45 protein-coding genes (1 of these 45 cut by a window edge) are annotated in these 57671 nt (G+C 64.1%); 22 read left to right on the top strand and 23 right to left on the bottom strand.

Features of this window, described 5'->3' with window-relative positions:
• The first annotated feature begins 39 nt into the window (after positions 1-39).
• Complete coding sequence (gene gltA, locus HU764_RS06635; RefSeq protein WP_027592878.1) at positions 40-1329, top strand: citrate synthase; 1290 nt, start codon at positions 40-42, stop codon at positions 1327-1329.
• Between the two features lie 232 nt (positions 1330-1561).
• Here the strand turns inward: gltA and HU764_RS06630 are convergent, their stop codons facing one another.
• The 9 genes from HU764_RS06630 to HU764_RS06590 all read right to left on the bottom strand — a co-directional run bounded on the left by HU764_RS06630 (position 1562) and on the right by HU764_RS06590 (position 8814).
• Positions 1562-2167: an START domain-containing protein gene (locus tag HU764_RS06630; protein WP_027592879.1), complete on the bottom strand. Its 606-nt coding sequence runs from the start codon at positions 2165-2167 to the stop codon at positions 1562-1564.
• A gap of 33 nt (positions 2168-2200) precedes the next feature.
• Positions 2201-2455 (bottom strand): YkgJ family cysteine cluster protein, encoded by a 255-nt coding sequence (locus HU764_RS06625; protein WP_027592880.1) that lies wholly within the window; start codon positions 2453-2455, stop codon positions 2201-2203.
• A gap of 130 nt (positions 2456-2585) precedes the next feature.
• The gene (locus HU764_RS06620) at positions 2586-3062 is read right to left on the bottom strand and encodes a hypothetical protein (RefSeq protein ID WP_186703940.1); all 477 of its coding nucleotides are present in this window, start codon (positions 3060-3062) and stop codon (positions 2586-2588) included.
• A gap of 61 nt (positions 3063-3123) precedes the next feature.
• Entirely contained in the window at positions 3124-4566 is a 1443-nt protein-coding gene (locus tag HU764_RS06615) for an aminotransferase-like domain-containing protein (RefSeq protein WP_027592882.1), read from the bottom strand.
• Between the two features lie 339 nt (positions 4567-4905).
• Positions 4906-5718: an OmpA family protein gene (locus tag HU764_RS06610; RefSeq protein ID WP_027592883.1), complete on the bottom strand. Its 813-nt coding sequence runs from the start codon at positions 5716-5718 to the stop codon at positions 4906-4908.
• Positions 5715-6068, bottom strand: a complete 354-nt coding sequence (locus tag HU764_RS06605; RefSeq protein ID WP_027592884.1) for a DUF4398 domain-containing protein — start codon at positions 6066-6068, stop codon at positions 5715-5717. Before HU764_RS06605 ends, HU764_RS06610 begins: the two co-directional genes overlap by 4 nt.
• A 9-nt stretch (positions 6069-6077) precedes the next feature.
• Complete coding sequence (locus HU764_RS06600) at positions 6078-6899, bottom strand: substrate-binding periplasmic protein (protein WP_186703925.1); 822 nt, start codon at positions 6897-6899, stop codon at positions 6078-6080.
• A gap of 235 nt (positions 6900-7134) precedes the next feature.
• Complete coding sequence (locus HU764_RS06595; RefSeq protein ID WP_027592886.1) at positions 7135-8064, bottom strand: electron transfer flavoprotein subunit alpha/FixB family protein; 930 nt, start codon at positions 8062-8064, stop codon at positions 7135-7137.
• Complete coding sequence (locus tag HU764_RS06590; RefSeq protein ID WP_027592887.1) at positions 8065-8814, bottom strand: electron transfer flavoprotein subunit beta/FixA family protein; 750 nt, start codon at positions 8812-8814, stop codon at positions 8065-8067. It lies immediately after the preceding gene.
• Positions 8815-9352: 538 nt separating this feature from the next.
• Here HU764_RS06590 and HU764_RS06585 point away from each other — a divergent pair.
• A complete protein-coding gene (locus tag HU764_RS06585; RefSeq protein WP_081717456.1) occupies positions 9353-11035 on the top strand; it encodes an electron transfer flavoprotein-ubiquinone oxidoreductase in 1683 nt (560 codons plus the stop codon).
• A gap of 72 nt (positions 11036-11107) precedes the next feature.
• Here HU764_RS06585 and HU764_RS06580 read toward each other — a convergent pair whose 3' ends face one another.
• From HU764_RS06580 to HU764_RS06560, 5 genes are all read right to left on the bottom strand, one after another.
• Entirely contained in the window at positions 11108-11509 is a 402-nt protein-coding gene (locus tag HU764_RS06580) for a type II toxin-antitoxin system MqsA family antitoxin (protein WP_027592889.1), read from the bottom strand.
• Positions 11510-11511: 2 nt separating this feature from the next.
• Positions 11512-11808, bottom strand: a complete 297-nt coding sequence (locus HU764_RS06575; RefSeq protein ID WP_186703926.1) for a type II toxin-antitoxin system MqsR family toxin — start codon at positions 11806-11808, stop codon at positions 11512-11514.
• 94 nt (positions 11809-11902) lie between these two features.
• The gene (locus HU764_RS06570; protein ID WP_099454840.1) at positions 11903-13228 is read right to left on the bottom strand and encodes an MFS transporter; all 1326 of its coding nucleotides are present in this window, start codon (positions 13226-13228) and stop codon (positions 11903-11905) included.
• A 72-nt stretch (positions 13229-13300) separates the two neighbouring features.
• A complete protein-coding gene (locus HU764_RS06565) occupies positions 13301-13780 on the bottom strand; it encodes a response regulator (protein ID WP_027592892.1) in 480 nt (159 codons plus the stop codon).
• Positions 13781-13948: 168 nt separating this feature from the next.
• A complete protein-coding gene (locus HU764_RS06560) occupies positions 13949-14425 on the bottom strand; it encodes a sigma-70 family RNA polymerase sigma factor (RefSeq protein WP_027592893.1) in 477 nt (158 codons plus the stop codon).
• A gap of 229 nt (positions 14426-14654) precedes the next feature.
• Between HU764_RS06560 and HU764_RS06555 the strand changes: the two genes are divergently transcribed.
• Genes HU764_RS06555 through HU764_RS06545 form a run of 3 tightly spaced genes read left to right on the top strand, consistent with a single transcriptional unit; the run spans position 14655 to position 19199 of the window.
• On the top strand, positions 14655-15827 hold the full coding sequence (locus HU764_RS06555) for an efflux RND transporter periplasmic adaptor subunit (RefSeq protein WP_186703927.1): 1173 nt from the start codon (positions 14655-14657) through the stop codon (positions 15825-15827).
• A complete protein-coding gene (locus HU764_RS06550) occupies positions 15828-17792 on the top strand; it encodes a MacB family efflux pump subunit (RefSeq protein ID WP_186703928.1) in 1965 nt (654 codons plus the stop codon).
• Between the two features lie 3 nt (positions 17793-17795).
• Positions 17796-19199, top strand: a complete 1404-nt coding sequence (locus HU764_RS06545) for an efflux transporter outer membrane subunit (protein ID WP_186703929.1) — start codon at positions 17796-17798, stop codon at positions 19197-19199.
• A 302-nt stretch (positions 19200-19501) separates the two neighbouring features.
• Here the strand turns inward: HU764_RS06545 and pvdP are convergent, their stop codons facing one another.
• Positions 19502-21127 carry a pyoverdine maturation tyrosinase PvdP gene (pvdP, locus tag HU764_RS06540; protein WP_186682520.1) on the bottom strand — a complete coding sequence of 542 codons (1626 nt, stop codon included), beginning with the start codon at positions 21125-21127 and terminating at the stop codon, positions 19502-19504.
• 198 nt (positions 21128-21325) lie between these two features.
• Here pvdP and pvdM point away from each other — a divergent pair, with 198 nt between their 5' ends.
• Positions 21326-22672 carry a pyoverdine-tailoring dipeptidase-like protein PvdM gene (gene pvdM / locus HU764_RS06535; protein ID WP_186703930.1) on the top strand — a complete coding sequence of 449 codons (1347 nt, stop codon included), beginning with the start codon at positions 21326-21328 and terminating at the stop codon, positions 22670-22672.
• Between the two features lie 16 nt (positions 22673-22688).
• Complete coding sequence (gene pvdN / locus HU764_RS06530; protein ID WP_186703931.1) at positions 22689-23978, top strand: pyoverdine-tailoring periplasmic protein PvdN; 1290 nt, start codon at positions 22689-22691, stop codon at positions 23976-23978.
• A gap of 129 nt (positions 23979-24107) precedes the next feature.
• Here the strand turns inward: pvdN and HU764_RS06525 are convergent, their stop codons facing one another.
• Positions 24108-25070 carry an alpha/beta hydrolase gene (locus HU764_RS06525; RefSeq protein WP_186703932.1) on the bottom strand — a complete coding sequence of 321 codons (963 nt, stop codon included), beginning with the start codon at positions 25068-25070 and terminating at the stop codon, positions 24108-24110.
• A gap of 140 nt (positions 25071-25210) precedes the next feature.
• Between HU764_RS06525 and HU764_RS06520 the strand changes: the two genes are divergently transcribed.
• A complete protein-coding gene (locus tag HU764_RS06520; RefSeq protein WP_186703933.1) occupies positions 25211-26332 on the top strand; it encodes a cupin-like domain-containing protein in 1122 nt (373 codons plus the stop codon).
• Positions 26333-26492: 160 nt separating this feature from the next.
• Here the strand turns inward: HU764_RS06520 and HU764_RS06515 are convergent, their stop codons facing one another.
• The 3 genes from HU764_RS06515 to HU764_RS06505 form a co-directional block, all read right to left on the bottom strand.
• Positions 26493-27884 carry an aspartate aminotransferase family protein gene (locus tag HU764_RS06515; RefSeq protein WP_027592902.1) on the bottom strand — a complete coding sequence of 464 codons (1392 nt, stop codon included), beginning with the start codon at positions 27882-27884 and terminating at the stop codon, positions 26493-26495.
• 164 nt (positions 27885-28048) lie between these two features.
• Entirely contained in the window at positions 28049-29371 is a 1323-nt protein-coding gene (locus tag HU764_RS06510) for an ATP-binding protein (protein WP_186703934.1), read from the bottom strand.
• Positions 29368-30051 (bottom strand): response regulator, encoded by a 684-nt coding sequence (locus tag HU764_RS06505; RefSeq protein WP_027592904.1) that lies wholly within the window; start codon positions 30049-30051, stop codon positions 29368-29370. The genes HU764_RS06510 and HU764_RS06505 overlap by 4 nt, the downstream gene beginning before the upstream one ends.
• Before the next feature lie 165 nt (positions 30052-30216).
• Between HU764_RS06505 and dsbD the strand changes: the two genes are divergently transcribed.
• From dsbD to dsbG, 3 genes are read left to right on the top strand one after another with little or no spacing between them, the layout of a single operon-like run.
• On the top strand, positions 30217-31929 hold the full coding sequence (dsbD, locus tag HU764_RS06500; RefSeq protein ID WP_186703935.1) for a protein-disulfide reductase DsbD: 1713 nt from the start codon (positions 30217-30219) through the stop codon (positions 31927-31929).
• Complete coding sequence (locus tag HU764_RS06495; protein WP_027592906.1) at positions 31929-32765, top strand: TlpA family protein disulfide reductase; 837 nt, start codon at positions 31929-31931, stop codon at positions 32763-32765. The genes dsbD and HU764_RS06495 overlap by 1 nt, the downstream gene beginning before the upstream one ends.
• A gap of 1 nt (position 32766) precedes the next feature.
• Entirely contained in the window at positions 32767-33528 is a 762-nt protein-coding gene (gene dsbG / locus HU764_RS06490; protein ID WP_186703936.1) for a thiol:disulfide interchange protein DsbG, read from the top strand.
• 309 nt (positions 33529-33837) lie between these two features.
• Here the strand turns inward: dsbG and HU764_RS06485 are convergent, their stop codons facing one another.
• A complete protein-coding gene (locus tag HU764_RS06485) occupies positions 33838-46791 on the bottom strand; it encodes a non-ribosomal peptide synthetase (RefSeq protein ID WP_186703937.1) in 12954 nt (4317 codons plus the stop codon).
• Between the two features lie 316 nt (positions 46792-47107).
• Between HU764_RS06485 and HU764_RS06480 the strand changes: the two genes are divergently transcribed.
• Positions 47108-47638, top strand: a complete 531-nt coding sequence (locus HU764_RS06480) for an RNA polymerase factor sigma-70 (protein WP_027592914.1) — start codon at positions 47108-47110, stop codon at positions 47636-47638.
• Positions 47639-47678: 40 nt separating this feature from the next.
• On the opposite strand, the gene HU764_RS06475 is transcribed toward HU764_RS06480, so the two are convergent.
• Positions 47679-48692, bottom strand: coding sequence for a GNAT family N-acetyltransferase (locus tag HU764_RS06475; protein ID WP_186703938.1), 1014 nt, complete (start codon positions 48690-48692; stop codon positions 47679-47681).
• A gap of 62 nt (positions 48693-48754) precedes the next feature.
• Complete coding sequence (locus HU764_RS06470) at positions 48755-49555, bottom strand: substrate-binding periplasmic protein (RefSeq protein WP_186703939.1); 801 nt, start codon at positions 49553-49555, stop codon at positions 48755-48757.
• A 171-nt stretch (positions 49556-49726) separates the two neighbouring features.
• On the opposite strand from HU764_RS06470, the gene HU764_RS06465 reads away from it, so the two are divergent.
• Both HU764_RS06465 and ppnP read left to right on the top strand, forming a co-directional pair.
• On the top strand, positions 49727-50278 hold the full coding sequence (locus HU764_RS06465; RefSeq protein WP_027592917.1) for a 3'-5' exonuclease: 552 nt from the start codon (positions 49727-49729) through the stop codon (positions 50276-50278).
• A 73-nt stretch (positions 50279-50351) separates the two neighbouring features.
• A complete protein-coding gene (gene ppnP / locus HU764_RS06460; protein ID WP_099454863.1) occupies positions 50352-50636 on the top strand; it encodes a pyrimidine/purine nucleoside phosphorylase in 285 nt (94 codons plus the stop codon).
• A gap of 112 nt (positions 50637-50748) precedes the next feature.
• Here the strand turns inward: ppnP and HU764_RS06455 are convergent, their stop codons facing one another.
• Positions 50749-51441 (bottom strand): alpha/beta family hydrolase, encoded by a 693-nt coding sequence (locus HU764_RS06455; RefSeq protein ID WP_225935618.1) that lies wholly within the window; start codon positions 51439-51441, stop codon positions 50749-50751.
• Between the two features lie 49 nt (positions 51442-51490).
• On the opposite strand from HU764_RS06455, the gene ccoN (HU764_RS06450) reads away from it, so the two are divergent.
• From ccoN (HU764_RS06450) to ccoP (HU764_RS06415), 8 genes are all read left to right on the top strand, one after another.
• A complete protein-coding gene (gene ccoN / locus HU764_RS06450; RefSeq protein ID WP_027592920.1) occupies positions 51491-52915 on the top strand; it encodes a cytochrome-c oxidase, cbb3-type subunit I in 1425 nt (474 codons plus the stop codon).
• A gap of 13 nt (positions 52916-52928) precedes the next feature.
• Entirely contained in the window at positions 52929-53537 is a 609-nt protein-coding gene (gene ccoO, locus HU764_RS06445; RefSeq protein ID WP_027592921.1) for a cytochrome-c oxidase, cbb3-type subunit II, read from the top strand.
• A 5-nt stretch (positions 53538-53542) separates the two neighbouring features.
• Complete coding sequence (locus HU764_RS06440; RefSeq protein WP_027592922.1) at positions 53543-53737, top strand: cbb3-type cytochrome oxidase subunit 3; 195 nt, start codon at positions 53543-53545, stop codon at positions 53735-53737.
• A complete protein-coding gene (ccoP, locus tag HU764_RS06435) occupies positions 53734-54675 on the top strand; it encodes a cytochrome-c oxidase, cbb3-type subunit III (protein ID WP_027592923.1) in 942 nt (313 codons plus the stop codon). The genes HU764_RS06440 and ccoP (HU764_RS06435) overlap by 4 nt, the downstream gene beginning before the upstream one ends.
• A 449-nt stretch (positions 54676-55124) precedes the next feature.
• Entirely contained in the window at positions 55125-56567 is a 1443-nt protein-coding gene (gene ccoN, locus HU764_RS06430) for a cytochrome-c oxidase, cbb3-type subunit I (protein WP_027592924.1), read from the top strand.
• Positions 56567-57175, top strand: a complete 609-nt coding sequence (gene ccoO / locus HU764_RS06425) for a cytochrome-c oxidase, cbb3-type subunit II (protein WP_003254286.1) — start codon at positions 56567-56569, stop codon at positions 57173-57175. Before ccoN (HU764_RS06430) ends, ccoO (HU764_RS06425) begins: the two co-directional genes overlap by 1 nt.
• 5 nt (positions 57176-57180) lie before the next feature.
• A complete protein-coding gene (locus tag HU764_RS06420) occupies positions 57181-57378 on the top strand; it encodes a CcoQ/FixQ family Cbb3-type cytochrome c oxidase assembly chaperone (protein WP_033699345.1) in 198 nt (65 codons plus the stop codon).
• A protein-coding gene (ccoP, locus tag HU764_RS06415; protein WP_027592926.1) for a cytochrome-c oxidase, cbb3-type subunit III crosses the window boundary here: on the top strand, positions 57375-57671 show its start. Its footprint extends 684 nt past the window's final position; only the first 297 of its 981 coding nucleotides appear in the window; its start codon is at positions 57375-57377; the stop codon falls past the right edge of the window. Before HU764_RS06420 ends, ccoP (HU764_RS06415) begins: the two co-directional genes overlap by 4 nt.

The raw sequence follows: 57671 nt of genomic DNA, 5'->3' as shown, positions 1-57671 counted from the left end.
GGGTCTGTCTGATGATTTCAAGCATTAATAGGAGGCCACATGGCTGACAAAAAAGCGCAGTTGGTCATCGAGGGCGCTGCCCCCGTCGAGCTGCCCATTTTAACCGGCACCGTTGGTCCTGATGTAATCGACGTCCGCGGGTTGGGGGCCACTGGTCACTTCACCTTCGACCCTGGTTTCATGGCGACTGCCTCGTGCGAGTCGAAGATCACCTACATCGACGGCGACAAGGGTATTCTGCTGCACCGCGGCTACCCCATCGAACAGCTCGCCGAACAATCGGACTACCTCGAAACCTGCTACCTGCTGCTCAACGGCGAACTGCCGAATGCCGAGCAGAAGGCCCAGTTCGTCAGCACCGTGAAAAACCACACCATGGTTCACGAGCAGCTGAAGTCCTTCTTCAACGGTTTCCGCCGCGACGCTCACCCCATGGCGGTGATGTGCGGTGTGGTCGGCGCCCTGTCGGCGTTCTACCACGACTCCCTGGACATCAATAACCCGCAACACCGCGAAATTTCCGCGGTGCGCCTGGTCGCCAAGATGCCGACCCTGGCCGCGATGGTTTACAAGTACTCCATGGGTCAGCCGATGATGTACCCGCGCAACGACCTGTCGTACGCGGAAAACTTCCTGCACATGATGTTCAACACCCCGTGCGAGATCAAACCGATCAGCCCGGTGCTGGCCAAGGCAATGGACCGGATCTTCATCCTCCACGCCGACCACGAGCAGAACGCCTCCACCTCCACCGTACGCCTGGCAGGCTCCTCGGGTGCCAACCCGTTCGCCTGTATCGCCGCCGGTATCGCCGCATTGTGGGGCCCTGCCCACGGCGGTGCGAACGAAGCCGTACTGACCATGCTCGATGAAATCGGCGATGTCTCGAACATCGACACCTTCATCGCCAAGGCCAAGGACAAGAACGATCCGTTCAAGCTCATGGGCTTCGGTCACCGCGTTTATAAAAACCGCGACCCACGCGCCACCGTGATGAAGCAGACCTGCGACGAAGTCCTGCGCGAGCTGGGCATCAAGAACGACCCGCAGCTGGAACTGGCCATGCGCCTGGAAGAGATCGCCCTCACCGATCCTTACTTCATCGAGCGCTCGCTGTACCCGAACGTCGACTTCTACTCGGGGATCATCCTCAAGGCGATCGGCATTCCGACCAGCATGTTCACCGTGATCTTCGCCCTGGCGCGTACCGTCGGCTGGATCTCGCACTGGAAAGAAATGCTCTCCAGCCCGTACAAGATTGGCCGCCCGCGCCAGCTGTACACCGGCGAGCAGAAGCGCGACATCGTCGCCCTGACCGACCGCAAGTAAGCTCCTCGAGCCGAACGCAAAAAGGCTGCCCTCGGGCAGCCTTTTTTATTGCCATCTGCTCGATCCGATGCGGCGTCGCGGGAGCAATTGTCTTGCCTAAATTTTGAAAGTTTGCGCGATTACTGTGGGAGCGGGCTTGCCCCTCGAACACCGGCAAAGCCGGTGCCATTCACCGCGCCGCCCCATTCGCGGGGCAAGCCCGCTCCCACAGAGGCCGAAGCCTGCCTGAACTTCAGTTTTTTTCAGCCCGCTCACGCAACCCTTTCAGGGTATTGAACGGCGCATCGACCACGAACTTGTTAGCCACCATCGCCGGCACACTGCCGCCCGGCTCGGTGTGCACCTGGTAGGTCACTTCTGTCGTGTCACCCTTGGGCACCAACTTCCAGAAGCCCTCGACTTTCGCCACCCGCACGAACCCCTTCTCCTCCGGGAGATAGGTCGGCTCTTCCTTCAGGTTACGCGTCAGGCTACCGTCCGCCTCCTTGACCGTGGTGATGTGCAGCACCGAGTCCCGCGGGGTGACCGGCCATGGCGTGTTGAACTGGGTGTAGGTCCAGCTCTGGTCACCTTCGTGCTTGAGCAGCTTCTGCGACTTGCACTCATGAATCCAGGCACACGCCCCGGCTACGTCCTCTTGCAGCGCCTCGACCTTGGCCAGCGGCGCCTTGATCACGGTAACGCCGCGGTAGGCCTTGTACTTGGAGCCCGCCACTTCACTGGTGGAAACCTTGATCCCCTCCTCGTCCTTGGCCACCTGCCAGTTCTCGGCCCAGGCAGCGGGCGCCAACAACACACCCATGCCACACAGCAGTGCAATACGCTTGAACGATCTCATCATCTTTATCCTTATTGTCGAAGATCCAGCCTGTCACGCCGCCGTCATCTGCTCCCACCAACCGAGAATCCTGATTGCCTCATCGCGATCACTGCCGCACACCTCGATGTCTGCCTTGAACCCACCGCACACCGCCGGCCGCTCGGGCTTGCCGAACAGGTCGCAGAGGTTGTCGACGGTCAGGTGCAGGCAGCGCTCGCCGGCCGGCTTGCCTTGGGGCATGCGCGGCATTGCAGAGCTGATGGACGGGGCGATGCAGCAAGCACCGCAACCCTCACGACAGTTCATGGTTATTCACCAAAATCAGGTCTCCCTGGAGCAAAACGGGACGAACGTCACCGGATAGTAACCGCTCAAACATGCGTTTGAAATTGCTGGCCCGACGAAATATGCCGTGACCCAGCAGTCAGTTGTCTGGCTATTGGCGGTATTCGAATTCGATGGCCGCCCCTTCCACATCGCGGCGGCTTTCATTGCGTAATTGAAGTTGCATTTCGTTGCTGATCAAGCGGCCATTGAGCTGGAACGGGCTTTCATCGCTCTGCGGCTTTTCAGTGAACATGGCCGGCAGCAAAGGTTTGCGTCGCGTGGGCGAACTGCCCACATTCGGTTCAAGGTCGTTGACCATGTCGACAGGCAAACTCAGATCCAGCGCGGGCTTGGGCAACGGTGTAGCCACCGCCTTGCTGACCGGCTTGTGCGCCGTACGCTTTTTGGCAGGCTTGGCAGCTTTGCCAGCCGCCTGTTTCGACACAGGCTTGGCCACCGGCTTTTTCACGGGTTTGGTTTGGGAAGCCTGCGCCTGGCCGGCAGGCTGCACAGCCTGGGCGACGCCGCTGAAACAGCAGATCGGCACCAGGCAAAAACTCAGAGCGATACAGCGCAACAGTTTCATGGACATCGGCAGTCAGGCTGGAAAATGCATATGCTCCCTGTTCCGCCTGCGCCTGACAAGCCTACAAAAGTGAACCTGTAGTCTCTCTGCACAATTGCTGGGCCAAAAGCCCCAGGGTAATCACCGCCCGCTCGGCCTCTTTGTTCCACGGGATGCCGCAGTTAAGCCGGATGCAGTGGTTGAATTGCTCGGTGTTACTGAAGATCAACCCCGGCGCGATACTGATGCCCTGCTCCAGCGCCCGCACATGCAGGTCCTGGGTATTGACCCGCCCCGGCAGGCTCACCCAGAGAATGAACCCGCCGGTAGGCCGGGTCATCTGCGTGCCTTCTGGGAAGTGCTGCTGCACCGCCAACTGGTAAGCACTGAGGTTCTTGCGGTACTCCTGGCGGATGTAGCGCAGGTGCCGGTCATAGCCGCCGTTCTCCAGGTAAGCGGCCACCCCCATCTGCGTCACGCTGCAGGCCGAATGAGTGGTGAAGGTCTGCAGGCGCTGGATTTCGTCCTGGTACCGCCCCGCCACCATCCAGCCGACCCGCACCCCCGGCGACAAGGTCTTGGAAAAGCTCGAGCAATAGATCACCCGGTCCAGCCGGTCGAACGCCTTCAGCGCCTTGGTCTTGCCTTGTTCGAACATCAATTCGCCATAGATGTCATCTTCGACGATCTGGATATCGAAGTCCGAAGCCAGGCGCAGCAACTGTTTTTGCCGCTCCTCAGGGATGGTGCCGCCCAGCGGGTTGCTCAGGCGCGACGTCAGCACCAACGCCTTGATCGACCACTGGTTGGCGGCCAACTGCAAGGCTTCCAGGCTGATCCCGGTGGACGGGTCGCTTGGAATTTCGATCACTTTCAGGCCCAGCAGGTCAGCCAACTGCAGCAAACCGTAGTAAGTCGGCGACTCGGCGGCGATCAAGTCCCCCGGGCGGGTCAGCACGCGCAGCGACATCTGCAAGGCATCGACGCAGCCATGGGTCACGATGATTTCACGCGGATCGACCAGCACACCGGCATCGCGCATGCGGATGGCGATCTGTCGGCGCAGCGGCTCGAAGCCTGGGCTGAACATGTAACTGAACGCACGTGGGCTATGGAAGCGGGTCACTTTGGCAATCTGCTGGTGCAGGGCGCGCACCGGCAGGTAATCCACATGAGGCACCGCAGCACCGAACGGAAACACGCCGTCGCGGCGCGCTTCGGTCAACACCTGCTGAATGATGCTGGCCCGGGTCACCAGGCCAGGGCGCTCTACCCGGGCGATATCCGGTGTTTGCGCGGTCAGGGCGGGGGTCTGGTGAACGTAGTAGCCCGACTGCGGGCGCGCGCGGATCAGCCCCTGGTCTTCAAGATTAGCATAGGCCTGCAGCACCGTGGCGTGGCTGACATTGAGCTGGGCGCTCATCTTGCGCACGGAGGGCACGCGCTCACCCGGCTGGTAGACACCGCGACGGATGTCCTCGGCCAGTTGCTGGGCGATACGCTGGTAAAGCAGCAGGTTGGTCATGGCGATATCTCGACGCGCGGACGGGCTCGTTATTGTTGTGCGACTCACTGACGGTAGAGAATACCGTAACAGTTGCGAAGTGTACTGGGACAGATTGCAGAATAGCCAACATTACAATGCCAGGACAGCATCCAGACAAGCGAGCCGGCCCGCTCACCGGTAATTGGCAGACAACCAAGGGGGCTGGGCTGGTGAGCGGGCTAACCTGTGGGAGCGGGCTTGCCCCGCGAACACCGGCGAAGCCGGTGCCATGCATCGCATCGCCCCATTCGCGGGGCAAGCCCGCTCCCACAATGACCAGGCTCAATCACCTACAACAAGGACCATCCGCCAGCGAGATCAACGCGCTGGGGCGAGCTTGCCCTTGTCGTCAGAAAAGACGATTTCCACCCGGCGATTCTGCGCCCTGCCCCGCTCCGAGGCATTGGCTTCGATCGGGTACTGGTCACCATAGCCTTCAACCTGCAGACGCTTTTCGTCGATGCCCAGGTCCACCAGCATGTCAGCCACCGCCTGCGCGCGATCACGCGAGAGCTTCAGGTTGTCTTCCGGGGCGCCGGTGCTGTCGGTGTAACCCTCGATACGCACCACACGGCGCGGGTTGAGCTGGAGAAACTGCACCAGTTTGAGCACCGTACGGCTGGCCGAATTCTTCAGGTCGGCACGCCCGGTATCGAACAGCACATCGCCCAAGGTCATTACCAGACCACGGTCCGTCTGCTCCGAAGCCAATGCGGCAATCTGCGACTCGACCCACTTGCCTTGCTGCTGCACGCTGGCAAGCTTCGCTTCACGCAGCGCCAATTGCAGGCGTTGGCGCTCCAGGTCGAGCTTGGCCAGGCGCTCCTGGTTCAGCGCAAGCTTGGCATGTTCGCTGGCAATTTCGCTGTAGCGCTGGCTCAGGTAGGCGTAGTGGCGCACATCGGTACCGGTGCCGATATAACTGGACAGGCGCTCGGCCCGCGCCAGCGATTCACCGGCACGAATCACATCGCGCGGCGCACTGCGCAGCACGTCGGAGTCGTCTTTTACCTTCTGGAAGGTGGCACTGGCTTCATCCAACGCCGCCTCGCTGCGATGGCTGGCGCACCCGTGCAAGCCTGCCGTCAACGCCAGCAACACCAGCGCCGTCATGGGTGTATGGCGCATCATGGCTGCACCTCCAGCTGTTTGCGCAGGCGCGTAACCCGCGATTGCAGCACTTGCAGCTGCTCTTCACTCTTCTGGTTCAGCACCTGGGCCTCGGCCAGGCGTGCATCCAGTTCGGCCTGCTCGGCACGCATGCGCGCATCGCGAAAATCTTCGGTAAGCATGTTGGTCTTGGCCCGGGCAAGCTTGTCTTCGGCCAGCTTCAGCGCCTCGACCTGCTCGGTGGCGCCAACGGCCTTGGCCTGTTCCAGCGCCTGCTCAGAAATGCGCAGCTGCTCGTTCGGCGCCGGGTCGTTGGCGCAACCCGCCAGGCCGAGCATGGCCAGAGCAAGGAATAGTGGTTGGATTCTCACGCAATCTTCCTAATGTTTGGGGGCGTCCAGCGGCACCTGCATCTGCGCCTTCCAGCGCTCGACATTTCGTTGCAGCACAGCCTCGGACGCACCGGAGATCGGCAATTCTGTCAGTTTTTTCGCCAGTTGCCCACGCAACCAGCTGTCATTGCACGCCGAGTTGTGCGACACGGCCAGGTACAGCCCTGGGCGATCGACTGGCAGGCCGCGGGCAATCAGGTCGTTGCTCATGCCCAGGCTCTGGGTCATGGCCATGCCGGAGTAGCGCCCGGCGAGCACATAGTCCACCTGCCCCAGCACCAGTTTCTGGAATGCCTGGGTCAGGTTTTGCGCAGGCTGCAACTTCAGATGGGCTTTGGCGAACGCTTCAAAGGCCGGCGTGAGACGCGCGCGCTCAGACAAACTGCCGTGGTACTTGGCCAGGTCTGCCGGGCCCTCGAAGGCCAGCTCGGCGTCATGCCGCGTCCAGACCAGGTATTCGTTCAACTGCAACGGCGGGTGGATGTAGTCCAGTGCGGTCAGCTGGCCGACCTGCAGGGGCGTATCGAGCAGCAGGTCCATTCGCCCACTGCGCACTTCTTCCAGCGCCTGGTCACGTCGCCCTGCACTCAGCACGTCCACCTTCACACCCAGCTCACTGGCCACCTGCTGCAACAGGTCGACATTGGCGCCGATCAGGTGCTTGGGGTCTTTCGGGTCCTGCCAGGAATACGGGGGCGCATCGGGGCTGCCGGTCGCGACCAAACGTTCGCACTTGCCTGCCGCCATCGCGACGGGCGCCAGCAAGGCCGCCATGCATGCCAGTACCCCGCCTGCTTTGCGCAGCACCATTGCTCACTCCTTGTATTGCTTGGCCCGGCCCATCAGGTACACGCCGCACCTGTAGGAGCAGCCTTGTGCGGCGAAAGGGCCGGCATGACCAACAAATTTTTGTGGCTGTGACTGCCTCTTCGCAGCACAAGGCTGCTCCTACAGGAACCGCGACAAGCACTGCATCGGAAAAGGCCATAAAAAAACCCGGCCCTCAGTACGAGGGCCGGGCTTCTTTATAAGTGAAGCAGGCGGATCAGACCAGCTTTTCCAGCTCCGGAACCGCTTCGAACAGGTCAGCGACCAGGCCGTAGTCGGCCACCTGGAAGATCGGCGCTTCTTCGTCCTTGTTGATCGCAACGATCACTTTGGAGTCTTTCATGCCGGCCAGGTGTTGAATCGCGCCGGAGATACCGACGGCGATGTACAGCTGCGGTGCGACGATTTTGCCGGTCTGGCCGACCTGCATGTCGTTTGGCACAAAGCCTGCGTCGACTGCGGCGCGCGAGGCACCGACGGCTGCGCCGAGCTTGTCAGCCAGGCTGTACAGGTGCTTGAAGTTGTCACCGTTGCCCATGCCACGGCCGCCGGAAACGACGATCTTGGCAGCGGTCAGTTCTGGGCGGTCGGACTTGGCCAGCTCTTCACCGACGAAGGTGGAGATACCGGCGTTGTGCGCAGCGCCAACAGTTTCGACAGCAGCGGAACCGCCTTCTGCAGCAACGGCGTCAAAACCGGTGGTACGCACGGTGATGACCTTGACCGCAGCGCTCGATTGCACGGTGGCAATGGCGTTACCGGCATAGATCGGGCGCTTGAAGGTGTCGGCCGATTCAACCGAGATGATCTCGGAGATCTGGTCGACGTCCAGCAGTGCGGCGACGCGCGGCAGGATGTTCTTGCCGTTGGTGGTGGCCGGGGCCAGCACGTGGCTGTAGCCCTTTGCCAGCTCGACGATCAGCGGCGCGACGTTTTCTGGCAGGACGTGGGCGTAGGCTGCGTTATCAGCAACCAGTACCTTGGCAACACCCGCGATCTTGGCAGCAGATTCGGCAACGCCGCCGACGTTCTGGCCAGCGACCAGCACGTGCACATCACCACCGATCTTGGCGGCTGCGGCGACAGTGTTCAGGGTGGACGGGGCTACAGCACCGTTTTCGTATTCAGCGACAACCAGGATAGTCATTTAGATTACCTTCGCTTCGTTCTTCAGCTTCTCGACCAGTTCGGCCACCGACTTGACCTTGATACCTGCGCTGCGTGCAGCCGGCGCTTCGACTTTCAGGGTCTTGTTGGTGGAAGCGAGCGATACGCCCAGCGCGTCTGGCGTAACGGTCTCCAGCGGCTTCTTCTTGGCCTTCATGATGTTCGGCAGCGACGCGTAGCGCGGCTCGTTCAGGCGCAGGTCGGTGGTGACGATCGCTGGCAGGCTCAGCGATACGGTCTGCAAGCCGCCATCGATTTCACGGGTGACGTTCAGCTTGTCGCCAGCGACTTCAACCTTGGAGGCGAAGGTGCCTTGGGCGTAGCCGGTCAGCGCAGCCAGCATCTGGCCGGTCTGGTTGTTGTCGCTGTCGATGGCCTGCTTGCCGAGAATGACCAGCTGTGGCTGCTCTTTGTCGACAACGGCTTTCAGCGCCTTGGCCACGGCCAGCGAATTCAGCTCATCAGCGGCTTCGACCAGAATGGCACGATCGGCACCCAGTGCCAGCGCAGTACGCAGCTGCTCCTGGGCAGTGGTCGGGCCGACGGAAACGACGACGATCTCGGTCGCAACGCCCTTCTCTTTCAGGCGTACGGCTTCCTCAACGGCGATTTCGCAGAAGGGGTTCATGGACATCTTGACGTTTGCAAGGTCGACGCCGGAGTTGTCCGCTTTGACGCGAACCTTGACGTTGTAGTCGACCACTCGTTTGACAGCTACAAGAACCTTCATGGATTCCTCGTTACTCTCCGGTGAATAGAAAGTCGCCTGGGGACATGCCCGGCGATGCGCGTGGGTACAAGGGCACCTCTAAAAACGTACCGGGAGAAGCAAACTTCAAGGTGACCGAGCAGTCTTGTCGCGACGCTTGCGGCAAATACCCGCGGGTCATTTTCTGTGGTGGCGTGTAAACTCCACTACATACCGTGAATTGGCCCGAAAGCCTTACTCCACACCTGGTCTTTAGAGGTGTACCTGCGCCCGGCGGTAAGCCTACGGCGAACGTAAAACCGCTCGTATCTTGACCGCAACACCCAATCCGGTCAATACGGCAAATCGGTCACCCTCCAGCCGTACGCCTGTGATTTTACTGGCCTGCGGCAAATTCAAACAAACGTTTGTATTGGACCCGCCAAGTGGTGTAGATATAATGCGCGGCCAAGACAAAACGGTGTAGTCCATCCTCTGCGCTGCTACAGCTCCGCTCCCGTGAAGCGCGGTGCGCATGATCACCCCACACCCATAAGACAAAGCAACAGCACGAGCCTTGATGAGTAGGAGAGAACCAGTGGAACGCGAATACATGGAATTCGACGTGGTCATCGTCGGCGCCGGCCCGGCGGGGCTGTCCGCCGCCTGCCGCCTGAAGCAGAAGGCCGCCGAAGCCGGTAGCGAGATCAGCGTCTGCGTGGTCGAAAAAGGCTCCGAAGTCGGTGCGCACATCCTCTCCGGCGCGGTGTTCGAGCCGCGCGCACTGAACGAACTGTTTCCTGACTGGAAGGCACTCGGCGCGCCGCTGAACACCGAGGTCAAGCGTGACGATATCTATGTGCTGAAGGACGCTGGCAGCTCGACCAAGGTCCCCGACCTGTTCGTGCCCAAGACCATGCACAACCACGGCAACTACATCATCTCCCTGGGGAACCTGTGCCGCTGGCTGGCCCAGCAGGCCGAAAACCTGGGCGTTGAAATCTACCCAGGCTTCGCTGCCCAGGAAGCGCTGTTCGATGAAAACGGCGTGGTGCGCGGCATCGTCACCGGCGACCTGGGTGTCGACCGCGAAGGCAACCCGAAAGACGGCCTGTACACCCCTGGCATGGAACTGCGTGCCAAGTACACGTTGTTCGCCGAAGGTTGCCGCGGCCATATCGGCAAGCAGCTGATCAAGCGCTTCAACCTCGACAGCGAGTCCGACGTCCAGCACTACGGCATCGGCCTCAAGGAAATCTGGGAAATCGACCCAAGCAAGCACGAGCAGGGCCTGGTGGTGCACACCGCAGGCTGGCCACTGGACGTGATGAGCGCCGAAAACACCGGTGGTTCGTTCCTGTATCACCTGGAAAACAACCAGGTGGTGGTAGGCCTGATTGTCGACCTGTCCTACAGCAATGCCTACCTGTCGCCGTTCGATGAGTTCCAGCGCCTGAAGCACCACCCTGTGATGAAGCAGTACCTCGAAGGCGGCAAGCGCATCAGCTACGGCGCCCGCGCCATCTGCAAAGGCGGCCTCAACTCGTTGCCGAAGATGGTATTCAACGGTGGCGCATTGATCGGCTGCGACCTGGGCACCCTGAACTTCGCCAAGATCAAGGGAAGCCACACCGCAATGAAATCCGGCATGCTCGCCGCAGAAGCGGTCGCCGATGCGTTGATCGCAGGCAGCGAGGGCGGCGACGCACTCACTACTTATGTCGATGCCTTCAAGGCCAGCTGGCTGCACGAAGAGCTGTTCGCCAGCCGTAACTTCGGCCCGGCGCTGCACAAGTTCGGGCCTATCCTGGGTGGTGCGTTCAACTACATCGATCAGAACTGGTTCGCCGGCAAGCTGCCCTTCACGCTGCACGACACCAAGCCCGATTACGCCTGCCTCAAGCTCGCGGCCGACTCGAAAAAGATCGACTACCCGAAACCGGACGGCAAGCTCAGCTTCGACAAGCTCAGCTCGGTATTCCTCTCCAGCACCAACCATGAAGAGGAACAACCCTGCCACCTGAAGCTGACCGACCCGAACATCCCGATCGCCAGCAACCTACCGCTGTACGACGAGCCGGCCCAGCGTTACTGCCCTGCCGGCGTGTACGAAGTGGTCAGCCAGGATGACGGCAGCAAGCGCTTCCAGATCAACGCGCAAAACTGCGTGCACTGCAAGACCTGCGACATCAAGGACCCCGCCCAGAACATCACCTGGGTAACCCCTGAAGGCGCCGGCGGGCCGAACTACCCGAACATGTAAGGCCCCCTGCCCTTGCGGCACTAAAAAGCCCCCGCCTCGTCAGAGCCGGGGGCTTTTTGCTGCCTACCTGCATCAGGCAGTGCGTACTTCTTCGAACAGTTCCGGGTGGCGATCCAGCAGTTTGAACAGTTTGACCAACGCCACGGGTGGCCTGGTTTTACCGTTTTCGTAACGGGAGAACGCATTGACGCCACCCCCGAAGATCTCCCCTGCTTCACGCTGGTCGAGATCGAATTTCTTGCGCACTGAGACGATGAAGCCCGGGTCGACCGCCGCAGCGTTGACCTGGCGATTGAACGCCGACATCAGGTCACTGATGCGCAAAGCTTCATCATGGCTCAGCACTGCCTCACCACAGGCAGCACAGTAGTCGCCACTGACATTCGGAATAAGGGTCGCTTCACCCTTGTATCGATAGGGCATGTCCTGAGTGTCGGGCGCAAGCTCCGCACCGCCGCAGATTGGACATCTCATGGTTACATCTCCTTGAAAGACACGATGAGAACGTCGTCCACCACAGACAGTTTGAGGTACACGTACCCCTTGACCGTAAGCGGACGATAAACATCCTGCCAAACGCGATGATCAACGTAGCTGGTTATGCTTTTGTAAAAGTCTCTGCGCTCCAAGCCATTGATGACATCGAGCATATCCGGGTATTCCATCCCCAGTGCCTGGGCGTCTCGCAACGAGGCGGTAGTCGGGCTGATACGTCCAGCACTGACCAATGCCCTTATCCGCTGCAGCGGACAGTGAGGCGTTCTCTTTTCCATGAGAAATTAACCTTCCAGGTTAAATTTGGCTAATAGGTTATTCCAATAGCCCCCACCCGGAAGTCTGCCTCACCACTTGCCAGCCGCTAGTGGCTCATTTGTCACCGCACATGATTGGCATGGGCTCCGCCGCAAACGCCAAGGGCTCGCGACGCCCGAAGTACAGGGCAGTGAGCAGCCCCACCATGCCCATGATCAGACAAAACCCGACACACACCCATGGGCTCCACGGCATCAAGGCGATCAGCGCCAGCGGCGTGGTGCTGGCCCACAGGGCATAGGCGACGTTATAGGTGAAGGAAATGCCCGACACCCGGATCTGCGCAGGGAACAGCCCGACCATCACCGACGGCACCACGCCCACCACGCCACAGCACAGCCCTGCCACGGCATAAGCCAGCCAGGTTGCGCCCCACTGGCCCACCAGGCTTGCATACAACACACCGATGCCCAGCGGCAGCAGCAGGCTGTAGATCATCAGCGCTCGCCAGGCGCCCAGGCGATCGACCAGCAGGCCGGCCAGCACACAACCGATATTAAGGAAGACAATACCCGCACTGCTGAGGGCAAAGGTGTGCCCGGCAGTCATGCCAAAACGCTGTTGCATCACCGTCGGCGTGATCACCACCAGCACCACCACCGCCGACGTCAGCACACAGGTCAGCAGCGCCGCGGGGATCAGCGCCCGGCGATGCTCGCCCAGCACGCGCCGCAGCGGAAACGCCACCGGCTGCTCCTGGCGCTCGCGCAAGGCCAGGAACACGGGCGTTTCACTTAGCCACCGGCGCAGCCACACGCCTATCACGCCAAACACCCCACCCAGCAGGAAGGGGTAGCGCCAGGCATGGTCGAGAATTTCTTCGGGGGTGAACACCTGCGCCAGCAGCGTGGCCGTCAGTGCGCCCAGCAAGTAACCGAAGGTAAGCCCAGCCTGCAAGAAGCCCAGGGCATAGCCCCGTCGCCCAGGTGGCGCATGCTCGGCAACGAACGTCCAGGCACTGGGCACTTCGCCGCCGACAGCCGCCCCCTGCAGAATGCGCAGCGCCAGCAGAATCAACGGCGCGGCGTAGCCGATATCGGCGTACGTCGGCATCACACCGATCAGCAGGCACGGCAGGGCCATCATCAGGATGCTCAGGCTGAACACCCGCTTGCGCCCCAGATGATCGGCGAAATGCGCCATCAGGATGCCGCCCAGTGGCCGCGCCAGGTAACCGGTGACGAAGATCCCGAAGCTTTGCAGCAGGCGCAGCCATTCAGGCATTTCTGGCGGGAAAAACAGCTTGCTGAGGGTCAGGGCGAAGAACACGAAGATGATGAAATCGTAGATTTCCAGCGCGCCACCCAGTGCCGCCAGGCCCAAGGTCCGGTGGTCGCCACGGCTGAACCGTGGCGGGCGAGCGGTATCGATGGCAGTCATGGCAGAGTCCGCAGATCGGCAAAGGGCAAGAGGATAGCAAATAGCTGCCCCCTTGCCCCGCCCACATCGGCGCTAGCGGCTGAAGACCGTGTGTGCGAAGTTCACCCGCGGGCGCGGGTGCAGCGCGCTGGCGGGCACGGCAGCTGGCAGGGGCAGCTTGCCGACCAAAAGCGGCGCATCAATGATCGCCATGAACGATTCCAGTGCCTCGTTATCGGGCGCTTGCGGCAGGCTCACGCTCACGGATTGGCGCTCGGTTTGCGGCACCGAAGGCACTTGCAACTGCTGGGAGTGATAAAGCAGGGCGTGCTGGATTTGCGTGCTCACCCGGCAGAAACGCGCCAGGTCGACGCCGACGTGGCTGGCCAGTTCGATGTTGCCAAGCAACAGATGAAAAGGCTGCAAGGCAGATTGCACCAGGCGTTGCAGCTCCTCGAAGCTGTCCACGGGCGCAATCCGGTAATAGCCCAGGCCATTGAGCAACTTTTCCAGCTGCAAGCGCTGGCTGGGGTGCTCGTCGGCGATGAGGATGCGCAGGGTCTTGTTTGCCATTTTCGGACCTGGGCAGTTAGGTAATAAGGGACACTCCCTGACCATACTGCGCCAGTAACGGCAATCGCCAAACTTTGCCTGGCTGGGGTCTACCTAGATAGTTGTCGGGAAACCCGCAGAAATCAAGTCGATGCTTGACGGAATTTTCATTCGTCTTTCACCAGACTTTCAGGATTCCCACTCACGCATGCGCACCCGGCAGTGCTTCATGGCATTGACGATGTGCTTTTCCACCACGCTGCGAGACACCCCCAGGTGCTCGGCAATCTGCTGATGTGACAGGCCATCGAGCTTGCGCAACAGGAAGCAGTCGCGGCAGACCTTGCCCAGTTCATCCAGGGCGCGCTGCATCAGCGCCAGGCGCTGATCGAGCTGCATGTCATGGGTGGGTGCCGGGCTGTGCCAGCGCTCGTCGCTGTCGAGCACCTCCAGTGGCTCGGCCTGGCGAACCTGATGCCGCCGGTGGCGGTCGACCACCAAGTTGAGCGCGGTACGGTACAGAAAGGCACGCGGGTGCTCGATCCGTTCCGCATCGGTGCGCTCCAGCACCCGCAGATAAGCATCGTGCGCAACATCTTCGGCCGCCTGACGACTGCCCAGGCGCGCGGAAAGGAAGCCCACCAGTTCGCGATAGTAATGTTCCACGACGTTACCTGAGAGGGCCCTGCTGCTTTTTCTGAAAGCCATTTCACAAAGCTGTGCAGGACCGAAGTGATGTCAACGTGCGATCTTACAAATTATAATTATTCTCAGCAACACGACATCCTCCTCCCCTGTACGCTAAATCCCGCCCGCTAGCCTTCGTCTATCTGGGACCTCAGTGCGCGCCGCTTCTTGCGCTGCGCGTGGCCTTCACTCCTGGCTGGAAGTCTGCATGCGACGTTTACCCCACACCCGCCGTCGGCTACTGCTCAGTGGCTTGGCCCTGCTGAGCCTGGGCAGTTTGCTGGCCTGGAAGACCCTGCCCTTCGGCGCGCAGCCGATCAGCACAGTCGCCGTCACCCGTGCCGATATCGAAAGCAGCGTGACTGCCCTGGGCACCCTGCAGCCGCGGCGCTACGTCGACGTGGGCGCCCAGGCTTCCGGGCAGATCCACACGCTGCACGTTGAAGCCGGTGACCAGGTACGCAAAGGCCAACTGCTGGTCGAGATCGACCCGTCCACCCAGCAAGCCAGGCTCGATGCCGGGCGTTACTCGATCGACAACCTCAAGGCACAACTGGCCGAGCAACGTGCACAGTTTCAACTGGCCCAGCAGCAGCTCAAGCGCCAGCGTGACCTGGCGGCCGCCGGTGCGACCCGTGACGAAGACGTGCAGACGGCCGCTGCCCAGCTCAAGGTGACTCAGGCCCGCATCGACATGTTCCAGGCGCAGATTCGTCAGGCCCAGGCCAACCTGCGCAGCGACGAGGCGGAACTGGGCTACACGCGCATTTATGCACCCATGGACGGCACCGTGGTAGCGGTCGATGCCCGAGAAGGCCAGACCCTCAATGCCCAACAGCAGACCCCTCTGATCCTGCGCATCGCCAGGCTTTCACCAATGACCGTCTGGGCCCAGGTGTCGGAAGCCGACATCGGCAAGGTCAAGCCCGGCATGACCGCTTACTTCACCACCTTGGCCGGCGGCAAGCGCCGCTGGACCAGCACGGTCCGGCAGATTCTACCGATCCCGCCCAAACCGCTGGACCAGAGCAGCCAGGGCGGCGGCAGCCCGACCAGCGCCACCAATGGCACCACCGGCAGCCAGGTGGTGCAGTACACCGTGCTGCTGGATGTCGACAACCCGGATGGCGCCCTGATGGCCGAGATGACCACGCAGGTGTTCTTTGTCGCCGGCCAGGCCAGCCAAGTGCTGACCGTGCCGCTTGCCGCACTGGACGACAACAATGGCTTGCGCCTCGCCCGGGTACTCAACAGCAAAGGCAAAGTGGAACAGCGCCAGGTCCAGACCGGCCTGAGCGACCGGCTGCGGGTGCAGGTACTTGACGGCCTCAGCGAAGGCGAGCGCCTGGTGATCGGCGCCCCCAGCATCAGCGGAGGTTGAATGACTACGCCCCTGATCGAACTGATCGACATCCGTAAATCCTACGGCGGCGTCGATACCCCCAAGGTCGACATCCTCCAAGGCATCAGCCTGAGCATCCACCCCGGCGAGTTCGTCGCCATTGTCGGCGCCTCCGGCTCCGGCAAATCGACGCTGATGAACATCCTCGGCTGCCTCGACCGGCCAACCGCTGGCAGCTACCACTTTGCGGGCAAGGACGTGGCCGAGCTGGACAGCGACGAACTGGCCTGGTTACGCCGTGAAGCCTTTGGCTTCGTCTTCCAGGGCTACCACCTGATCCCCTCGGGTTCGGCCCAGGAGAACGTCGAGATGCCGGCCATCTATGCCGGTATCGCCGCCAGCGAGCGGCACGCGCGCGCCACCGCCCTGCTCACCCGCCTGGGCCTGGCCAGCCGCACGGGCAACCGCCCGCACCAGTTGTCCGGCGGCCAGCAACAACGCGTATCGATTGCCCGGGCACTGATGAACGGTGGCCACATCATCCTCGCCGACGAACCCACCGGCGCGCTCGACAGCCACAGCGGCACCGAAGTCATGGCGCTGCTCGACGAACTGGCCAGCCAGGGCCATGTGATCATCCTGATTACCCACGACCGCGACGTGGCGGCGCGGGCGCAGCGGGTCATTGAAATCCGCGATGGCCTGATCATCAGCGATTCGGCCGCCGAGCAGCCACCGCCCCCCACACGCAAAGGGCTGCAGGCCGACGACCTGCGCCAGCGCCTGGGCCGCGGCGCCACCCTGCGCGGGGCCTGGAAAGGTGAGCTGGTCGAAGCCTTGCAGGCCGCTTGGCGAGTGATGTGGGTCAACCGTTTTCGCACCGCCCTGACCTTGCTCGGCATCGTCATCGGGGTAGCCTCAGTGGTGGTCATGCTGGCCGTCGGCGAAGGCAGCAAGCGCCAGGTCATGGCGCAAATGGCGGCGTTTGGCTCGAACGTGCTCTACCTCAATGGCAAGCCGGCAACGCTGGGTGAACAGGCCGGCACCATCACCCTCGACGACGTCGCGGCCATCGGCGAGCTGCCCCAGGTCAAGCACGTCATGCCGGTGATCGGCGACAAACTGATGGTGCGCCACGGTAACAACAGCCAGCAGTTTTATGTCGGCGGCAACAACATCTGGTTCCCGGAGATCTTCAACTGGCCGGCGGTCGAGGGCACCTTTTACACCGAGACCGACGAAGCCAGTGCCGCGCCTGTGGCGGTGATCGGCCAGAAGGTGCGGGAAAAGATGCTCGACCCGGGGCGCGACCCGCTGGGGCAATACATCCTGATCGGCAATGTGCCTTTCCAGGTCGTCGGCATTCTCGCCGGTAAAGGCGCCAGTTCCGGCGACCAGGACAGCGACGGGCGCATCGCGGTGCCCTATTCCGCCGCGGCTATCCGCCTGTTCGGCCAGCGCGACCCAGACTACATCGCCGTCGCCGCGCACGACTCCACCCGGGTCAACGAAGCCGAAGTGGCCATCGATCACTTGCTGCGCCAGCGTCACCAGGGCCGTCAGGATTTCGAGCTGACCAACGACGCAGCACTGATCCAGGCCGAGGCACGCACGCAGAACAGCCTGTCGCTGATGCTGGGCGCAATCGCGGCAATTTCGTTGTTGGTGGGTGGCATCGGGGTGATGAACATCATGCTCATGACCGTGCGCGAGCGTACGCGTGAGATTGGCATCCGCATGGCCACGGGCGCGCGCCAGCGCGACATCCTGCGGCAGTTTCTCAGCGAGGCCGTGATGCTGTCGATGGTCGGCGGCGTGGCCGGCATCGTCCTGGCCCTGGCCATCGGCGGCGGCCTGATGCTGGCCGAGGTTGCCGTAGCCTTCGCCCTGCCTGCCATATTCGGCGCGTTCGCCTGCGCTGTCGTCACCGGCATCGTGTTCGGCTTCATGCCGGCCCGCAAAGCCGCCCGACTCGACCCGGTCAAAGCCCTTACCAGCGAATAATCCATGACCTTGCCAAGCCGTATCAGCCTATTGACCTTGTGCCTGAGCCTTGCCGCCTGCAGCACGCCGCCCACGCCTGACAGCGGGATTGCCGCGCCGCACGCCTGGCAAGGCGAGGCCGCGCCGTCATCCACCGAGCTGCCATCAGCACAGTGGTGGCGCGCGTTTGCCAGCAGCGAGCTGGACCGCCTGGTCGAGCGCGCCCGGCTCAACGCTTATGACCTCGCGGCCGCCACGGCGCGTGTGCGCCAGGCCCAGGCCCAGGCCGTCATCGCTGGCGCGCCATTGCTGCCCGAACTGAACCTGGGCCTGGATGGCAGCCGCCAGCGGCTGTTGAAGGGTGAAGGCAACGACCAACTGGACGTCAGCAGCAGCGAACGCACCAGCACCGCGTTCGACCTCAAACTCAGCGCCAGCTACGAGATCGACTTCTGGGGTGGCCTGCGCGCAGCACGGGCCAGCGCCTTGCGCAGCCTCGATGCCAGCCGCTTCGACCGGCAGACGGTCGAGCTGACCTTGGTCAGCGCCGTGGCCGACAGCTACCTGCAAGGCCTGGCCCTGGAAGCGCAACTGAACATCGCCCGGCTCAACCTGCGCAATGCACGTGACGTGCTGGGCCTGGTCGAAGCCCGCCAGCGCACCGGCTCGGCCACACGCCTGGAACTGGCCCAACAGCGCAGCCTGGTGGCTGCCCAGGAGCGGCAAGTGCCGTTGCTCGAACAGCAGTGGCAAGACAGCCGGGTCACCTTGGCGACGCTGCTCGGCGACCCGGTGCAGGCCCTGCCGCCCAGCCGTGAAGCGTTCGATGCGCTGCAGTGGCCGTCCATTGGCAGCGGCGTCCCCAGCGAACTGCTGGCCCGTCGCCCCGACATTGCCGCCGCCGAAGCGCGGCTGGCAGCGGCCAGCGCCAACGTACAGGTGGCCAGGGCGGCGATGCTGCCCAAGCTGACCCTAGGGGCCAACCTGGGCAGTGGCGCCAATACCTTTGCTCATGTGCTCGACAGCTCTTTTTATACCCTCAGCGCCGGGCTGGTCGCGCCGATCTTCAACAACGGCCGGCTGCGCGCTTCTCGCGACCTGGCCGAGGCCGAGCAAGCTGAGTTGCTGGAGACTTACCGGGGCAGCATCCTGGCCGGTTTCGCCGATGTCGAGAAAGCGCTCAATGCGATTCACGGCGTGGAGCGCCAACGCCGGTGGCAGGACGAGGAAGTGCAGGAGGCGCGCCTGGCTTTCGAGCTGGCCCAGCAGCGCTATGGCGCGGGCGCCGAGACCCTGCTCAGCGTGCTTGAAACCCAGCGCACCCTGTACCTGGCCCAGGATCAGCAGGCGCAGCTGCGCTTGGCACGGCTGCAAGGGAGTGTGGCGCTGTACAAGGCGTTGGGGGGTGGGTGGAAGGTTGAGCGGTAGTGTAGGGCGATGGATTTGCTGCGGGTTCGAGATCGAGCGCCGCCCGCGCGGCGCATCGCGAGCAACGCTCGCTCCTACGTTTGTTTCGGGCCAGTTATTCCTGGGACAAATGCGCGCGGCCGCCTTGGCGCATGGCGCGATATCGCGTCGAACAAACAAGGCGTTCGCGCGCGCCTGTCACAGGCGTTATTGGCCGAGAACAAACGTAGGAGCGAGCGTTGCTCGCGATGCGCCGCGCGGGCGGCGCTCGATCTAAAACCCACCGAAAATCCCTCGCCCTACACCCCGATCCCATCCCCCCCTCAAAGCGACCGCTGCGCCACCTTGAGATTGCGCGCATACCAAGGCCGCTGGGGCACCTTCGGTCGCAACTTGTCGAACAGGTCTTCATCGCTGTAGATGATGCGCAAAGCCAGCTTCATCGTCTCCGGGTCCATCTCGACGCTGCGCCCCGGCCGCAAGCCCGGCACCGTCGAGCAACCATGGGTGTCAGGCCCTAGCCAAGGGTCTGCCACTTCGACCCAGCGCCCTGGCGCAAACCAAGGCACGCCATTGATTTCCAGGCGCCGCACCTCGCCGGGGTGAACCCGCTCATGGGCGCGGAACCAGTCCTCGATGCGGTCATCGATCCAGCCATGAAAGTGCCAGAACACGGGGTTTACATGGGATGAAAACGGGTCACCCAGAAAGTCGTTTTCGGCCGCGAACCAACGCGCTGCAAAGTCGTCAGGCGTGCGCGCCGTCGGCACCGGCATGCCGTTGGCCGGGTCACGCGGCACCGAGGCCCAGCGCATGTGCAGCCAGTCATGCAGGCCCAGTTCCACCTCTGAACCGAACTGGCCCAGGGTCAGTGTGCTCAGGTAGTCCGGGTCGCTGTAACGCGACTCCCAGACCTGGAAGTTGCCATGGTAGGTATCCGGGTGCTTGATGTCGCGCACCCACTGGGTGTATTCCGCATCACCACTCGCCAACCAGGTGGGCGGCAAGGCGTTGCCGTCATGGTTGTCCCAATAGCGAGCGAACCCGGCACGGTCGCGCTCAAGCTCCGGCTGTGGCTGCGGAAACCGCGTCCATGAAGGCAGGTCCTGCAAGGCGCGGGCACTGCCAAGCATGTGCCGGTGCATGAAAAAGAAATCCTCACCCGAGCCGTTGCGGTCCTTGTGCCGGCCGCGCGCGTCACGCTCCCGATCACGCGGCCCCGGCTGCCAGCCCAAGCCGCGTAGGGCCGCTTGTTTGTCTTTGTCCAGCTTGTGCCATTTGTCACGCGAGGAATGCCACAACTGGTGGAACAATCGGTGCTCCGGGGTGATCAGCCAGGCCAGCAGTTGCGGGCTTAACGGCGTGCGCTCGCGCGCCTCGGGGAAGGTGTGTTTCAGCGCCAGAAAGTGGTTGTCTTGCACCGGCAACGACAACGCTCGGTCCAGTGGCGCAATGCGCCCGTTGAGGGTCGCGGGCCCGGCATTGCCGAAGCGGCCCCAAACCTCGTCGATGACGATATGGCATTCGTAGCGGGCCTGTACCTCACCTGGCCGGTTCGAGAACAAGCGCCAGCGTAAAGTGCCCGGTTTGTCTGCCAGCAGGTCACCCACCACACGGTAGCGCGGTTGTTCATCGCTGCGTAGGCGCTCGGGGGTATCCAAGTAGCCGCGCAACGCCCGCCCACTGGGCGCAACATCCAGGAACAGCTCCAGCTCGCCTTCAGGCAACCCTTGCAGGCCCGCGTCCTTGCCCTGCAAGGTCCAGCGCCAGATCCCGCGCAAGGTATCACCCAACTGCTGAAGGTGCGTATCAGCCCGTTCGACGACCGCCTCGCCGGGGGTTTCCGGAAACGCCTCGGCGGCCTGCTGGCGCTGTACATACAACGCGCCGGGCACCACCACGCCCGTCAATGCCACTCCGGCGATGAACCCGCGTCGAGAAATCGTCATTGCAACTACCTGTGCATTTATTGCGGCCGTGGAGCACAGCCCGTCCAAGGCTAGAACGTTGTCCACACCGCGAAATTTACCGATGCCGCCGCAGGGGTGCCGCCACGGCTGGGTAAATTTCCACAGGGTGGGCTCGTTCACTCCAGGTAGCGGCGGCCTCTGTGCCCATCCCTCGACGGTGAACCTACTGAGACCAAGATGACGACTCCACGCTGGAAAAAAGCCCTGTTTATCAGCCTGGCCGCGGCCGTGACCGCAGGTGCCGGATTTGCCGCCTGGCACTACTTCACCACGCCGGCCGGCTACTCCAGAGAGGTGGTGCGCCAGGCCAACGACCTGCAGGAACGCATCATCTCGTTCGACAGCCATGTCACCCTGCCGCTGACGTTCGGCACTGAGGGCAGCGAGGCCGACAAGGACGGCAATGGCCGCTTCGACCTGGCCAAGGCCGCCCGCGGGCGGCTGTCTGGCGCCGCGCTGACGATCTTCGCCTGGCCCGAATCGTGGACCGGCGACGATGGCCCGCACCGGCCGACCGCAGGCTTCGTCGAAGCCGCACGCCACACTCAGGAGGTGCGCTACAACGCTATCGACGCCATGGTCCGCGACTTCCCCGAACAGGTCGGTATCGCCTACACCCCGCAAGACATGCGACGCCTGCACGGCGAAGGCAAGTTCGCGGTGTTCCTCAGCATGCTCAATGCCTATGCCCTGGGCGACGATATCGACCAGCTCGACCGCTGGGCCGCCCGCGGCGTGCGCATGTTCGGCTTCAGCTACGTGGGCAACAACAGCTGGGCCGACTCTTCGCGCCCGTTGCCGTTCTTCAATGACACCGCCGATGCTTTGGACGGCCTTTCGCCGGTTGGCAAACGCGCCGTACAGCGGCTTAACGACCTGGGTGTGATCATCGATGTGTCGCAGATGTCGAGCAAGGCACTGGCCCAGGCGGTCAGCCTCAGCCGCGCGCCGGTGGTGGCGTCGCACTCTGCGCCACGCGCCATGGTCGACATTGCCCGCAACCTGTCCGACAAGGAAATGCAACTGATCAAGGACAGCGGCGGCGTGATTCAACTGGTGGCCTTCTCCACCTACCTAAAGCCACTGAGCGTGAAAACCCAGGACAAACTCAACGCCCTGCGCGCCCGCTACGACTTGCCGCCGCTGGCCAACCTCAACTACGCGCTGATGCCGGGTGACCCGGTCATCGCCGGCTGGCCGGAGCAGAAGGTGGGCCAGTACGCCAACGCGTTGTACGGCATCCTCGACGAAGAGCCACCGGCCACGCTCAAGGACTTCGGCGACGCCATCGACTACACGGTGCGCAAGGTCGGCATCGACCATGTGGGGCTGAGCTCGGACTTCAATGAAGGCGGCGGCATCGACGGTTGGCACGACGCAAGCGAAGCGCGCAACGTCACCGCCGAACTGATCACCCGCGGCTATTCCGAGGCCGATATCGCCAAGCTCTGGGGCGGCAACTTCCTGCGGGTATGGGAGCAGGTGCAGCACGCCGCGCAACCCGCCACCACTTCGTCCCGATAACCCTGCGAGCGCCTTCATGAACGACCGCCGTACCTTCCTCAAGCAGGCAAGCCTGCTGGCCGCTGCCCTGCCCCTGGCCAGCCAGTTGTTGCCGGGCGCTCAGGCCGCGCCATTGCCACCCGCTGGCAACGACGCCTGGGCCGCTTTTCGCGGCCTGTTCGACCTGGACCCCGCCTACGCGCACTTCGCCAACTTCCTGATCACGTCACACCCAAAGCCGGTGCGCGAGGCCATCGAGGCCCTGAGTGCGAGCTTCGACCGCCACCCGGCGCGCAGGGTTGACTGGGACAGCCAGGCGGAGTGGAAGCAAGAGGCCGCAGTGCGTGAATGGGCCGGTCGCTACCTTGAGGTAAACCCCCGACAAATCGCCCTGACCGGCAGCACCACGGAAGGCCTGGGCCTGATCTATGGCGGCCTGAAGCTTGCACCTGGGCAGGAAATTCTCACCACCGTGCACGAGCATTCGGCGGCGCGCCAGACGATGAGTTTCCGCACGGCACGCGATGGCACGCCGGTGCGCCGCTTGCGCCTGTTCGAGAACCCGTCACAGGTCAGCACCGACCAGGTACTCGGCACCCTGGCTGCGGCCATCAGCGCCAAGACGCGGGTACTGGGCATGACCTGGGTCCATTCCGGCAGCGGTGTGAAGCTGCCGGTGGGTGAGATTGGCGCGCTGGTGCGCGAGGTCAATCGCCAGCGCGACGAGAAGGACCACATTATTTACGTGATCGACGGGGTACATGGCTTTGGCGTCGAGGACATGCGCTTTGCCGACCTGAACTGCGACTACTTCATCGCCGGCACCCACAAGTGGATGTTCGGGCCACGTGGCACCGGGATCATCTGCGCGGCCTCCACCGAGCTCAAGCAGCTGAACCCGACCATTGCCACGTTTTCCGAGAATGAAGACTTCGCCACCATCATGACCCCAGGCGGCTACCATGCCTTTGAGCACCGCTGGGCGCTGGGCAAGGCCTTCGAGCTGCACCTGCAGCAGGGCAAGGCGAATATCCAGGCGCGTATTCATGGGCTCAACGACTACCTCAAGCAGCGTCTTGAGGCGGTTGAAGCGGTCGAACTGGTGACGCCGCGCAGTGCCCAGTACTCGGCTGGGTTTACCTTTTTCAGGGTCAAGGGCCAGGATGCGGATGACGTGGCCGGGTATCTCAACAGCCAGCGCATTGTCGTCGATGCCGTGTCACGTGATGCTGGGCCGGTGGTGCGTACCGCGCCTGGGCTGCTGAACACCGAGGCCGAGATCGACCGCTTGGTCGATGTGCTGGGGCGGCGGGTGCGTAGTTCGTGACGAATGCTGGGGGCGCTTTGCGCCCCTTTCGCGACGCAAGGCCGCTCCTACAGGCTGAGGATAGCGCTGAACGTGTAGGAGCGGCCTTGCGTCGCGAAAGGGCCGCAAAGCGGCCCCAGTGCCCCCAAACTAACCCCCAACCTTCTGCAGCCAGCCCCCCACATCCTGATAAATCTCCCCCACCTGCCCCACGATCCCGGACATGCGCAAGAAGTCATGGGTCAGCCCCTCGACCCGGGCAAACGTCACCTCGGTACCCCCCGCCACCAGCCAGTCACGGTAGGCAAGCCCTTCGTCATGCAACGGATCGTACTCGGCCACGAACAGGTACGCCGGCGCCAATGACTCACGCACCGTCGACAGCAAGGGCGACACACGCCAGTCCAGACGCTGCTCCGCCTGCGGCGCATAGTGCTGGTAGAACCACTCCAGGGTAGGCGTTTCCAGCAGGTACCCCTCGGCATGCTCGCGGTGAGAGTTGCGCTGGCAGGAAATGTCTGTCACCGGGTAGAACAGCAACTGCGCCAGCGGCTTGAACGCCAGCGCTTCGGGCTGCTCGACGGCCGTGATGGCCAGCACGGCGGCCAGGCTGGCACCGACGCTGTCCCCAGCCACAACCACCCGACGGTTGTCCAAGCCCAACGCCCCAGCCTGCTCGGCCAGCCAGTTGGCGGCATCCAGCACATCGTGCAGCGCTACCGGAAACTGCTGCTCCGGCGCCAATCGGTAGTCCGGCGCCAGCACCGCGAACTCACCCATGGCTGCCAGGCGGCGGCACACCGAGTCATGCGAGTCGAGGCTGCCTACCACATAGCCACCACCGTGCAGGTAGAAGATCACCGGCTGCAAGGCATCGCCTGCGTCACCCGCGCGGTACAGCCGCGCTGGCAGGCTGGCGCCATCGCGCGCCGGGACCTGCAGCTCGCTCACCGCCACGCTGCCGGGCGGGCTTGGGTCGAGCACTTGCGAACTGCCCTCGAACTCGGCCCGGGCCTGGGCCACGTCCATCGCGTGCATGGGCAGGCTTCTGCCCGTCAACCGGCCAAATTCGACCAGCTCCAGAAATCCCGCCAGATCAGGGTGCAATGCCATGTCGGATCCTTGCTTGAACAATATGACTGCTGTCCCTACGGGACGTAGAAGGCGCACCGAAAATTAGCTGTAAGCGCCGCTAAATCGATGGCGGACACACTCGTTATCCCTGCACAACGAAATCCCATCAGAGGCTAACCGTGGACCTTCAGAGCATCCTCAGCAAACTGTTCGCCAACGCCCATGCCGTCGGCATCGAAGGCGTGTTCCAGTTCGTCTTCGGCCCGGACCGTGCCTTCTGGTCGGAAGTGCGCGACACCAGCCGCACCGGCGCAGGCCGGCACAGCACCCCGGATGTCACCATCGAGGTGGCCGAGCGCGACTTCCTCGGCATCATGGGCGGCACGGCCAACGTCGAGGAGCTGTTCGCCAGCGCACGCCTGAAGATCACCGGCAACATGGGCCTGGCCACCTTGCTGCCGCAAATCATCAACAACGCCCGCAAAGGCGCCGCAGCGACCAAGGTGGCGATGAACCAGCGCTACCCAACGCCGCCACGCCTCAGCGAGCGGGTCTCGGCCGCGCTGCCGGTGCAGCGCGAGGTGCAGCGCATTGCCCGGGCAGACATGCCTCTGCAACGGTTTCAAAGCGACTACCTGGCGCACGGCATACCGGTGGTGCTCAGCGATGCCCTGCAGGACTGGCCACTGTTCACCATGGGCCGCGAAGCGTCACTTGAGCATTTCGCCGAACTGCAAGGCATTACCCGGCACGGTGACTACGTCAAGAAAACCTTCTCTACCGACCGCGACTTCCGCTCGACCTCCATGGCCGATTTCATCGCCTCGCTGGACACCCCGGCCAAGCCTGGCGAAACGCCGGCCTACATGGGCAACAACATCGTCCCGGAAAAACTCCTGACCCTGATCCGCTTTCCGGACTACTTCGAGCGCCAGCGCTTCATCTCGCCACGCATCTGGATCGGCCCAAAGGGCACCCTGACGCCCCTGCACCGCGACGACACCGACAACCTGTTCGCGCAGGTGTGGGGGCAGAAGTCGTTCATCCTGGCTGCGCCCCACCACCGTGCGGCACTGGGCACCTGGTCGACCAGCCCCAAGGGCGGCCTGGACGGCTGCGATTTCAACCCCGACGCACCGGACTACCAGCGCTTCCCAGCCGCGCGTGACGTGCCGTTCCTGCGCGTGGTGCTGCAGGCCGGTGACCTGTTGTTCCTGCCTGAAGGGTGGTTCCACCAGGTGCAGTCGGTGTCCACGTCGTTGTCGGTGAACTTCTGGGTGAATTCCGGGCGCGGCTGGTAGCCGCCTGTGCGGGGTTAATTTGCAGTGGCGTCGGCTCGTTCCTTGAGAAACCGCTTGCAAGAGGACTCCCGCATGCCCCCCTCAAAAGGTCTGAGCCTGCGCAGTTACCTGTGGGAGCTGGCTTGCCGGCGATTGGGCCGCAGAGCGGCCCCGGAAATGATCAGACAGCTGCCCTGAGGGCTTCGGCAAACCGCTGCGCCACGTCGTCGATCTGCTCGCCACTGATGATCAACGGCGGCAGGAAGCGCACCACCGCGCCATGGCGCCCACCCAGCTCCAGGATCAGGCCACGCTTGAGGCACTCACGCTGCACCTTCGGCGCAAGCTCACGGTTGGCCACAGGGTGACCTAGGGCATCGCGCTGACCTTGCGGGTCGACCAGCTCCACCCCAAGCATCAGCCCACGCCCACGGATATCACCCAGTTGCGGGTAATCCCGCTGCAGGTGAAGCAAATGCTGGCGCAGGCGCTGGCCCATGGCCTCGGCATGCTCGGCCAGGCGATGTTCGACCAGGTAATTAATCACTGCAGAACCTGCGGCCATAGCCATCTGGTTGCCACGGAAGGTGCCGGCATGGGCGCCCGGCTTCCAGGTGTCCAGCCAGTCGCGGTACACCACCACTGCCAGCGGCAGGCTGCCGCCAATTGCCTTGGACAAGGTCACCACGTCCGGCACGATACCGGCATGCTCGAAGGCGAACATCCGCCCGGTGCGGGCGAAGCCGCTCTGGATCTCGTCGACGATCAGCGCCACCCCCGCTTGCTCGGTGATCCGCCGCACGCCCTTGAGCCACTCGATATCGGCCGGGATCACCCCGCCTTCGCCCTGCACCACCTCTAGAATCACTGCAGCCGGCAGCGGCACACCGCTTTCAGGGTCGAGCAGCAGGTTTTCCAGGTAATGCAGGTTAGCCTTCACCCCCGCTTCGCCACCCAGGCCGAACGGGCAACGGTAGTCGTACGGGTACGGCATGAACTGCACACCGTTGCCCAATAAGGCACCCAACGGCTGCTTGGGCCCGTGGCTGCCCATCAGGCTCAGCGCACCTTGGCTCATGCCATGGTAGGCACCTTGGAAGGCCAGCACCGTGCTGCGCCCCGTGGCGCCGCGCACCAGTTTCAGCGCCGCCTCAACGGCATCGGTCCCGGTCGGGCCGCAGAACTGGACCTTGGCTTCCCGGCGCAGCGCCTCGGGCAGCACGCCGAACAGATCCTGAACAAAGCGGTCCTTGACCGGCGTGGTCAGGTCGAGGGTGTGCAGCGGCAGTTCGTCGGCCAGTACACGCTGGATCGCCTCGATCACCACCGGGTGGTTATGGCCCAGGGCCAAGGTGCCGGCACCGGCGAGGCAGTCGATGAACTGACGGCCTTCGACATCTTCGACATGGATGCCACGGGCGCGCTTGAGCGCCAACGGGATGCGCCGCGGGTAGCTGCGGGCGTTGGATTCCTGTTGCTGCTGGCGTTGCAGCAAGGGCGAATCGGTGAACGCGTACAGGGGTTGCGGCGCACTGGCCGGCAAGACCTGGGCAAAGCTGGAAGCGGTCGACATGGGTAGATCCTCGCAAGCAAGCGAAAGTGCCCCGCCACGCCCCTGTAAGCAGATGTGTGCGGGTAGTTGTCGCTTGGAGAACGCTTCAGCGCAAGGAGGATTTAGCGGTTGTTGTGGGATTTTTACAGCCTGGGCCGGCCAATAGGCCGGCCCAGGCCAGCAGATCAACGCTCCGAACGCGCCGGTACCTGCAACAGCACCCGCAAGCCATCGCTACGGCTGTCGAAACGCAGGCTGCCGGCACAGCGCTGGACGATTGCCTGGACGATCGCCAAGCCCAAGCCACACCCGCCACTCTGGCCGTTGCGCCAGAAACGCTCGGTCAGGTGCTGCAGGTCCGCTTCGGCAATGCCGGGCCCGTGGTCGCGCACCATGAACCCCACCTGGCCGTCAGTCATCTGCACCTCCAGCTCCACCGCGCTTTCGCCACCATGGCGCAGGGCGTTGTCCAGCAGGTTGCGCAAGGCCGCAACTGCCAGCGGCGCGGGCATGCCCAGGTAGATTTGCGTGGCCTCCTCGGGCAGGCGCAATACGATGCGACGGTTATCGCCACCGCCGGCATCCTGCACCGCCTGGCGGGCGACCTGCTCGGCGCTGCACTGCACGCCATCCTCGAACGACAGGCTGCCTTCCACACGCGCCAGCATCAGCAGTTGCTCAAGCGTGCGGTGCATGCGGTCGGTACCTTGCTCGGCATGCTCCAATGCCTGTTCACGCACCGCGCCGTCGGTCATCCGCGCTACCTGCAGGTGAGTCTTGATCGCCGTCAGCGGGCTGCGCAGCTCGTGGGCGGCGTCATCGGTCAGGCGCCGTTCGCGCTCGATGGTCTGGGCGATCCGCAGGAACAACTGGTTCTGCGTGTCCAACAGCGGCTGCAGCTCGCTGGGCAGGCCCGACACCTGCAGGGGCTCGACGCTGTCGGCGCGCCTTCGACGCAAGGCGTCGCGCATCCGGTTGAGCGGCTCCAGGCCCTTGCCCAAGCCGATCCACAACAGGCCGAGGCTGCCGAGCAATGCCATCAGCACCGGCGCCGAGGCGGCCAGCAGGATCGACTGGTTGAGGGCCTCGCGCTCCATGTGGCGGTCGGCGGTGGTGATGCGCACATCGCCGTGGTTGTAGGTGAACGTACGCCACAACGCGCCGTCGATGGTCTGGTCACGGAAGCCGCTGCGCTGGTCATCCATGGCGCCATCATGCTTGTGGTTGCTGGCCAGGATCTCGCCGCGCAGCGAGCTTACCTGGCACGCCATGCCATCCGGCACGCTGAACTGGTCGGCGGAAAAATGCGCGTCCTCGCCCTTGGCCGCCAGCGGCTGCGGCAACTGGTCGATCAACCCGGCCACCATGCGTGCCGAAGCCACGAGGCGCTGGTCGAGGGAGAACATCATCTGCTGGCGCAAGTCGCGCAGCATCCACGCGGCAGCCAGTACCCAGATAATCACGAAGGCGCTGCCCAGGATCAGGCTCAGGCGTACCCGCAGGCTCATGAAGCAGCCTCTTCCGGTGCTTGCGCCGGGCCAAGCCGGTAGCCCAGGCCGCGCACGGTCTCGACGATACCATTGCCAAGCTTGCGGCGCAGGTGGTGGATATGCACGTTGAGGGCGTTGCTTTCGACCTCGTCGCTGAAGCCGTACACGCAGTCCTTCAACTGCTCGCTGGACAGCACCCGCCCAGGGTTCTGCAGCAATGCCTGGAGCAGCGCCTGCTCACGACGGGACAGATCGACCGGCTGCCCGGCCAGGAAGGCTTCGCAGCTGCTAGGGTCGTAACGCAGCGGCCCATGCTCGATGACATTCACCGCGCGCCCGGCCACCCGGCGCAGCAGGGTGTGCAGGCGCGCTGCCAGCTCGCGCAGGTCGAACGGCTTGAGCAGGTAGTCGTCGGCACCGGCTTGCAAGCCATCGACCCGGTCGGTGACCGCATCGCGGGCGGTGAGCACCAGCACAGGCAGGGTCTCGCCCTGCTGACGCAAGCGCCGCAACAGCTTCAGGCCATCCTCGTCGGGCAGGCCGAGGTCGAGGATCATCACATCGAACTGCGCGGCCTGGAGCATCGCCCGCGCACCTGCGGCATTGGCTACCCGGTCCACGGTCAGGCCCTGGGCGGTGAGGCCGGCGCAGATGCCGCTGGCGATCAGGTCATCGTCCTCGCAGAGCAGAACGTGCATGGTGGGGGCTCCGGGGTAAGTGAGGCAGATACTGCACCACGGGTGGATTAAGTGGGGATTATGGACCTTGAGCGTGCGTTTAGGGGGGATGTAGGACCGGGTTAACCTTGGGTTAATCGACCCAGGCCAGCATGGCCCACTTCATCGTATAGCCAAGGCGAAGACATGCGCGCCCTCTTTCTGTTCCTGGCCCTCCTGCTGGCCGGCCCCCTGCAAGCCAACCCGTTCGAGGTCAAATCCGACTTCCTGCCGGTCGACCAGGCCTTTGTCCTGAGCCACGACCGCCAGCCCGACGGCCAGATGCGCCTGTTCTTCCAGATCAAGCAAGGCTACTACCTGTACCAGAAGCGCCTGAAGTTCGACGGCCTGAGCCCCGAGCAGCAGCCACAGCTGCCCCCCGCGCTCAACCACCATGACGAATTTTTCGGCGACAGCGCGGTGTACCGCGACCAGCTCGAACTGCTGATCCCGGCCAGTGCGCAAGGCCAACTGCGCCTGGGCTGGCAAGGCTGTGCCGACGCCGGCCTGTGCTACCCACCGCAGACCACCGCCATCGACTTGGGCGGCAGCGTGGCCCCCGCCGCCGATCAGGCCAGCGACCAGGCCCTGGCCAGCAACCTGCAACAGGGCAACCTGGCCTGGGGCCTGCTGGCCTTCTTTGGCCTCGGCTTGCTGCTGGCCTTTACCCCCTGCTCGCTGCCGATGCTGCCGATCCTTGCCGGGCTGGTGCTGGGCAATGGCGCCAGCGCCCGGCGCGGCTGGCTGCTGGCCGGGGTCTACGTGCTGAGCATGGCCTTGGTGTACGCCGCCCTGGGGGTGGTGGCCGCGCTGCTCGGCGCCAGCCTGCAGGCCTGGTTGCAGCAACCCTGGCTGCTGGGCAGCCTGGCGGTACTGTTCGTGTTGCTGGCGCTGCCGATGTTCGGCGCTTTCGAGCTGCAGTTGCCCGCTGCCTTGCGCGATCGCCTCGACCGCGCCGGCCAAGGCACCCGTGGCGGCAACCTGTACGGCGCGGCGTTGCTCGGGGCGCTTTCCGGCTTGCTGCTCGGCCCGTGCATGACCGCACCGCTGGCTGGCGCGCTGCTGTATATCGCCCAGAGCGGTGACGTGCTGCAGGGTGCGCTGGTGCTGTTCAGCCTGGGCCTGGGCATGGGCGTGCCGCTGCTGTTGCTGGTGACCCTGGGCAATCGCTACCTGCCACGCCCCGGCGCATGGATGAATCGGGTCAAGGGCGTGTTTGGCTTCGTGTTCCTGGCCATGGCCTTGTATACCGTGCGCAGCCTGCTGCCAGACAGCCTGCTGCTGGCTCTGAGCGGTGCCTGGCTGATCGCCCTCGCCTGGGCCGCGTGGCCGGCACTGCAGCGGTTACCAGCACTTCGCGCGGTGCCGTTGCTGGGCGCGCTCTGGGGTGCCCTGTTGCTGGTCGGCGCGGCCGCCGGGGGGGATGACCTCTGGCAACCCCTGCGACCGTTCGCAGGGGGTGCCGCGCCTGCGGCCGGGCAGCACGCCGAGGATGCCTTCGTCACCGTCAACCGCCCCGAGGACCTGCAACGCGAGCTTGCGGCTGCCAAAGCCCGTGGCCAGTGGGTGATGGTCGACTACTATGCCGACTGGTGCGTGTCGTGCAAGGTCATGGAAAAAAACGTCTTCACCCGCGCCGACGTGCAAGCCAGCCTGGCCGGCGTGCACCTGCTGCGCCTGGACGTGACCGCCGACACCCCGGCGAGCAAGGCATTGCTGCAACGCTACCAGGTACCCGGCCCGCCCAGCATCATCTGGGTCGGCCCGGAAGGCGACGAACGCCGCGCGCGGCGCATCACCGGTGAAGTGGATGCCGCCGCGTTCCTGCAACACTGGACCCAGACCAGGAGCCAAGGCTGATGCTGACCGTAACCCTCGGGCCACTGACCATGGCCCTCAACCACCTGCTGATGCTCACCGCCCTGGTGATCGCCAGCGTGGTCGGCTGGTGGGTCGCCCGACGCGGTGGCGAAAGCCCGGAGTCGGCCCTGTTCAACCTGTTTCTGATCGGGGTGCTGTGCGCGCGGCTGGGCTTCGTCGTGGCCTATTGGCCGATGTACCAGGATGACCTGGTGCAGGTCATCGACATCCGCGACGGCGGCTTCCTGTTCTGGTCTGGCCTTGCCGGCATCGTGCTGGCCGCACTCTGGCAAGGCTGGCGTCAACCAGGCCTGCGCCGCCCGCTGGGCTGGGCATTGTTCAGCGGCGCGCTGTTCTGGGGCCTGAGCAGCCTGGGCAGCCACCTGTACAGCAAAGGCACCGAGTTGCCTGAGTTGAGCCTGCGCAACGCTGGCGGGCAGCCCGTGGCGTTGCACAGCTACCGCGGCAAGCCACTGGTCATCAACATCTGGGCCACCTGGTGCCCGCCGTGCCGGCGTGAAATGCCGGTGCTGCAACAGGCCCAGGGCGACTATCCCCACGTGACTTTCTTGTTCGTCAACCAAGGTGAAACACCCGAGAACGTCAGCACCTTCCTCGCCACCACTGGCTTGAGCCTGACCCACGTGCTGTTCGACGGCGCCGGGCAACTGGCCCAGCGCGTCGGCTCGATGGCCCTGCCCACCACGCTGTTCTACGACAGTGATGGGCGGCTGATCGGCAGCCACCTTGGCGAGCTGTCCCGGGCCAGCCTGCGCCATGCCTTGGAACCTTTCGACCGGGCCACCGCGCCCACCCCTGCCGCACAAGGAAACTGACATGCGATTGACTGCACTGCTGCCCCTGTCCCTGGCCCTGCTGGCCGCCCCGCCCTTGCACGCCGAAGACGCGCTGCCCAAGGCGATCCAGCAACTGCAAGCCAAGGGCGCCGTGATCAAGGGCAGCTTCGACGCCCCCGACGGCCTGCGCGGCTACGCCGCCGAATACCAGAACAACGGCATCGCCCTGTACCTGACGCCTGATGGCAAGCATGTGCTGGTCGGCAGCCTGTTCAACGAACAAGGCCAAGACCTCAGCGCCGCACCGCTGGACAAGCTGGTGTATGGGCCGATGAGCAAGGAAATCTGGGCGAAGATGGAGAAAACCGCCTGGATCGCCGACGGCAAGGCCGACGCGCCGCGCAAGGTGTACCTGTTCAGCGACCCCAACTGCCCGTACTGCAACATGTTCTGGGAACAGGCGCGGCCGTGGGTCGAGTCGGGCAAGGTGCAGCTGCGCCACATCATGGTTGGCATCATTCGCGAGGACAGCCCCGCCAAGTCGGCAGCATTGCTGGCGGCAAAAGACCCGGCCAAAGCATTGGCAGAGCACGAGAAGGCCGGCAAGGCCAGTACGCTCAAGCCGCTGGAGAAGGTGCCAGAGGCCGTGCAGCAGAAGCTGGCGGCGAACATGGCGTTGATGGAAGAAATGGGGCTGCAGGCGACCCCGGCGATTTTCTATCAGGATGAGCAGGGTAACTTGCAGAGCCAGCAAGGGGCGCCGCGGCCGGAGATGCTGGGGAAGATTTTGGGTAAGCGCTAGCGCATGTGTTGAGTTTTGCAGTGGGGCAGAAATCGAGCGCCGCCCGCGCGGCGCTTCGCAGCACAAGGCTGCTCCTACAGTTGTTTCGGGCCAGTTTCGCCTGTGCCTTCCGCGCGCGACCGCCTTGTTGATTCGACTCTATATTGAGGCGGGCACTAAAGGGGGCGCGCGCGTTTGCCCCAGGAATAACTGGCCCGAAACAACTGTAGGAGCAGCCTTGTGCTGCGAAGCGCCGCGCGGGCGGCGCTCGATGTCCGCCGCCCCGCAAAACTCTCGGCATACCCTAAAGCCCCGAGAAGCCCCTTCGCCCTACAGCCCCTCAAGCTCCGCCATCAGGTCACTCAGCCGGTCAACCTTGTCGTCATCCAGCACACGCCCCTGCAACCCCTCCACATACACCGCCAGTTCCTCCACCGTGCTGCACTCGAACATCGCCCGCAGCGGCACATCCAACTGCAACTGCTTCTGCACCCGCGAAGCGATCTGCGTGGCCAGCAGCGAATGCCCGCCCAACTCAAAGAAGTTGTCGTGTACCCCCACCCGTTCGGTCTTGAGCACATCGGCCCAGATACCGGCCAACACCGTTTCCAGCTCGTTGCGCGGCGCCAGGTAGGCCTGGCTGTGCTGGCTGCCGATGTCGATGGCCGGCAGTGCCTTGCGGTCGAGCTTGCCGTTGGCGTTGTGCGGCAGGCTGTCGAACCAACCCCAGTGCAGCGGCACCATGTACTCGGGCAATGCCGCGCGCAGGCGCTGCTTGATTTGTTCGAGCAACGCCGCATCAGGGGTTACGCCCTGATGGGCCACCAGGTAGCCGACCAGGTGCTTGCCGTTGACGCCCTCCTGCACGCCCACCGCAGCATCGCGGATTTCGACCTGTTCGTGCAGGCGCGCTTCGATCTCACCCAGTTCGATGCGATACCCGCGAATCTTCACCTGGTGATCGATGCGGCCCACATACTCCAGTACTCCGTCCGGGCGCTGGCGCGCCAGGTCGCCGGTGCGGTACAGGCGTTCACCCGGCGCGCCATGGGGGTGCGGGATGAAGGCCAGGGCGGTACGCACGGGGTCGCCGACATAGCCACGGCCCACGCCGGTACCGGCAACACACAGCTCACCAACCGCGCCCAACGGCACCAGGACCTGGTCCTCGCCGAACAGGTATAGGCGGTTGTTGTCGGTCGGGGTGCCAATCGGCAGGTAACTGCCGCGGGTGGACTCGACATCGACACGGAAGAACGCCACGTCGTCCGAGCACTCCGCCGGGCCGTAGGCATTGACCAGGCCAATGCCTGGGTAACGCTGCAGCCATTGCGCGGCCAGCTCTGGCGGCATCGCCTCGCCGGTCGGCAGCATCCAGCGCAGGCCGCTGAGGGCCTGGTGATCGTTGGCCAGCATGCCCTGGATCAGCGACGGCACGCTTTCCAGCACGGTGATGCCGGTAGCCTGCACATGCGCCAGCAGGCCTTGCGGATCATGGGCGATGGCATTGGGCACGATCTCCAGCCTGGCGCCGAACAACGGCGCGGCCAGGAACTGCCAGACCGAGATATCGAAGCTCTGCGAAGCGGTCTGGGCAATCACGTCCTGCTCGTTCAAGGCCAGGTAAGGCACCTTGCTGAGCTGGTTGTTGAGCATGCCGCGCTGCTCGACCATCACCCCTTTGGGCAAACCGGTGGAGCCCGAGGTGTAGATGACATACGCGAGGTTGTCGGGCCCACTATAAATACCCGGGTTGTGGCTGGCGATGTTGCTGGCCTGGATGTCTTCCCACACCAACAATTGCGGCCGCGCCACACCCTCCAGTGCGTCCAGCAACTGCCGCCCCTGCTCGGCACAGGCCGCGCTGCATACCAGCACCGGTGTGCGGCTGAGCGCGACGATGCGCTGCAGGCGCGCGGCGGGCAGGCCGGGGTCCAGCGGCAGGTAGCCGGCACCGGCCTTGAAGCTGCCGACGATCATCCCCAGCAATGGCAAACCGCGCTCGGCCAACAGCGCAACCGGCTGATCGACGGTTACGCCTGCGCCAATCAGGGCATGGCCCAGGCGGTTGGCCGCAAGGTTCAGGCCCGCGTAGTCAAAGGAGGCGTCCAGGCAACGCGCCACCGTGCGTTCTGGGTGCGCGGCGACCTGCGCCTCGAACTGCTCGACATAGCTCTGTTCCAGCGCATAGGCGTGCTCGGTGCGGTTGCAGTCTTCAATCAGGAAGCGTTGCTCTTCGGCACCCAGCAGCGGCAAATCGCTTACCTCGCCCTCGAAGCCCTGCACCAGCGCCAACAGCAGGCGCTTGAACTCGGCCAGCAGGCGTTCGACGGTCGAAGTGTCGAAGTAACGTTGGTCGAACGACAGGTGCAGGCCCAGGTCATCCCCCGGGTAGCACACCGCCGTCAACGGGAAGTTGGTGTGGGTGCGGCCCGAGTCGGAGCTGGCGTTGAGGTGCTGGGCGTGGTCCAGCACTGCGGTTTCCACCGGCGCGTTCTCGAACACGAACAGGCTGTTGAACAGCGGCTGGCCCTTGGGCAGTTCGCTGCATTCCTGGATCGCCACCAGCGGCAGGTACTCGTACTCGCGCACTTCCATATTGTGTTCGAGCACGCCTTGCAGCCACTGGCGTACGCTGCAGCGCTCGCCGGCAGCGGGCAGTTGCACGCGCAAGGCGATGCTGTTGATGAACAGGCCAACGGTGCGCTGCATCTGCGGCATGCTCACCGGGCGCCCGGCCACGGTGACGCCAAAGGCCACGTCGCGCTCGCCGCTGTAGCGCGCCAGCACCAGGGCCCAGGCCGCCTGGGCGAAGGTGTTGATGGTCAGCTGATGGGCCTGGGCCAGTTCGCGCAAGCGAACACCGTCAGTGACGTCCAGGCGGGTGTAGCAGTCGCCGACGATCATGCCGTCACCGGCGTGGTCGTGGCGCAACGGGCGGTCGCTGGGGATCGCCGTGGCCCGCTCGAACCCGGCCAGGTTGGCCTGCCACCACTGGCGCGCTTCGTTCAGGTCCTGGCGTTGCAGCCAGCCGATGTAGTCACGGTAGCGTGGCGGCACCGGCAACTGGGCCGGGCGGCCTTCGCCAAGGGCCTGGTAGACCTCAAAGAAGTCGTTCATCAGCAACGAGCGGCACCAGGCATCGATCAGGATGTGGTGGTTGCTCATCATGAACCAGTAGCGTTCATCGGCGACGCGCACCAGGCGCAGGTGGAACGGCGCTTCACGCAGCAGGTCGAAACCGGCCTCACGCTCCTGTTTGTGCAGGGCTTGCAGGCGGGCTTCCTGGGCACCGTCGTCGAGGCCGCGCCAGTCTTGATAATCCACTGCCGTCTTGCCGGGCTTGTGGATGATCTGCAGCATCGCCTCGCCGGTGTTCCAACTGAACGACGCCCGCAGGGCCTCATGGCGCGCCACCACCGCCTGCCAAGCTTGGGCGAAGCGTTCGGCGTCTAGCGCGCTGTTGATGCGGTAGCGGTCCTGCATGTAGTAGATGCCGGTGCCCGGCTCCAGCAGGGTGTGCAGCAGCATGCCTTCCTGCATCGGCGTCAGCGGGTAGACATCGTCGATCTCGACGGCAGCGACCGGCAAGTTGTCGATCTGCTCCTGGGTCAGGTGCGCCAAGGGGAAGTCGGACGGCGTGAAGCTGCCGTTGCCGTCGGCCAGGCAGTGGCCGACCAGCGCCAGCAACTCTTGGCGGTAGCCTTCGGCCAGGGTGGCGATGGTCTGCTCGTCGTAGCGCTCGGTGCTGTAGGTCCAGCGCAATTGCAGGGCACCGGCATAGACCTGGCCGTCGACACTCAGCCAGTTGGGCAGCGGCGCCTCCAGGTCATGGGCCAGGCCCGCCGGTGCGTCCAGCGGCTGGAACAGCGCATCGGCGTCAAACTGCTGGTCGAACTGCCCCAGGTAGTTGAAGGTGATGCGGGCCTGCGGCAGTGCGGCCATGCGCTCGCGCCCGGCCGCGTCGGCCAGGTAGCGCAGCACGCCATAGCCCTGCCCTTTGTGCGGCACCTGACGCAGTTGCTCCTTGACCCGTTTGATCGAGCGGGCGCGCGCAGCATCGTCATCACCCAGCACCGGGCAAAGGCTCAGCGGGTAGGCGTTGGTGAACCAGCCGACGCTGCGGGTCAGGTCCATGTCTTCGAACAACCCGTCGCGGCCGTGGCCTTCGAGCTGTACCAGCACTTCGCTGTCACCGCTCCACCGGCACAGGGCGCGTGCCAGGGCTGTCAGCAGCAGGTCGTTGACCTGGGTGTGGTAAGCCGCGGGTGCCTGTTGCAGCAACTGGCGGGTCTGCTCGGCATCAAGGCCGATGGCCAGGGTGCGGGCGTGGCGGTGCAGGTTGCCACCCTGCGGGTGATCACACGGCAGTTCGTGGCGTACAGTGCCGAGCTGGGCGTGCCACCAGTCCAGCTCGTCGCGCAGCGAGTCGCTGCCGGCGTAGCTGGCCAGGCGTGCGGCCCAGTCGCCCAGGGTGTGGGTCTTGGCCGCCAACGGCTGGCCACGGTACAGCGCCTGCAAGTCTTCGAGCAGCACGCGCCAGGACACGCCATCAACCACCAGGTGGTGAATCGCCAGCAGCAGGCGTTGGCTGCCCTGCCCGTCTGTTACCAGCAAGGCGCGCAGCAGCGGGCCTTGCTCCAAGTCGAGGCTGCGCTGCAGGTCGGTGTACAGCGCCTGGCAATCATCGAAGTCGGCAACCGTGGCCGCCCACAGCAGTTGCTGAGGCGCAGGCTGGGCATACTCGGCCTGCCAGCGGCCATTGGCCTGGCAGAAACGCAGGCGCAGGCTGTCGTGGTGCTGCACCAGTGCAGCCAGGGCCTGCTCCAGTGCCGCGCTGTCCAGAGGCTGGCGCGCTGCCAACAGTACGGCCTGGTTCCAGTGCTGTGGCTGGGCCACTTCGCTGTCGAAGAACCAGTGCTGGATTGGCGTCAGCCCGGTTTGCCCCTCGCGCAGGCCCTGCTCGATACCGCTTGGCGCGGCGCTCAGGCTGACCACCGTGGCCAGGGTCTGGATAGTCTGGTGCTGGAACAGGTCACGCGGGGTGAACTGCAGGCCCAACTGACGGGCCCGGCTGACCACCTGAATCGAGAGGATCGAGTCACCACCGAGTTCGAAGAAGTTGTCCTGCACGCCAACGCGGGCCACGTTGAGCACGTCGCGCCAGATCTGCGCCAGCTGCGCTTCCACTTCGTTGCCTGGGGCCTGGTAATGCTGGTGCGCCTGCTCCAGGTCCGGCAGCGGCAGCGCCTTGCGGTCGAGCTTGCCGTTGCCCATCAGCGGCAGGCTGTCGAGCAGCACCAGGTGCGCGGGCACCATGTAGTCAGGCAGTTGCTGGCGGGCATCGGCCTTGACCGCGTCGCGCAGCGCGGCCTGGGCCTCGCTGTTGGCACCGGCCTGCTTGCACACCAGGTAACCCACCAGTTGTTTGCCGCCCGGCAGGTCGAGGGCCAGGACCACCGCCTCGTCGACATCGGCATGCGCCTGCAGGCGGCTTTCGATTTCGCCCAATTCGATACGGAAGCCGCGAATTTTCACCTGCTGGTCAGCACGGCCAACGTACTCGACCAAACCATCGGCGCCCAGGCGCACCAGGTCGCCGGTGCGGTACAGGCGCCCGCCCTGTGTGCTGAAGGGGTCGGCAACGAAGCGCTCGGCACTCAGCCCCGGGCGGTCGTGATACCCCTGGGCCAGGCCGGCACCGCCGATGTACAGCTCGCCGATGCCGCCTTGTGGCAGCAAGGCCAGGTCCTCATCGAGGATGTACGCAGTGCGGGCGCCAATCACATGGCCGATCGGCACACTGCCCAGGTCGGCCGGCAGCGTGGGTGGCGCCAGGCAGGCCAGCGGCATGACCACGGTTTCGGTCGGGCCGTAGGCGTTGAAGAACTGTTGCGGCGTGAACGCCTGGCGAATGCGCTGCAGGTGCTCGCCGGTCAGCGCCTCGCCGCCGGTGATCACCAGGCGCACCGGCAACTGCTCGCCCTGCCCGGCCAGGTACTGGGCCAACTGGCTGCCATAGCTTGGGGTGAAGCCAAGAATGCTCACCTGTTGCTCGCGCACCAGTTGGCAGATCTCTTCAGCGCCCCACTGGCCTTGGGCACGGATCACCACGCGGGCACCACACAGCAGCGGGGTCAGCAGGCGTTCGCTGGCCGCATCGAAGTTGATCGAGTAGAAGTGCAGTTCGCAGTCGTCGCTGCGCATGCCGAAGGCCTCGATCACGGCCTGGCAATGCATGGCGATTTCACCATGGCTGACCACCACGCCCTTGGGCTTGCCGGTGGAGCCGGAGGTGTAGATCAGGTAAGCCTGGTGCTGCGGCAGGTTCAGGTTATCCAGCGGGGCATCGCTGAAGGCGGACAAACCTGCAGTATCGTCTTCCAGGCTCCAGCGGGCCACGCCGTCTGGCAGTTCGCCAAGGGTTTCCAGCAGCGCGCGCTGGCTGAGCAGCAGGCCGATGCGGCTGTCTTCGATCATGTAGCGCAAGCGGTCGAGGGGGTACTCGGGGTCGAGCGGCACATAGGCACCGCCCGCCTTGAGGATGGCCAGCAGGCCGACGACCATTTCCAGCGAACGCTCCAGGGCCAGGCCGACGCGTACCTGCGGGCCGACACCGCGCTCGCGCAGGGCGCGGGCCAGGCGGTTGGCCTGCTGGTCCAGTTCGGCGTAGCTCAGGTGCTGGCCCGCGAAGGTCAGCGCAGGGGCCTGGGGTGTGCGCGAAGCTTGGGCGGCAAACAGGCCGTGCACGGTCTGGTCGAGGGCAAAATCCTGCTCGCCTTGTAATTGCCCAACCAGCACTTGCTGCTCGCCCGGGCTCAGCATCGGCAGCTCGCACAGGCGCTGTTGTGGGTCGTCCAGCAGGCCGATCAGCAACTGCTGCCAGTGCTCGGCCATGCGCGCAATGCGCGGCGCGTCGAACAGGTCGCGGCTGTAGGTCAGGCAGCAGCCCAGGCGGCCATCGAGGTCAGTGACTTCGAGGTACAGGTCGAACTTGGTGGCGCTGGCGTCGTTGACCAGGTAGTCGACCTGCATGCCCACCAGCTCACGGCTTTGCTGGAACGCCCAGCGCTGGACGTTGCACATCACTTGGAACAGCGGGTTATAGGCGCTGCTGCGCGGTGGCTGCAGGGCTTCGACCAACTGGTCGAATGGCAGGTCCTGGTGCGACTGGCCTTCGATGGCGGCCTGGCGCATCTGCTCCAGCAGCTCGGCGGCGGTCATCTGGCCGTCCAGTTCGCAGCGCAGTACCTGGGTGTTGAGGAAGGCGCCGATCAGCCCCTCGCTTTCCGGGCGGATGCGGTTGGCCACCGGTGCGCCGATGCGCAGGTCACGCTGGCCGCTGTAGCGGTGCAGCAAGGCCGCCAGGGTTGCCGTCATGGTCATGAACAGGGTCAGCCCGCGCTGGCTGTTGAACGCATGCACGCGCGCCACCAACGCCGGGTCGAGCTCGAACCGGTGCAACTCGCCACGGTGGCTCTGCACCGCTGGGCGCGGGCGATCGGACGGCAATGCCAAGACCGGGTGCTCATCGCCCAGGCGGGCTTTCCAGTAGGCCAGCTGCCGCGCGCCTTCGCCGCTTTCCAGCCAGTGCCGCTGCCACACGCTGTAGTCCAGGTATTGCACCGGCAGCGGCGTCAGTGGCGACTCGCGATCATCGACAAAGGCTTCGTACAGCTCGCCCAGCTCGCGGGCGAAGATGTCCATGGCCCAGCCTTCCGTGACGATGTGGTGCAAGGTCAGGACGAAGTAATGCTCACGTTCCTCGGCCTTGACCAGGCAGGCGCGCAGCAGCGGGCCACGCTCGAGGTCGAACGGCTGGTGCGCCTGGTCGTCGGCGAGCTGTTGCAGGCGTTGCTGGCGGGCCTCGGCGGGCAAGGTGCTGAAGTCTTGCCAGTCGAGGTGCACGCCGCTGTCTTCGGCCACGCACTGGTACGCCACGCCGTCGATGCTGGGGAACGTGGTGCGCAGGGTTTCGTGACGCACGATCAGCGCCTGCAGCGCCCGCTCGAATGCGTCCACGTGCAGCGTGCCACGCAAGCGGGCCATGCCGCCGACGTTGTAGGCGGGGCTGTCAGGCTCCATCTGCCAGAGGAACCACATGCGCTGTTGCGAGTACGACAACGGCACGGCCTGGCGGCGGTCGACGCGGGGGATTTCGCCTTGCAGGTTATGCGCGCCGGCCTCCCGCAGGCGCGTGATCTCGGCACAGAACGCGCCCAGCTCGCTGGCGTCGAACAGCACTTTCAGCGGCAGCTCGACATCGCACGCCTGACGGGCCCGCGAGACGATCTGGGTGGCAAGTAGCGAGTGGCCACCCAGGGCAAAGAAGTCGTCCTGCAGGCCCACACGCGGCAGGTTGAGCACTTCACGCCAGATCGCCGCGACCTGCTGCTGCACGGCACTTTGCGGCTCGACATGCTCGCGTTGTTGCCACACCGGGGCGGGCAACGCCTTGCGATCGACTTTGCCGCTTGGGCCCAATGGCAAGTGTGCCAGCGGGATCAGCTGCGCCGGCACCATGTACGCCGGCAGTTGCTCGGCCAAGGCGGCCAGCAGTGCAGCCGGCTCGGCCGCACCGCTGTAGTAGCCGACCAATTGCGCGCCCACAGCGTCCTTGTGGATCAGCACCAGTGCCTGGTCGACACCCGCTTGCGCCAACAGGCAGGCCTGGACTTCTTCGGGTTCGACGCGGAAGCCGCGCACCTTCACCTGCTGGTCGAGGCGCCCCAGGTATTCCAGCGCTTCCAGCTGGACTTGCCAGCGGGCACGGTCGCCACTGCGGTACAGGCGCTGGCCGTCGCCGTCGGCCTGGGGCACGAAACGCTCGGCCGTCAGGCCCGGACGCCCCAGGTAACCTCGGGCAAGCCCCGCGCCGCCCAGGTACAGCTCACCCGGCACACCGGGGGCGGTCAGTTCCAGTTCATCGTCGAGCACGCGGCACAGCACGTTGCCCAACGGGCGGCCGATCGGCGAGCGCTCGCCGTCTTCGGCCTGGCAGTGCCAGTGGGTGACGTTGATCGCGGTTTCGGTCGGGCCATAACGGTTGTGCAGTTGCACCTGGGGCAGCAGTTGCAGCACACGGTCACGCAGGTTGGCCGACAACGCTTCGCCGCCGGAAAACAACCGGCGCAGGCTGGTGCAGGCGGCGGCCTGTGGCTCTTGCACGAACACCTGCAACAGCGGCGGTACGAAGTGCAGCGTGGTCACGCCATGCGCTTGCACCAGCGCAGCGATGCGCTGCGGGTCACGATGCTCGCCAGGGCCTGCCAGTACCAACTTGCAGCCGGTGACCAGCGGCCAGAAGCACTCCCACACCGAGACGTCGAAACTGATGGGCGCTTTTTGCATCAGCACGTCGCTGTCGTTCAGCGCATAGGTGGCCTGCATCCACTGCAGGCGTTCGGCCAGGGCCGCATGGGTGTTGCCCACGCCCTTGGGCTGGCCAGTGGAGCCCGAGGTGTAGATCACATAGGCCAGGTTGTCGCCGTGCAGGTGCAGGCCGGGAGCATGGCTAGGCCAGCTGTCCAGGTGCAACTGGTCGAGGGCGATGGCGCTGACGCCTTCGACCTGCGGCAGCTTGCCCAGCAGGCCGCTGTGGCTCAGCAGCAGGCTGGCATTGCAGTCGCCGAGCATGTAGGCCAGGCGCTCGGCCGGGTAGTCCACGTCCAGCGGCACGTAGGCGCCGCCGGCCTTGAGGATGGCCAGCAGGCCAACCAGCAGCTGCGGCGAACGCTCGACGGCGATGGCCACGCAGGTATCGGGGCCAACGCCTTTGTCACGCAGGTAATGGGCCAGGCGGTTGGCCTGCTGGTGCAACTCGGCATAGTCCAGGCTGCCGCCCTGCCAGGCCAGCGCGGTTCGCTGCGGGGTCAGCCGGGCCTGCTCGTTGAGCTGGTCGACCAGCAGGCGCTGGGGCGCCGCCGCCGGTGCCTGGCCCCAGCCGAGCAGCTGTGCGCGGTGCTGTTCATCGAGCAACTGCACCTCGCCCAGCGCCAGCTGCGGCCGGGCGCAAACCTGCTCCAGCAACGCCAACAGGTGGGCGGCCAGGCGTTTTACCGTGCTGGCCTCGAACAGTTCGGCGGCATAGTCGAAGGCCAAGGTCAGGCGGCCTTGATGGTCCTCTTCACTGTGCAGCTGCAGGTCGAACTTGGCTTCTCGGCTGTGCCACGGCAACTCTTCGGCAAGCAAACCTGGCAAGCGGCGCAGCGCCGAAAGGTCACGTTGCTGGTGGTTGAACATGACCTGGAACAGGCCCTGCTCGCGCGCCTCGGGCAGGGCTTCGAGCAACTGTTCGAACGGCAGGTCCTGGTGGGCCTGGGCTTCAAGGGTGGCTTCGCGGGCCTGGGCCAACAGATGCTCGAAGGGCATGCGGCCATGCAACTGAGCACGCAGCACCTGGCTGTTGATGAAGAAGCCGACCAGGCCCTGGGTTTCCAGGCGCGGGCGGTTGGCATTGGGCACGCCGATGCGCAGGTCTGCCTGGCCGCTGTAGCGGTGCAGCAGCGCTTGCCAGCCGGCCAGCAGCACCATGAACAGGCTCGCCTGCTGCTCGCGGGCCAGGGCGTTGAGCGCTTCGGTCAGCTTCGCCGGCACCTTCAGGGTGTAGCGCGCCGCGCGTTTGTCACGCTGGCTGGCACGCGGTTGGTCGGTGCACAGGTCGAGCACCGGCAGTTCATCACCCAGCTTGGCTTTCCAGTACTGCAACTGGCGTTCGGCCTCGCCGTCGGCCAGCCATTGCCGTTGCCAGGTGCCGTAGTCGGCGTAACCCAGGGGCAGCGGCGCCAGCGTGGCCGTTTGGCCCTGGCAGTGCGCGGCGTACAGTTTGGCGAACTCGTCGAGCAAAATGTTCAGCGACCAGCCATCGGCGACGATGTGGTGCAACGTCACCCACAGCTGGTGGTCTTCATCGTCCAGGCGCGCCAGGGTCACGCGCAGCAGTGGGCCTTGGCACAAGTCGAACGGCTGCTGGGCCTCTGCCTCGCGGCGCGCGGCAACTTGCTCGGGGGCCTGGCCTTCGAGGTCCAGACGACGCAGGCCGAACGGCTGCTGAGCCTGAATTCGCTGCAAGGCTTGGCCATCCACTTCGCTGAACACCGTGCGCAGCGATTCATGGCGCGCCACCAGGGCCTGGAACGCAGCCTCCAGTGCGGCGACGTCCAGCTCACCGCGCAGGCGCAGGCCGGCCGGAATGTTGTAGGCCGCCGATTGTGGCTCCAGTTGCCACAGCAGCCACAGGCGGTTCTGTGCCAGCGATTGCGGCAGCGACTGGTCGCGCGCCAGGGTGGTGATGGCCTGGGCTTGGGCGCCACCCTCAGCGAGGACCGCGGCCACCGCAGCGCTGTACTCGCCCAACAGCGGTGCTTCGAACAAGGTACGTAGGCTCAGGTTGATGCCCAGCTCATCCGCCAGGCGCGCGGTGGCCTGGGTGGCTGCAATGGAGTTGCCGCCCAGCAGCAGGAAGTGGTCGTCCGCCGCCACGGCTTCGACCTTGAGCACATCGCGCCACACGGCGGCGATTCGGGCCTGCAGATCATCTGCCACCGCGCCGCTTGCGGGTTGCTCACCGGCCTGCGGGAAGCGCGCGTAACAGTCGAGGCTGCCATCGTCCATGCGCTGGCGGCAGGCCGAGCGTTGCAGCTTGCCGCTGGAAGTCTTGGGCAGCGCGCCCGGGTTGAGCAACAGGACCACGGCCGGCGCCTGGCGGCAGGCGTCGGCAATCACCTGGCGCAGGGTTTTGATCAATGCCTGGGGCTCGAGGGCTTTTTGCACGTTGCGGCTGATCTCCACCGCCACGCCGATGCCCTCCTCGCCCTGGTGGTCCACGGCAAATACCGCCACGCGGCCTTTGCGCAGCACGTCGACTTCGCGCTCCAGGGTTTTTTCCAGATCTTGCGGGTAAAGGTTTTGGCCGCGGACGATGAGCATGTCTTTCAAGCGCCCGGTGACAAAGACTTCACCCTCGCGCATAAAGCCCAGGTCGCCGGTGCGCAGCCAGGTCTGGCCATCGCGTTCGACGAACGTGCGCGCGCTGGCCTCGGGGTTGCGCCAGTAGCCCAGGGCGATGCTCGGGCCACCGGCCCAGATTTCACCCACCTGGTTGTCGCCCAGCGCTTCGAGGCGCTGCGGCTCGACGATGCGCACCGCATGCCCGGGTTGCGGGTAGCCACAGCTCATCAGCACGCTGCCGCTGCCGTTTTCGGCGCGGTTGGCGGCAAAGGCTTCGGCGTCCAGCGCCAGGGCACCGATGCCCTGGCCACGGCGGCTACCGCTGACGAACAGGGTCGCTTCGGCCAGGCCATAGCTGGCAAAGAAGCTCTGCGGGTCAAAGCCACAGGCCTGGAACTTGTCGGCGAAGGTTGCCAGGCTGTCCTGGCGAATCGGTTCGGAGCCGGAATAGGCCACGCGCCAACGGCTCAGGTCGAGCCCGGCCAAGGACGCTTCGCTGACCCGTTCGCTGCACAAACGGTAGGCGAAGTCGGGGCCACCGCTGATGGTGCCGCCGTATTCGCTGATCGCCTGCAACCAGCGCAGCGGCCGGGCAAGGAAGTAGCCCGGCGACATCAGCACGCACGGCACGCCGCTGAAGATCGGCTGCAGCAAGCCGCCGATCAGCCCCATGTCGTGGTACAGCGGCAACCAGCTGACGATGACATCGTCGGGGTTCACATCGATGCCGAAACCGTGACGGATCAACTGCTCGTTGGCCACCAGGTTGCCGTGACTGACCTGCACGCCCTTGGGCAGCGCTGTGGAGCCCGAGGTGTACTGCAGGAAGGCGATGTCATCGCTGGCCAGGGTTGGTGCCTGCCAGGCATCGGCCAGGGCCGGGTCTAGGCCATCTACGGCCAGCAGTTCAGGGGCGTTGTCCGCCGCCAGCGCGTCCAGGCCCTGCAAGCTGTCGTGCAGGGCCGCGACGGTCAGCAGCAGGCGCGGTTCGGCGTCGTCGATGATCGACAGCAGGCGCTCCTGGTGATGGTGACGGGTGGATTCTGGTGGGTACGCTGGCACGGCGATGACGCCGGCGTAGAGGCAACCAAAGAACGCCGCGACATAGTCCGGGCCACTGGGGAACAGCAGCACCGCACGGTCACCGAACCCGGCCCGGGCCTGCAGGGCGGCGGCGATAGTACGCGCGCGGCGGTCCAGGTCCCGGTAGCTGAGCACGGCCTGCTCGCCAGGAGCGTGGGCGAGAAAGCGCAGGGCTATCTTGTCCGGGGTCTGCGCGGCGCGTTGCGCCAGGGCCTGGACCAGCGAGAGCGGGAGTTCGAAGGCGTCCGTCATGGGGTGTTCCTGCCAGTGTCTGGTGAAGTCGGGCCGGCTGCACCGCGCACGTCGGCGGGCAGCACTCGGCGGCCGGATGTACACAGGGGAACGGATGGGCGGGGGAAGAAATTAGCGGGGTTTGCCTTCAGAGGTGTGGCGCGTGGGAGACCCGCAATGTGCCACACGTCTCAATCCTTGCTTAGAACCGAAACGTACAGATACTAATTACGTTTCGTATTTGACAATCATTATCATTCTGAATAGCTTGTCGCACGTCTCGGGAAGCTTCCCAACTTTGGGTGCCTCCTCTCCCCTCTGTGACAAGGTGATTTCCATGGCGGAACAACTATCCACAAGTAAGTGCGATTCACCATTACTCCAGGCCTTCGTCGACAATCGCAGCATTCTGGTCAAGATCGCTGCGCGCATCACCGGCTGCCGCTCACGCGCGGAAGACGTGGTGCAAGATGCATTCTTCCGGCTCAGCGCCGCCCCGCAGATCACCTCGTCCTTCAAGGCGCAGCTCAGCTACCTGTTCCAGATCGTGCGCAACCTGGCCATCGATCACTACCGCAAGCAGGCGATGGAGCTGAAGTATTCCGGCAGCGAAGAGGAAGGCCTGAACGTGGTCATCCAGAACGCTTCGCCCGAAGCCACGCACATCAACCTCGCCGCCCTCGATGACATCGCCGAGGCATTGAGCGAGTTGCCACAGCGCACCCGTTATGCGTTCGAGATGTACCGTTTGCACGGCGTGCCGCAAAAGGACATCGCCAAGGAACTGGGCGTGTCGCCGACCTTGGTCAACTTCATGATTCGCGATGCCTTGGTGCATTGCCGCAAGACGGCCAACCGTCAGGTTTGAATAGCTGAAATGGCTGGGGGCGCTTCGCACCCCAGCAATCTCAGACCAGCGTGCACCGATCGAAAAACCGCTCCCGCCCCAGAATCATCAGCGCCGCGCGCTTGTGCGGGAAGTCGAATTCTTTGTCGCAATGGAAACACTGATCATGCATGTAGCCGATCATCTTGCCGTTGTCCGCCCGCGGCTCTGCCACCACCCGTTGGGTGCGCGGGTCATCGAGGAACAGGTAGTGCACCAGCGCCGATAACCAGCTGGCCACCTTGTGCGGCCCACGGTGCGCCTCCTCCCCTACCAACATATGAATGCCGCGGTCGTAATCATCAGCCGAGTAGAACGGCGCAATCCGGTCTTCCTTTGCCCAATACGCCTCGAAGTAGGCGAACGGCTCATCGTCGAAGCAGCCGATGAGCGTGAGGGTATGCGGGTCGGCTTCCAGCTTTTCCAGGTATTCACGGTGCTGCTGTAAAGAGCCGCTTTCCTGCCAGAACGCGTCGACCCGGGGGTTGTTCTGCCAGCGGCTGAAGCGCTCCAGGTCCTGATCGATTTGCAGTGCGCGCAGCGACACCCAACTGCCCAGGCGCGCATCGAAGCGCCGGTACACTTCGCCGCGGGGCTTGGGCGCCCGGCGCGGATGGCGCTTGCCGTTGCTGATCTGCATCTGCTGCGGGTAAACACTCGCAGCCGTGTCGCCGAGCCAAGGCTGGGGCAACTGCCAGAACAGCGCACGCTCGCACAAGTACACACCCGGCTGCTCGCCGGGCAGCAACAGGCCGCTGGCAAGCGCCTGTGGCACGCCCTCGGGCAGGTGCCAGGCCAGGCGCTGGCAGGCGACATCACGCGATAGCAGCCAATAGCAGGCGGCCCACAGGGCCTGGTAAGGGCGCTCTGGGCAAAGGCTTTGCAGGTGAACTTCCAGGCACGCACCCGGCACCAGCCGTAACTGGATCAGCGGGCGCCCCTCAAGGGTCAGGCTCAGCCAGCTGTCGCCCTCATCGGCGCTGAGGGTGCGCCAGCGTGGCGGTGACAGTGGCTGCGAAGCGGCATCGAACGGCATGGTCTTGGCTCACGAAGATGAAAAAAGGCTCACCGTGGAAAACGTTACCGCTGCAGCGGAATTTAGTCGCGCGGCGCCTGCACCGTGATCCGGTAGGGCTGGAAGATTCGCGTCAGCTCCCCGTTGTCGCGCAGGGCACGCATCAGGGCCGCGAACGACTGCTCGCCGATGGGCGCGCCCGGGCGTAGCAAGGCGTAGTGGTGATAGACCTGGTCGATACGCTGCGATGCCACCAGTTGCGCCTGGCTGTTTGGGTTACGCTGCAGGAAGTCGCTTAGGTACGAACGCGTGACCAGGGCAATGTCGGCACGGCCAGCCTGCACCATCAGCAGGTTGCTGTCGTGGGAATAGGTCAGGGTCGCGTTGAAGGCTTTACGCAAGTAGTCAGGGTCGGCATTGAAGCGGGCGAAGGCGTAGTGATAGCCGTTGAACAGCGCCAGGCGCTTGCCACGTAGCTCATCGAAGTACCGAGGGTCACGGCCATTGGCCTGGCTGGCGACGAACACCTCGGCATCCTCCAGGCCCATGTCCACGGTCTGGTGAGCAATGCCCTGCCAGCCCCATTGCGGGTTCTCGAAGATCGCCATGTCGGTGCGGCCCTGCTGGAAATCGCCAAAGCGCCGCTGGATGGAGGTGGGCACCAGCACAAAATGGTAGCCCTGCTGCGCACGGTTCAGGGCTGCAACCAACTGCGGCAACAGACCGGTGTCGGCCCCCTGCTCGGGGCGCACGGTGTAGGGCGGGAAGTGCGCGGCGCCGATCTTCACTTCGATCGCGTCGGCAGCCCAGCCCGGTATCGCCAGCCAGAGCGCGGCCAGCATCAGCAGAATGGGCAAGGCCTTTAAGCCGGGCGCTGGGGTCAAGACGCACACTCATCACGGTTCGTACCTGGTTGCGCCTAAGCTAGGCGTTTTCCGGGCAGGGCACAACTGCTGGTCGCCGGCCTTAGTGCCAAAGCAGGCGGCAAATTGCCAGGGGGTGCCGTAAGGCCAGACATTGGCTACGCTCTAGCAGGATCTGCAAGGGAGCCTGGTATGGGCCATTGGTTGGTGATCGACCTGGAAGCCACCACCGACGATGGTGGTTGGCCGGTCACAGAGATGGAAATCATTGAAATCGGTGCAAGCCTGGTAACCCGCGAAGGCCGCGAAGTCGACCACTTCCAGCGTTTCGTACGGCCCCGGCGGCGGCCACAGCTGACGCCGTTTTGCCGCGAGCTCACGCACATCAGCCAGGCCAGCGTCGACAGCGCCGCGCCCTTCCCTGAGGTGTGGGCGCGCTTCGAACGCTGGCTGGGTCACCACCGCGGGCAGTTGCAGGCCTGGGTCAGCTGGGGCGACTACGATCGTCAGCAGTTGCTGCAGGAATGGCAACAGCATGGGCTCGACAGCCTGCTGCGCAACGTGCCGCACATCAACCTCAAGCAGCGCTTCGCCAAAGCCCGTCACCTGCAGCGGCCGACCGGCCTCAATGGCGCCTTGCAACTGGCCGGCATGCACTTTTGCGGGCAGCAGCACCGGGCCCTGGAAGATGCGCGCAATACCGCGCGGCTACTGCCCTTGAGCCTGCCGGCCAATGGCACCTGAAAGCAGATGACGACGGGCAAGGCCTTGGGCATACTGGCCAGCCCTTTTTCATCCCCCTGTTCAGGAGTCGCCCATGTTCCAGGTCAACGAGTACTTCAACGGCACCGTCAAGTCGATCGCATTCGCAGGCGAAGAAGGTCCGGCCACCGTGGGTGTGATGGCACCGGGCGAATACGAGTTCGGCACGGCCAAGCGCGAAATCATGCATGTGATTTCCGGTGCTTTGACCGTCAAGCTGCCGGGTAGCGACAACTGGGAAACCTTCAAGGCTGGCGACAAGTTCAATGTGGCCGCGGACAGCAAGTTCCAGCTGCAAGTGAAAGTGGATACCGCCTACCTGTGCGAGTACCGCGACTAAACGCTGGCCTGCACCGGCCTCTTCGCGGGCAAGCCCGCTCCCACAGGGACATCACAATGCTTGAGTCCTGTGCCAACCTGTGGGAGCGGGCTTGCCCGCGAAGAATCCAGCACTATTTCGACAAAAAGCCCGCCACCTTCTCAGCCGCCGCCTGCAAATGCTGCGCATGGCTGAACCCCGAAGCCTTCAACGGCTTCAGGTCATGATCGCCCGCCACCAGCCAGCTCACCTCGATCGCCGGTGACAGTGCATACCCCGCCACAGCCTCACGGTTACCCAGCGCATCCCGTTCGCCCTGCACGATCAACGTCGGTGTCTTGAGCCCCGCCAGGTGCTCGACCCTGGGCTTCTCCGGCTTGCCCACCGCATAGAACGGATACCCCAGGCACACCAGTGCATCCGCTTCGAGCTCGTCAGCCAACAAGCTGGCCATACGCCCGCCCATGGACTTGCCACCGATGGCCAGCTTACCTGTGACCAAAGGTCGCACCTGCCGGTACACCTCGCGCCAGCATTCCAGTAGCACCTTCTGCGGATTGGGCGGCCGCTTGCCGCCGTTCACCCTGCGCTCGGCCATGTACGGGAACTCGAAGCGAATCACCCCGACCCCAAGCGCCGCGAGCCTTTGCGCCATCTCGTCCATGAACCCGCTGTCCATCGGTGCACCAGCACCATGGGCCAGGATCAGACAGCCTTTGTAGCCGTCACCCCCTTGAATTTGCGGAAGATCGCAGCGCAAGCCTGGGACATTTCCGACCTTCGCCCATTGATCCCCGTCAATACCGGCACTTTGCCCATTAATCATGCTTGCCTCGCTCTATAGCCTGCCAATAACCGTGGATGGGAACCCATACATGAACACAACCAGCAGTACCGCCTACAACTACAAGGTGGTCCGCCAATTCGCCATCATGACGGTGGTGTGGGGAATCGTCGGGATGGGGCTCGGCGTCTTCATCGCCGCCCAGCTCGCCTGGCCGTCCCTCAACTTCGACCTCCCCTGGACCAGCTTCGGCCGCCTGCGCCCCCTGCATACCAATGCGGTGATCTTCGCCTTCGGCGGCTGTGCACTGTTCGCCACCTCGTATTATTCGGTGCAACGTACCTGCCAGACCACCCTGTTTTCACCCAAACTGGCCGCGTTCACCTTCTGGGGCTGGCAACTGGTGATCCTGCTCGCGGCCATCAGCCTGCCGCTGGGCTACACCAGTTCCAAGGAATACGCCGAGCTGGAATGGCCGATCGACATCCTGATCACCATTGTCTGGGTCTGCTACGCCATCGTGTTCTTCGGCACGCTGATGAAGCGCAATACCAAGCATATCTACGTGGGTAACTGGTTCTTCGGGGCCTTCATCCTGACCGTGGCGATGCTGCACATCATCAACAACCTGGAGCTGCCGGTCAGCCTGACCAAGTCCTACTCGGTCTACGCGGGCGCTACCGACGCCATGGTCCAGTGGTGGTACGGCCACAACGCGGTGGGCTTCTTCCTCACCGCTGGCTTCCTGGGGATGATGTACTACTACGTGCCCAAGCAGGCCGAGCGGCCGGTGTATTCCTATCGCCTGTCGATCGTGCACTTCTGGGCACTGATCACTCTGTACATTTGGGCCGGCCCGCACCACCTGCACTACACCGCGCTGCCCGACTGGGCGCAGTCGCTGGGCATGGTGATGTCGCTGATCCTCCTGGCACCGAGCTGGGGCGGCATGATCAACGGCATGATGACCCTCTCTGGCGCCTGGCATAAGTTGCGCAGCGACCCGATCCTGCGCTTCCTCGTGGTTTCGCTGGCGTTCTACGGCATGTCCACGTTCGAAGGCCCGATGATGGCCATCAAGACGGTCAACGCCCTGTCGCACTACACCGACTGGACCATCGGCCACGTCCACGCCGGCGCCCTTGGTTGGGTGGCGATGATCTCGATCGGCGCGCTGTACCACACCATCCCCAAAGTGTTCGGCAAAGAGCAGATGCACAGCATCGGCTTGATCAACGCGCACTTCTGGCTGGCGACCATCGGCACCGTGCTGTACATCGCCTCGATGTGGGTCAACGGCATCGCCCAGGGCCTGATGTGGCGCGCGGTCAACAGCGACGGCACGCTCACCTACTCGTTCGTCGAAACCCTGGTGGCCAGCCACCCTGGCTTCATCGTGCGCTTCGTCGGCGGTGCGATCTTCCTCAGTGGCATGTTCCTGATGGCCTGGAACACCTGGCGCACGGTGCGTGCGCCCGCCACTGACGCCGCCCCTGCGAACGCCCAGCTGGCCTGAGGAGACACGCCTGATGAAACATGAAGTCATCGAGAAAAACATCGGCCTGATGGCGCTGCTGATGGTGTTTGCCGTCAGCATCGGCGGCCTGACCCAGATCGTCCCGCTGTTCTTCCAGGACGTCACCAACAAGCCGGTCGAAGGCATGAAGCCCTACACCGCGCTGCAACTGGAAGGCCGCGACATCTACATCCGCGAAGGCTGCGTCGGCTGCCACTCGCAGATGATTCGCCCATTCCGCGCCGAGACCGAGCGCTACGGCCATTACTCGGTCGCCGGCGAGAGCGTATGGGACCACCCGTTCCTGTGGGGCTCCAAGCGTACCGGCCCGGACTTGGCCCGCGTGGGCGGCCGCTACTCGGACGACTGGCACCGCGCGCACCTGTACAACCCGCGCAACGTGGTGCCCGAGTCGAAGATGCCGTCCTACCCGTGGCTGGTCGCCGAGCAGGTCGACAACAGCCACACCGAAACCAAGATGCGCACCCTGCGAACCCTCGGCGTGCCGTACACCGACGCGGACATCGCCGGTGCCCGCGACGCGGTCAAGGGCAAGACCGAGATGGACGCGCTGGTCGCTTACCTGCAGGTGCTCGGCACCGCGATCAAGAACAAGAGGTGAGTGCGATGGAAATAGACATCGGCATGATCCGCGGGCTGGGCACCCTGGTGGTGATGATCGCCTTCATCGGCCTCTCGCTCTGGGTATTCAACCGCCGCCGCGACCGTGATTTCGCCGAAGCGCGCCTGCTGCCCTTCGTCGACGACCGCCTGCCCCCTGCCGGGCAGGAACCTGCTGCCAAGAGGAGTTCCGGGCAATGACCACCTTCTGGAGTACGTACATCAGCGTACTGACCATCGGCAGTTTGATCGGCCTTACCTGGCTGCTGCTGTCGACCCGCAAGGGCCAGAGTACCGACACCACCGACCAGACCATGGGCCACAGCTTCGATGGCATCGAGGAATACGACAACCCGCTGCCCAAGTGGTGGTTCTGGTTGTTCGTGGGCACCCTGGTGTTCTCGGTCGGCTACTTGATCCTCTATCCAGGCCTGGGTAACTGGAAAGGCATCCTGCCGGGCTACGACAACGGCTGGACCGGGGTTAACGAATGGCAGAAGGAAATGGACAAGGCCGATGCCAAGTTCGGGCCGATCTTCGCCAAGTACGCGGCCATGCCGGTCGAGGAAGTGGCCAAGGACCCGCAAGCCCTGAAGATGGGCAGCCGCCTGTTCGCCTCCAACTGCTCGGTGTGCCACGGCTCGGACGCCAAAGGCGCCTATGGCTTCCCCAACCTGACCGACAAGGACTGGCGCTGGGGCGGCGAGCCGGAGACCATCAAGGCCTCGATCATGAACGGTCGCCACGGCGTGATGCCAGCTTGGGCCGAGGTCATTGGCGAGCAGGGCGTGGCCGATGTGGCGGCGTTCGTGCTGACCAACCTGGATGGCCGCAGCTTGCCGGAAGGGGTCAAGGCCGACCCGGCCAAGGGCAAGGAAATCTTCGCCGGCAACTGCGTGGCCTGCCACGGGCCTGAAGCCAAAGGCACCCCAGCCATGGGCGCGCCTGACCTGACTCACCCGCAGGCGTTCATCTACGGTTCGAGCTTCGCCCAGTTGCAACAGACCATTCGTTATGGTCGCCAGGGGCAGATGCCGGCACAGGCCGAGATCCAGGGCAATGACAAGGTGCACTTGCTGGCGGCTTATGTGTATAGCCTGTCGCACGGTGACGCGCCTGAAGCAGTGACTGTTAAGTAATACCAGGGGGCCGCTTTGCGGCCCATTCGCAGCGCAAGGCTGCTCCTACAGGCGATCGCATGCTTCTTGTAGGCGCAGCCTTGTGCTGCGAATGGGCTGCAAAGCAGCCCCCACGCCCTCCCCGCCATACCCCTCCCTTGCACCCCCTAACCGAACTAAGCTTGTTGCCTCAGTGGGCTTCGCTGCCAATCCAGCGAAGCAGACGCGGTGCATAGCCTGGCGCCGTCCGACAAAAAAGCCTGACCGATCGATCAGAAAAAGATGAAAAACGGTACACATTACAAATATTTATTTGTGTACAATCGTTCGAACCCAACACCGCTGGACACAGGTGGACGGGCTTGGACACGGGTCGGCGTACCAAAGTTGCGTTGCGGTAACCCGAGGGGTTATCGATACTGGCGCCGATTTTTCGACCAACAAGAACATCAAAACCGTGGAACCTTAGAATGAGCACAGCAATCAGTCCGACTGCTTATAACTATAAGGTCGTCCGCCAGTTCGCCATCATGACGGTGGTCTGGGGGATCCTTGGCATGGGCCTCGGCGTTTTCATCGCCTCGCAACTGGTATGGCCGCAACTGAACCTGGACTTGCCCTGGACCAGCTTCGGCCGCCTGCGCCCGTTGCACACCAACCTGGTGATCTTCGCCTTCGGCGGCTGTGCGTTGTTCGGCACCAGCTACTACGTGGTGCAGCGCACCTGCCAGACCCGGCTGATCTCCGACAGCATGGCGGCCTTCACCTTCTGGGGTTGGCAAGCGGTGATCGTCGGCGCACTGATCACCCTGCCGATGGGCTACACCACCACCAAGGAATACGCCGAGCTGGAATGGCCGCTGGCGATCCTGCTGGCCATTGTCTGGGTGACCTACGGGCTGGTGTTCTTCGGCACCATCGTCAAGCGCAAGACCAAGCACATCTACGTCGGCAACTGGTTCTACGGCGCGTTCATCGTGGTCACCGCGATGCTGCACATCGTCAACCACATCTCGCTGCCGGTCAGCCTGTTCAAGTCGTACTCGGCCTACTCCGGCGCCACTGACGCCATGATCCAGTGGTGGTACGGCCACAACGCCGTGGGCTTCTTCCTCACCACCGGCTTCCTGGGGATGATGTACTACTTCGTGCCCAAGCAGGCCGAGCGGCCGATCTACTCGTATCGCCTGTCGATCGTGCACTTCTGGGCGCTGATCACCCTGTACATCTGGGCCGGCCCGCACCACCTGCACTACACCGCCCTGCCCGACTGGGCACAGTCGCTGGGCATGGTGATGTCGATCATCCTGCTGGCGCCAAGCTGGGGGGGCATGATCAACGGCATGATGACCTTGTCCGGTGCCTGGCATAAATTGCGCACCGACCCGATCCTGCGCTTCCTCGTGGTATCGCTGGCGTTCTACGGCATGTCCACCTTCGAAGGCCCGATGATGGCCATCAAGACCGTGAACTCGCTGTCGCACTACACCGACTGGACCATCGGCCATGTCCACGCCGGTGCCCTTGGTTGGGTAGCGATGATCTCGATCGGCGCGGTTTATCACATGATTCCCAAGCTGTATGGCCGGGCGCAGATGCACAGCGTCGGCTTGATCAACGCGCACTTCTGGCTGGCGACCATCGGCACCGTGCTGTACATCGCCTCGATGTGGGTCAACGGCATCACCCAGGGCCTGATGTGGCGCGCCATCAACGATGACGGCACGCTCACCTACTCCTTCGTCGAAGCCTTGCAGGCCAGCCACCCGGGCTACATCGTCCGCGCACTGGGCGGTGCATTCTTCGCCTCGGGCATGTTGCTGATGGCCTACAACGTGTTCCGCACCGTACGCGCGGCCAACCCGGTTGAAGCAGATGAAGCCGCCAAGATCGTCGTCGTGGGAGCGCACTGATGAAGCATGAAGCCGTCGAGAAGAACATAGGCCTGCTGGCCTTCTTCATGGTCATCGCCGTCAGCGTCGGTGGCCTGACCCAGATCGTCCCGCTGTTTTTCCAGGACGTCACCAACAAACCCGTTGAAGGCATGAAGCCGCGCACCGCGCTGGAGCTTGAAGGCCGCGACATCTACATCCGCGAAGGCTGCGTGGGCTGCCACTCGCAGATGATCCGCCCGTTCCGCGCCGAGACCGAACGCTACGGCCACTACTCGGTCGCCGGCGAGAGTGTGTGGGACCACCCGTTCCTGTGGGGCTCCAAACGCACCGGCCCGGACCTGGCCCGCGTGGGCGGCCGCTACTCCGATGACTGGCACCGTGCGCACCTGTACAACCCGCGCAACGTGGTGCCCGAATCGAAGATGCCGTCCTACCCGTGGCTGGTCGAGAACAAACTCGACGGCAAGGACACCGCGAAGAAGATGGAAGTCCTGCGGACCCTCGGCACGCCGTACACCGACGCCGACATCGCCGGCGCGCGGGACGCGGTCAAGGGCAAGACCGAGATGGACGCCATCGTCGCGTACCTGCAGGGTCTTGGCACCATCATCAAAAGCAAACGGTGACGCTGATGGATATCGGGATGATTCGCGGCCTGGGCACCGTCGTGGTGATGGTGGCCTTCGTAGGCCTGGCGCTGTGGGTGTTCAACCCACGGCGCAAGCAGGAGTTCGACGAGGCGACCCGGTTGCCCTTCGCGGATGACCCCGAAGCCACCCGGCACGTCGAGCAAGCGCAAGCAAAAGCTTCTGGGAGCAAAAAACAATGACAACCTTCTGGAGTCTGTACGTCACCGTCCTGACCCTGGGCACCATCTTCTCACTGACCTGGCTGCTGCTGTCGACCCGCAAGGGCCAGCGCGAAGAGGTCACCGACGAGACCGTCGGGCATGCCTTCGATGGCATCGAGGAATATGACAACCCGCTGCCCAAATGGTGGTTCTGGCTGTTCGTCGGCACCATCATCTTCGCCCTCGGCTACCTGGTGCTGTACCCAGGCCTGGGTAACTGGAAAGGTATGCTGCCAGGCTATTCGTACCTGGACACCGACAAGCAGACCGAG

It is taken from the genome of Pseudomonas kermanshahensis (assembly GCF_014269205.2).
In the GTDB taxonomy this organism is placed as follows: Bacteria; Pseudomonadota; Gammaproteobacteria; order Pseudomonadales; family Pseudomonadaceae; genus Aquipseudomonas; species Aquipseudomonas kermanshahensis.
This window is presented reverse-complemented; position numbering and strand designations above follow the sequence as displayed.

Coding starts and splice junctions, on each gene's coding strand:
- gltA (WP_027592878.1), top strand. CDS start 40: ATGGCTGACAAAAAAGCGCAGTTGGTCATCGAGGGCGCTGCCCCCGTC.
- HU764_RS06630 (WP_027592879.1), bottom strand. CDS start 2,167: ATGAGATCGTTCAAGCGTATTGCACTGCTGTGTGGCATGGGTGTGTTG.
- HU764_RS06625 (WP_027592880.1), bottom strand. CDS start 2,455: ATGAACTGTCGTGAGGGTTGCGGTGCTTGCTGCATCGCCCCGTCCATC.
- HU764_RS06620 (WP_186703940.1), bottom strand. CDS start 3,062: ATGAAACTGTTGCGCTGTATCGCTCTGAGTTTTTGCCTGGTGCCGATC.
- HU764_RS06615 (WP_027592882.1), bottom strand. CDS start 4,566: ATGACCAACCTGCTGCTTTACCAGCGTATCGCCCAGCAACTGGCCGAG.
- HU764_RS06610 (WP_027592883.1), bottom strand. CDS start 5,718: ATGATGCGCCATACACCCATGACGGCGCTGGTGTTGCTGGCGTTGACG.
- HU764_RS06600 (WP_186703925.1), bottom strand. CDS start 6,899: ATGGTGCTGCGCAAAGCAGGCGGGGTACTGGCATGCATGGCGGCCTTG.
- HU764_RS06595 (WP_027592886.1), bottom strand. CDS start 8,064: ATGACTATCCTGGTTGTCGCTGAATACGAAAACGGTGCTGTAGCCCCG.
- HU764_RS06590 (WP_027592887.1), bottom strand. CDS start 8,814: ATGAAGGTTCTTGTAGCTGTCAAACGAGTGGTCGACTACAACGTCAAG.
- HU764_RS06585 (WP_081717456.1), top strand. CDS start 9,353: ATGAGTAGGAGAGAACCAGTGGAACGCGAATACATGGAATTCGACGTG.
- HU764_RS06580 (WP_027592889.1), bottom strand. CDS start 11,509: ATGAGATGTCCAATCTGCGGCGGTGCGGAGCTTGCGCCCGACACTCAG.
- HU764_RS06575 (WP_186703926.1), bottom strand. CDS start 11,808: ATGGAAAAGAGAACGCCTCACTGTCCGCTGCAGCGGATAAGGGCATTG.
- HU764_RS06570 (WP_099454840.1), bottom strand. CDS start 13,228: ATGACTGCCATCGATACCGCTCGCCCGCCACGGTTCAGCCGTGGCGAC.
- HU764_RS06565 (WP_027592892.1), bottom strand. CDS start 13,780: ATGGCAAACAAGACCCTGCGCATCCTCATCGCCGACGAGCACCCCAGC.
- HU764_RS06555 (WP_186703927.1), top strand. CDS start 14,655: ATGCGACGTTTACCCCACACCCGCCGTCGGCTACTGCTCAGTGGCTTG.
- HU764_RS06550 (WP_186703928.1), top strand. CDS start 15,828: ATGACTACGCCCCTGATCGAACTGATCGACATCCGTAAATCCTACGGC.
- HU764_RS06545 (WP_186703929.1), top strand. CDS start 17,796: ATGACCTTGCCAAGCCGTATCAGCCTATTGACCTTGTGCCTGAGCCTT.
- pvdP (WP_186682520.1), bottom strand. CDS start 21,127: ATGACGATTTCTCGACGCGGGTTCATCGCCGGAGTGGCATTGACGGGC.
- pvdM (WP_186703930.1), top strand. CDS start 21,326: ATGACGACTCCACGCTGGAAAAAAGCCCTGTTTATCAGCCTGGCCGCG.
- pvdN (WP_186703931.1), top strand. CDS start 22,689: ATGAACGACCGCCGTACCTTCCTCAAGCAGGCAAGCCTGCTGGCCGCT.
- HU764_RS06525 (WP_186703932.1), bottom strand. CDS start 25,070: ATGGCATTGCACCCTGATCTGGCGGGATTTCTGGAGCTGGTCGAATTT.
- HU764_RS06515 (WP_027592902.1), bottom strand. CDS start 27,884: ATGTCGACCGCTTCCAGCTTTGCCCAGGTCTTGCCGGCCAGTGCGCCG.
- HU764_RS06510 (WP_186703934.1), bottom strand. CDS start 29,371: ATGAGCCTGCGGGTACGCCTGAGCCTGATCCTGGGCAGCGCCTTCGTG.
- HU764_RS06505 (WP_027592904.1), bottom strand. CDS start 30,051: ATGCACGTTCTGCTCTGCGAGGACGATGACCTGATCGCCAGCGGCATC.
- dsbD (WP_186703935.1), top strand. CDS start 30,217: ATGCGCGCCCTCTTTCTGTTCCTGGCCCTCCTGCTGGCCGGCCCCCTG.
- HU764_RS06495 (WP_027592906.1), top strand. CDS start 31,929: ATGCTGACCGTAACCCTCGGGCCACTGACCATGGCCCTCAACCACCTG.
- dsbG (WP_186703936.1), top strand. CDS start 32,767: ATGCGATTGACTGCACTGCTGCCCCTGTCCCTGGCCCTGCTGGCCGCC.
- HU764_RS06485 (WP_186703937.1), bottom strand. CDS start 46,791: ATGACGGACGCCTTCGAACTCCCGCTCTCGCTGGTCCAGGCCCTGGCG.
- HU764_RS06480 (WP_027592914.1), top strand. CDS start 47,108: ATGGCGGAACAACTATCCACAAGTAAGTGCGATTCACCATTACTCCAG.
- HU764_RS06475 (WP_186703938.1), bottom strand. CDS start 48,692: ATGCCGTTCGATGCCGCTTCGCAGCCACTGTCACCGCCACGCTGGCGC.
- HU764_RS06465 (WP_027592917.1), top strand. CDS start 49,727: ATGGGCCATTGGTTGGTGATCGACCTGGAAGCCACCACCGACGATGGT.
- ppnP (WP_099454863.1), top strand. CDS start 50,352: ATGTTCCAGGTCAACGAGTACTTCAACGGCACCGTCAAGTCGATCGCA.
- HU764_RS06455 (WP_225935618.1), bottom strand. CDS start 51,441: ATGATTAATGGGCAAAGTGCCGGTATTGACGGGGATCAATGGGCGAAG.
- ccoN (WP_027592920.1), top strand. CDS start 51,491: ATGAACACAACCAGCAGTACCGCCTACAACTACAAGGTGGTCCGCCAA.
- ccoO (WP_027592921.1), top strand. CDS start 52,929: ATGAAACATGAAGTCATCGAGAAAAACATCGGCCTGATGGCGCTGCTG.
- HU764_RS06440 (WP_027592922.1), top strand. CDS start 53,543: ATGGAAATAGACATCGGCATGATCCGCGGGCTGGGCACCCTGGTGGTG.
- ccoP (WP_027592923.1), top strand. CDS start 53,734: ATGACCACCTTCTGGAGTACGTACATCAGCGTACTGACCATCGGCAGT.
- ccoN (WP_027592924.1), top strand. CDS start 55,125: ATGAGCACAGCAATCAGTCCGACTGCTTATAACTATAAGGTCGTCCGC.
- ccoO (WP_003254286.1), top strand. CDS start 56,567: ATGAAGCATGAAGCCGTCGAGAAGAACATAGGCCTGCTGGCCTTCTTC.
- HU764_RS06420 (WP_033699345.1), top strand. CDS start 57,181: ATGGATATCGGGATGATTCGCGGCCTGGGCACCGTCGTGGTGATGGTG.